Origin of the sequence: Bacillus cereus group sp. BceL291 (assembly GCF_051776705.1) — a bacterium.
Lineage (GTDB): Bacteria > Bacillota > Bacilli > Bacillales > Bacillaceae_G > Bacillus_A > Bacillus_A cereus.
Genome location: NZ_JBPWAP010000047.1, coordinates 1 through 43,525, shown reverse-complemented (window position 1 = coordinate 43,525; position 43,525 = coordinate 1). Strand labels below are relative to the sequence as shown.

Below are 43,525 nucleotides of genomic sequence, written 5' to 3'. Positions count from 1 at the left end.
GAATTGAAAGATTCATAAAAAATGTCATCCTTTCTAGCTAGCTTTTTAGAAAGAATAACGTTTTTTGACACTTGGGGGTAGTGCAAATTCTTAAGTTGATGGGCATGTGTATTCACCCTTTTCTGTAATTACTATGACTGTCATTCACTTAATTACATATTGTATGTACGTATATAATCAAAAATTAACAACTAGCTTTAATAGCGAAGCAAACAGGTGTAAACGTACTAAAAGCAATTATCGATCCGAATAATATCCCTTCTCGCAAAATTTTACTAAGTGTAGGTTTTACATCGGAGAAAGTTTGTGAGATTGATGGATTACCTGGGGAAATTTTGAGCACATACATATAATTCCAATAAAGAAAAAGGCAGCGCTACTTATGTAGCACTGCCTTTTTCTTTATTGGAATAATCCTTTTCCTTTATTCATTTACTTATAAAGTATTGTCAGTTCTTCTTTATGTTCTGTATTTCCACATTATAAATATTTCACGTCAAGGAGAGATGACTGAAATGAATAATCAAAAAATTGAACTTACTGGTCGTATCGTTACACCTAATGATCCTGATTATAATTCAGCGCGTGAAGAATTCAATACATTCTTCAACAAATTTCCGTTAATCATTGTTTTTGCTCAAAATACGCAGGATGTAGTAAACGCTGTTCGCTGGTCAAGGCTACATAACGTTCCTATACGCATGCGCTCTGGACGTCATAATTATGAGGCATTATCCGTCAGTAATGCTGGTCTTGTAATTGATGTAAGTGAAATGAAACAATTAGAAATAGATCACAATAATGGAACTGTAACTATCGGGACTGGATGGAGAAATATTTCTTTAATTGAAACACTTGCAGCTGAAGGGTTAGTTGTGCCGAGTGGTGTTTGTCCTACTCCCGGGATTGCAGGTGTTACTTTAGGTGGCGGACATAGTATTCTCTCTCGTCCGTTTGGATTAACTCTCGATCATTTACTTGAATTAGAAATGGTAGACGCGAATGGTTGTATAATACGCGCTAACGCCAAGTGTAACTACGATCTCTATTGGGCTTCGCGCGGTGCTGGTGGTGGTAACTTTGGAATATGTACTTCGTTTAAGTTTCGAACACATAAAATTAATACGGTAGGATTTGCAGAAATAAGCTGGGGGATATCAGATTTAAAACCTGTATTAACCTCTTGGCAAGAATATACGCTACCTTGCGCTAATAAACGATTTACAACTACTCTTTTTATGTCTGCAGAATTAGAACCATCATTATTAATGCAAGGTGTATTTCTCGGTTCTGTACAAGAATTGCAGTCGCTACTACAGCCATTACTAGAAGCTGGTTCACCAATGCAAGTAACTATCGAAGAAATACCATGGGCAGAAGCAGCAGCGAAAATAGCTGAAAAGCAACCTGCAACACCTTTACCATTTAAAAGTGTTGGTCCATATGTATATGAACTATTACCAGAAGAAGGATTATCCATTATCGATCACTTTATTAATAATGCACCTCCCTTTTCCACCACCTCCGTATTTTTCCACGGATTAGGCGGTGCTGTTGCTGAGGTGCCAAATGAGGCAACTGCTTACTTTTACCGAAAAGCGCTATCAAACATGTCAATATTCGCTACTTGGAAGCAACCAGAAGGTGCCGCTGGAAGTATTCGATGGGTTGAAGACTTCCGCTTAGCGATGCTTCCATTTACAAAAGGTGTCTACGTTAATACGCCTGACCTATCCATTAAAAATTGGCCAGATGCATACTTCAGTTGCAACTTTGACCGAGTAATGGAAGTAAAAGCGAAATATGATCCGAAAAATGTTTTTAACTTTCCGCAAAGTATTCCGCTTTTTTAAACTATATATTCCACCTAATATATTAAAATATAAAACATCCATTTTTTAAATGGGTGTTTTATAAATAAAGTTTACATAATATAATTATTGGTTAATTCTTTTACTAAATATCTATTCAACAATCCAAAGTAACACTTTCTCAAACTCTTTTTTGGACAACATACTTTCGTTTATATAGCCATTCTTTTAATTGTACTTCATCCAAAGCTCCGTTCTCCTCTCATGATCCTTCACACTATATTCGCTCGTTTTTCACAAAAGGTTCATTTTACATGAAAATTTATTTATTACAATAAAAATATAAGGTATATTTTTATGAAAAGGAGGAATTCAAGAATGAATACAGAGGATAAAATTTACGCTGAAAAAGTGTTAAAAAATCTCTTTATCGGATCACAAGTTGATGGATTACAATTTGGTATTTCTTCAGGCGCTATAAAGATTCAATTTACAAACTTTCACGACTCCGTTGATTATGACGAGCAATTATATATCAATATCGAATCAAAATGGTGTTTATTTAATAAACCTCAAAAAAGATACCCATTAAATGAAGATGAATTTGAAGTTTATTCTGAGGAAGAAGAATATGAAAGAATATTTAAGATAAGAAGACAAAAAGTTACCGATATACAACTTGGCTTAGAAAGCCCTCATTTAATTATTACATTAGATAGTGGACAAATTATTTTTTTAAATGGTTTTCATGATTATTATGAATGTTGGCAAGCTGGTGTCCTATGTGAGCAATGGCTTGTAGTCGCTGCACCTGGGAATGAAATCGCCACTTGGGCTCCTGATGCGTTTATCGATAAGTAAACTGTCTTCACGAAGAAGAAACGAAGATATTTTATGAAGTACTATACTAATGAACTACATAATCATTTCTATTACACGTAAACAAAATGACCATTTTGCTTTAATAGAACTCACTTTATTAAAGTTGAAAGGATGATAATGATGGCATGTGTCCATGATTTTGGAATAATTGACGAATTTAATTCTCAAAAAAGTTACAATGATTATACACCAGAGAAATATCATTGTATTTCTGTTAATGATGATATTATCAGTAGTTTAAATCAAAATTTATCAATTATGAAAACTTACTTTCATACAGTCAAAAATCAGGAATACGGTTTAGCTTATTGTGGTATTACAATTATCCCTCCTGAATCTTTAGCAATTCTCTATGAAACAGTTACATCTTCAAAGTTCTTCAGAAAATCTGATGAGCTGAATGAGTTAGCTTCAAAAATTGTACAAGCTACAGCAGAACAGAAGTACATGATCCATTATGGGGTTTAAATGTAATTCAAAAAATGCTTAGGATTTCTCCGAAGCATTTTTTGAATGTTACTAATACATTTATTCCTTAACCATTTAGTCAATGCTTGAGCCTATGGTCCCTTCTTTTACAAGTGAGGGCGCCCCTATTAATCTAAATAAGCGTCTCATTTCCAATCTTCCAGCTAAACCATCTCCCATGCCCTTCTGTTTCTCCAACCGTTTCACGATATTCGTTTCCGTTAATATAATAATCAATATGAAGGTCACGATCCCACATGTTGTTATACAGGTGGAATACATCACGTTTTGCGCCAATTTCTTGTATTTGTTTTTCTAACTTATGTTTTACTTGTTCTTGTATTTGATTTGCGACGTGTGTATGGAAAATACAAATAACAGCTTCTTCACTTATTTGTTCAATAATAGATGATAATAGCTCTACACCGTCTCCTTCTATTAATTGGACAGATTCATTTTTCACTAAAGATGCAGCTTGATCAAACATCTCAAACCTTTCTTTATGCTCTGGCCAAATTAAAGCACGTAACCATAAATAATCTTCCTCATTATGTAAATCATTCACATGTAAGTCCAGTCCGATTCTTTCTACGACAGATGGGCTTTCTTTTAGAAAATGCGGCACATTCTCCCCTCTTATTTCAGAAGTTACATGCACATTTGAATCTATATTTCCGTACATTTCATCCGTCCCGTACGAATAACGATATTGGTCCCAGAACAGTTGCAACCCAGAACTTGTCCCAATTTCAATTAACGCTAACGGCTTCTTCACTTTGTTAAATATGTAGCAGAAACTTGGGTATAAGTATGCGCACCGTCTTACTTCATTTGTTTGAACGAGTTTCGTTTGTAACAAAGTAATGATTTCTTCTCGGTACTCTTTACAGAAATCTTTAAAATGATTAAAAGCTTTATCTAAATTTGTATCAGCATTTTCAACTAAACTACTATAATACGTTTTTAAATGATGTTCTTTCCCTGCTAGCAATAAATAATGTACTGCACCTAATAGTAAGTTTGGGACTGGTTGACCTACCTGAGCATAGGACGATAGTGTAAGTACTTCCTCATCTTCAGCAATTTTCATTGATAAATATTCATATAAATCACTTGACCCTTTACATTCCTTTATTGAAAAGTTTCGAAATAAGTTTGAAATTTGTTCTTTTGTACACATTAGAGTCCCTCCTTTTTATTTTTCAGAATAATCTTACCATTACGGAAAGAATAATCCCATAAAAAGGTACTCGATTTAGTCACTTAAGGATACGTAAGCTTTTTCGAGATAATTTCAAACTGTAATTTTTTTCTATTTACCACCTTAAAAGAGCTTGTTAAATAAGATTTTTAGCGAATAAAACGTTAAATAGTTTAAAATTATCAGATAACACTAGATATTTTAGTCTATTAATTATTATAATAGAGTATGAGATGGTTATATAATTGAGACAAAAAAGGTATACACCTAGGTGGGGCCTAGGCGGTGTTTCTCTTTTACGGCTTAGACATAGAAAACACCTACACTTTTTTGCCAATATAGGGGATGGAGAGATTATCATGAGCAACATGCAGCAAAAAACAGACGTTATCTTAATTGGTGCAGGAATTATGAGTGCAACATTAGGCTCATTACTAAAAGAATTAGCACCAGAATGGGAAATTAAAGTTTTTGAAAAACTCGCAAGTGCCGGGGAAGAAAGCTCTAACGAATGGAATAATGCAGGTACAGGGCATTCTGCGCTATGCGAACTGAACTATACTTCCGAAAAAGCTGACGGATCTATAGATATTAGTAAGGCTGTAAAAGTGAATGAGCAATTCCAGCTTTCAAGACAATTTTGGGCATATCTTGTAAAGAGCAAATTAATTCGTAATCCACAAGATTTTATTATGCCACTACCTCATATGAGTTTAGTACAAGGGGAAAAAAATGTTGAGTTTCTAAAAAACCGTTTTGAAGCGCCTTCAAAAAATCCACTGTTTCAAGGAATGGAATTTTCTGATGCTCCTGAAACATTAAAAAAATGGCTTCCACTCATTATGGAAGGTCGCACATCTAATGAACCGATGGCGGCAACGAAGATTGACTCTGGAACAGATGTTAACTTCGGTGCATTAACACGTATGTTGTTTGATTACTTAAAAACAAAAAATGTCGAGCTAAACTACAAGCATAGTGTCGAAAATATTAAGCGCACGAAAAATGGTTTGTGGGAAGTAAAAGTACACGATATGAATAGTGGTAAAATTGAGCATCATACTGCTAAATTCGTCTTTATTGGCGGCGGTGGCGGTAGCCTACCTCTACTCCAAAAGACTGGTATCCCTGAATCAAAGCATATCGGTGGCTTCCCAGTAAGTGGACTATTTATGGTATGTAAAAACCAAAAAGTTGTAGAGCAGCATCATGCGAAAGTGTACGGTAAAGCTAAAGTTGGCGCTCCGCCAATGTCTGTACCTCATCTAGATACGAGATATATAGACAATAAAAAAGCTTTACTGTTTGGACCATTCGCAGGCTTCTCACCTAAATTCTTAAAAACTGGCTCAAATCTTGACTTAATCGGTTCTGTAAAACCGAATAACGTCTTAACGATGTTAGCCGCTGGTGTAAAAGAAATGGGACTTACAAAATACTTAATTCAGCAAGTTATGTTATCACATGAAAAACGTATGGAAGAATTACGCGAATTCATTCCGAACGCGAAAAGTGAAGATTGGGATATTGTAGTTGCTGGACAACGTGTACAAGTAATTAAAGATACTGATGCTGGCGGTAAAGGAACACTTCAATTTGGTACAGAAGTAGTAAGTGCAGCTGACGGCTCAATCGCCGCATTACTAGGCGCATCACCAGGTGCTTCTACTGCTGTTCACGTCATGCTTGAAGTATTAGAAAAATGTTTCCCAAGCCGCATGGTAGAATGGGAAGAAAAAATAAAAGAAATGATTCCTTCATATGGCATTTCACTAACTGAAAATCCAAGATTGTTCCAAGATCTTCACACTTCTACTGGTCGTACACTTGGATTAAACGAAAAAGAAACTGTTCATAATTAATGCAGAAATAAAAAAACGTCCGATATATTCGGACGTTTTTTTGTCTACTAAAAATTATACTTATCAATATTATCTTTCGTAAATACAACTCGTTCTGGTAATACGATAATTCCGTTCCCTTCTGCCTCATAATCATATCCTTGAATGGAGTTTGGCTCTACTTTCACTTTTCCAATTCCTTTTACTTCGAAGCTATCCCCTACTTTTAACTTCTTCCCTTTTACAACAATTTCATTTGCTACATAAGTTGCCAACGCACCTTGCTGTTTGACATCCCATAATCCGAATTGTTGTACTGTTCCTCGTTTTATATAATCACGCATAACGTTTGGTGTAGAGAAGCCAGTTACGACAACCTTTTTATCCATTTTTAAATTTTCAGCTGCTTGTGCCATTGCTGGGAGTGCTGTTGCATCTGGACAAATAACTGCGTTAATATCTGGATACGTTTTTAATATGTTCTCCCCTACGGTTAAAGATTTTTGTGCATTATTTTCACCGTACTGCGTCGTTACAATTTCCCAGTTCGGATATTTCTTTTTAATAATTTCTTTCGCTTTCGTTACCCATTGGTTTTGATCCGTTACTGTCGGGCTAGAATAAAAGAATGCTACTTTTCCTTTATCTCCAATTTGCTTAGAAGTCATTTCTATTAATAAGTTAGCAAGTTGGTCTGGTGTTCCTTGGCTTATATAAAAAGAACGATCTTTCGGATTCACATCAGAATCCCACGTTAAGACGGTCATTCCTTTTTTCTTAGCACGTTGTAGTGATTGCGATAAACCATCAACTGATGTAGAGGAAACCATAAGTGCATCATAGTTTTGGTTAATAAAATTATTTATATACTTTACTTGCCCTGATACACTCGCTTCAGACGGCCCATCATATTTCACTTGTACGCCTAGCTTCTCTCCCATCTCCTTTGCTCCTTCACCTCCCGATGTGAAGAAACCAACTCCTGTTAATTTCGGAATAAATGCAAATTTCACATCATCAGCCTTTTTCTTATCTGCCGTTTGGCTAGAACACGCAATTAAACCGATTAAACAAATACATACAATCAATACAATCCCTAGTTTTCTCTTCATGACATTTCCCCCTTATGCAAACTCTGTCTTTTCCCCGCTAAAAATTGATGTAATTTGAAATGTCTCATAATAACTGAAAGAATAAGGATAATACCTATTACTACATTGGATTGTTCATTTGTTAAACCCGCCATTTGCAAGCCATACTGCATGAGCCCAATGAAAATACTCGCCAGTACAGTACCGATAATGCTTCCTTTTCCGCCTGTAATAAGTGTACCGCCTAAGACGACTGCTGTAATGATTGGTAATATTGTTTCGCTTCCTATATCAGCACGTGCAGAACCGAAATATGCAGTTAAGAAAGCTCCTCCTAATCCACCTCCTAACCCAGAAAGTATGTAAGCAATGATTACTACTTTCTTCGTCTTAATCCCGGTGTATTTTGCTGCATTTTCATTCGCGCCTGTTAATTGTACGTGGCGCCCATATATCGTTCGGTGAAACAAAATCGTGCATACAATTGTTAATGAAATAAGTAGCCATAATAAATTGGGTATTCCTATAAAACTACCATTTGCTAGTTGTACATAAGTATCAGGTAAACCGCTTATCCCTTCATATCCAGAAGCACCCGCCCCTCCTGAAACGACAAGCGCAATTCCTCCGTATAAAAACATCGTTCCGAGTGTAACGACTAGTGGTTCTACATCTGTCATTTTTATAATGAGTCCATTTAAAGCTCCTGCTAAGCAACTGACTATAAGTGCCATTATTACTGCTAGTAAAATATGAATTCCATTCATCCAAAACACACCAATTAAAATCGAGGTTAGCCCCATAATTGATCCTACAGATACGTCAATTCCTCCTGTTACAATAACGAAAGTCATTGGAATTGCCGCGATTGCTATGAATAGAAAATCATTTGTACTAAAAAGGAGATTACTAATATTTAAGAAATCACTATTTATTAAACTAAAAAGGATGAATTCTACAAGAAGTAATACAATTAGAACCCCTTCCCATCTATATACATACTTCATAGATTCATCCTCCTTTCTGCTTTCCACCTCTTCATGACGCTATCTAATATGATAATAAGTAATAGTAAAAAACCTGAAATAGCATTATTCCAAAATGCTGGTATTTTTAAAAAGACGAGTGAGCTACTTATTGTTTCTAAAAATAACGCTCCTAATGCAGCTCCAAATAAAGATCCTGTTCCTCCTTTTAAATGAATTCCTCCTAGTACAGCGGCTGCGATTACTTGTAATTCTAATCCTGTACCTGTTTGATTTGGGACGAACCCGATATTCATAACAAATATGCAACCAGCGAGCGCAGCGCTTATGCCTGAAATCATAAACGCATATATCTTCACTTTATTAACAGGTATACCAATAAGCCTCGCGCCATCTTCATTATCACCTACCGCATAAAAGTATCTTCCCAATGGCACTTTTCTTAAAAAGAAGTATAGTAGTAGTAAAATAATAAGAACGAACCATACAGTTATAGGTAAACCAAGAATGACGATAGATGACAGCTGTTTAAAATGGCTTGGAATATCTTCAATCCACTTCCCGCCTGTGAAAATTAACATTGCACCTCTAATAATTCCTAACATGCCTAATGTCATAATAATGGCTGGTACCCGAAACTTCGCAACCCCAATACCATTTACGAAACCGATAATGGCCCCAAGTATAATAGCAGCAAATATCGACAAGAATGCACTATACCCATTCGTTAACATCATTCCGCAAACTGCTGCGCTTAACCCCATGCTTGAACCAACTGATACATCTATATTTTTCGTAAATAAGACGAACGATTGACCGATTGCTAGCACGACTAAAATAACGCTTGATTTTATCAGTAAAGATAACGAGTTAAATTGAATAAAAATAGGGTTTATCATTCCTACAATAGCTATATAAATTAGTAGTAACAGTATGATAGACGTTTCATGCATTTTTAACATACGTTTCATTCCGCTACACCTCCGTATGCAAGGCGTGTAACTTCATTCACAGTCAGTTGTTCTTTTTCCATATGAGAAACAAATCGCCCATTTCTCATTACATATACACGGTTTACTAATTGGACAATTTCTTCAACATCTGAAGAGATTAATAAAATTGCAAGTCCTTCCCTTTTCATTTTTTCTATTGTCTCATACACTTCAAGCCTTGCTTTCGCATCAATTCCGCGAGTCGGCTCATCAAGAATAATAATTTTAGGATTACATGCAAGATACTTCGCAAGCACGACCTTCTGCTGATTACCTCCTGATAAAGATGCCAGTTCTTTATTCATATTCTGTACAACAATTCGGAATTGTTCTATAAACGAATTAACTAAAGCGCTTTCTTTTTCTTGATTTATAAAAAAGCGATTATTTTGATATAAACTTGCCGCTGCAATATTTTCTTTAACAGAAGCAATTGAGAAAATTCCATTCCTCGCCCTATCCTCTGGCACATAAACTAGTCCTTCATCTAGCCTTTTATGCAAAGAACACGTATCAATTGATTTTCCACCCAATAAGATAGACCCTGATTTTATAGTTTTCAATCCAAATATCGCTTCTGCTAATTCCGTTCTGCCAGATCCTATAATGCCAGCAACACCTACAACCTCACCCGCATGTACAGTGAATGATATATTTTCGAATGCGTGACCATTTATATCAACCACTTCTAATATTTTTTTCGTCTTTGCTGTCTCTTGAACTACTTCTATTTTCTCTTTCTGTTTATATCCTTTTGGCAATAGTCCCTCCATCAGCATGTCATATGTATAGTCACATACATCACCTTGGCTTACAACCATTCCATCACGTAGTATTGCTACTTTGTTGGAAATTTCAAAGATTTCTGGAAAACGATGCGTAATATAAATCATCCCAATTCCTTTTTCTTGCAAGCTTTTCATCAGCACAAAAAGACTCTTAATTTCGTGTGTTGTTAATGTCGATGTTGGCTCATCTAGAATAAGAATCTCAGCTTCTCTTATTAATCCTCTAATGATTTCTACTAACTGTTGCTGCGCAATAGATAACGATTCTCCCTGTTCATTAAGATCAATATCCCAACTTAAACTGTCAATTAATTGCTGAACTTTTACTTTAAGCTTCTTTCTATTCCCCTTTAATCCAATACATATATTTTCTTCAATGGTCATATGCGGAAAAATGAGCGGTTCTTGTGGTATTAAATAAATCCCTTCTTGGTGTGCTTCTTTTGGATTTGCAAACTGCTGTCTCTTTCCTTTCACATACATTTCTCCACTATCATACGAATATAACCCCGTTAATATTTTCATTAATGTTGATTTCCCGGCGCCATTCCCCCCCACTAAAGCGTATATATCTCCGCGCTCTACTTGTAAGTTCACTTCTTTTAATACAAGTTGATTTAAAAACGCCTTACTCATTTTCTTTACTTGTAATAAAGGTACGTTCTCCACATGATGTCACCTGCCTTTATCCAGAACATTTTTTGAGAAAATGATTATTTGTTCTACTTGTTTTGTAGCATTGTATATTCCTTTTTTCATATCTAGAACACTTTTTTCAATGTACTATTAATCGTTTCAACTGGAATAAACAAAATATGTGACACATATGTTTAAGCATTGGTCAATTGTTGAAAGGGATGAAGAGTATGTCACAGCTGAACTTTGAAGAAAATTTATTAACTAAAGTAGCCTGGTACTATTATAAAGATCAATTAACACAACAAGAGATTGCTGCACTTCTTCATATTTCAAGAAATAAAGTCGTCCGGTTATTAGATAAGGCACGCAGTGAAGGCATCGTTACATTTCACGTAAAAGGAACCGGTTTGCATTGCTTGAGCATTGAACGTGACTTAATGAAAAAGTTCCACTTAAAAGATGCTTTCATTATCCCTACTCCAATAAACAATTATGCTACTTCTCTCGGAAAAGCCGCTGCACAATATTTAGAGACTCATCTCCAACAAGGTGATTTACTCGGCATCGGCTGGGGTGAAACGATAAGTAAAATGCTAGAAAACATTCATTTTGAAAGTTCTATTAATCTTTCATTCGTAACGCTAACAGGCGGAGTAAACCACTATCTCCCAAGAAAACAAAACTATTTACACTACATGCAAGGTGATCTTCATATTATTCCTACTCCTTTTCTAGCATCTTCTACTGAAATGGCACGAAGTATTTTATCAGAACCAAGTGTGAAAGATATGCTTCATGTCGCTTCACTTGCACATACAGCAGTTGTCGGTATTGGCGGGTTATCTCAAGACGCTACAATTGTAAAAGAAGAAAAATTAACACTACGTGAGATGACATATATTCGTAGTCAAAACGGTGCTGGCGATATTTTAGGACAGTTTTATAATACGAATGGTGAGTTATTAGAGCTCTCGCATCACAATCGTCTAATTGGCACGCCTCTCTCTATTTTACGCAATATGAATCATGTCGTCGGTGTTGCTGGAGGTATAGAAAAGATAGATGCAATTTATGGTGCCTTAAAAGGAAAGTTTATTCATACATTAATTACCGATGAGGAAACTGCCCTCTCCTTATTACGAAAGGATGGTGATTGTTAATGTCCCATTTATTAGCTTTCGATGCTGGTACAGGAAGCATTCGAGCAGTTCTTTTTGATTTACATGGGAATCAAACTGCAGTAAGTCAAAAAGAATGGATTCACAAATCTGACCTTCGTTATCCAGGATCTATGAACTTTGATGTAATAGAAAATTGGAAGCTAGTACAAGAATGCACGAAAGAGGTTCTTCAAAAAAGCAATACCCCTGCCTCTTCTATTCTTGCTATTAGCGCTACAAGTATGCGAGAAGGTTTTGTTTTATATGATAAACATGGGCAAGAAATATGGGCATGTGCAAATGTTGATGGCCGTGCATCCGCTGAAGTTAGTGAGCTAAAAGAAATCCGCTTACATCTTGAAGAAGATTTATACAGAAAATCTGGGCAAACTTTTTCATTGAGTGCTTTACCTCGCCTACTCTGGATAAAAAAACATGAACCCGACGTCTATAATAATATTCACTCTTTTACAATGTTAAACGATTGGATTTTATATAAACTAAGCGGCGTACTGCAAATTGATCCCTCAAACGGATGCACGTCAGGTATTTTTGACTTACAAAATAGAGTGTGGGATAACGATGTCGCTAAGGAGTGCGGTCTATCTTTGCCATTTTCACCAACAGTAAATGAAGCTGGTACAGTAATTGGCAACGTTACAAAAGAGTGTGCAGCATTAACTGGATTACGTGAAGGGATTCCTGTCGTCGCCGGGGGGGGAGATGCTCAAATGGCATCGCTCGGAACAGGAATCGTGAAACCGAATCAAACGTTAATATGCGGGGGTAGCTTTTGGCAACAAGAAGTGAATGTTACTGAGCCAATAACAGATCCACATGCTGCGATTCGAGTAAATTGTCACGTCGTTCCGAACCTATGGCAATATGAAACAATCGCCTTTTTCCCAGGTCTCGTTATGCGCTGGTTTCGAGACGCTTTTTGCCAAGAAGAAAAGAAACTTGCTGATAAACTCGGTGTAGATGCTTATGAATTACTAGAAGAACAAGCGAAAGACGTACCTGTCGGTTCACATGGCATTATCCCTACTTTTTCAAACGTTATGAACTACATTTCTTGGCGTCATGCCGCACCTTCTTTTTTAAATTTAAGTTTAGACGCTGACAAATGCGGAAAAAAAGAACTGTTTCGTGCTATTGAAGAAAATGCAGCCTTCATTACACTTGGAAACTTAAAATTAATAAAAAATCTAACTGGCACATTCCCTTCTGAAGTTATTTTTGCTGGCGGTGCCGCTAAAGGAAAACTATGGCCACAAATTCTATCAGACGTACTCGGTATTCCTGTAAAAGTACCTGTTGTGAAAGAAGCAGCTGCTTTAGGAACTGCGATTGCTGCTGGAGTTGGTGCTGGCATATATTCATCTATGGAAGAAACTGCCGAAGAGTTTGTACAGTGGGAGCAAACATTCGAACCAGTTACTGAAAATCACGAACTATATAAAGAGTTCTATGAAACATGGAAAACTGTATATGACAGTCAGCTCGCTTTAGCTGATAAAGGGCTCACCTCACATATGTGGATTGCGCCTGGTGCACTGTAACACATTACATAAAGGAGTGAACTGTATGTTAAAAGCGAATGAAAATGACTTCTCCTATCGCTTCGGTGATAACGGACCGAAATATTTAATACAAGGTCCAAATATTGATCTTGGCCTTGTTGTCATTCAACCGGGCCAGGAGTTTCAAAACCATTATCATACGACGTGCGAAGAGGTCTTTTATGCATTAGAAGGTGAAATAGACTTCTATGTAAATAACGAAAGAGTTCCAATTAAACAAGGTGATGTCCTGCAAGTTCGTCCTCATGAATCTCACTATCTTATTAACCATTCTGACAAACCTTTTAAAGCTGTTTTTATTAAGTCACCACATTTACCAAATAAAGATACGGTACAAACGGAAAATCCAACATTAACGAAGGAGTGATTTGGAATGACTTGGGGATTTAAAAATCGATTAAATACAATTTTACCTGATGGTAGAGCGGTAATGTTAGCGATAGATCACGGCTACTTTTTAGGACCAATTCACGGGCTTGAACAGCCACTTGAAACTGTTAAAAACTTACTTCCTTACACGGATTCTCTCTTTTTAACGCGTGGTGTACTTAGCTCCTGTATTCCTGAAAACTGCAGCACACCGATGGTTATGCGTGTATCTGGCGGCGCTACTGTCGTCGGTAAAGATTTAGCGAATGAAACAATTGTTACACCTGTAAAAGAAGCAGTGAAGCAAAACGCAATTGGCGTTGGCGTTTCTGTTTTTGTCGGATCAGACTATGAAACACAAACTGTTACAAATCTCGCAAATGTAGTCTCTGAAGCTCACGATTACGGCCTACCTGTACTCGGCATTACCGCAGTCGCAAAAGAATTACAAAAACGTGAAGCTCGCTTTCTAGCACTTGCTTCCCGCGTATGTGTTGAAATGGGTGCTGATATTATTAAAACGTATTACTGCGAAGGATTCGAAAAAATAACGAGCACATGCCCTGCCCCAGTCGTCATCGCGGGTGGCCCAAAACTAGATTCAATTGAAGACGCATTAAACATTACGTACAATGCGCTGCAAGAAGGCGCAATTGGAGTAGATATGGGCCGAAACATATGGCAATCCGAGCACCCAGCTGCGATGATTCAAGCGATACATGGCATTGTAAAAAATGGATTGAATGTGAAAGAGGCACTTGAACTTTATGATGATGTGAAGAATTAAAGTAAAAAAGACAGACTATTTATTAGTCTGTCTTTTTTACTTTACAGTGAAACTTTCTTAATCCGTCTTCTAATATGATACATATTTAAATTTATACACCTTCAAATGATTACTCTTGATGATTACTATTAAGCTTTGAAACTTTCTTATCTTCTCTATAATCAAGACAAGACACTTCAATTAATAAGCCATTAAATACTGTAAAATAAAAACCATAACTACAACCTCTCATCGAATAAGGTTCCTTGTCTATTTCAATGCCGCCGGCTACTAAACGATTATATGCTTGATCCACTTCACTTGATGTATCCACTAAAAAACCAATATGAAAAGCTTCCGGATACGTAACTTCCTTATTCCCTTTAAATGCTTTTGGATCACTTAGTACAAGTATAAAACCACTCTCATCACTCATGACTACAAGTGCTTTCCCTTTTTGCTCCAAAAATTGAAAATCAAAAAATGTTTCAAAGAAATGTCTCGCTTCCGATAAATCATCAACACATAAATTTAAATGATTCAGCTTCATGTACTCATCTCCTTTTAAACTGAGCGTATATGGATTCATTTTTTTCATAACACTTAAATATGTAAGGGAAAATATTCAAGCGTTCCGTCTAAGACTATGCTTTATAAGTCTAATATTTTTTTCTATAGCCTAGAACGTTTTTTAAATGAATGAAAGATTTCCTATCATTCCCATCCCCCCAGTAATAAAAAAGAGGATACATGTTTGCTTCTACAACATGTATCCTCTGCTTGTATATTACAACTGTTGATAAGCTGATTTCGATGATTTCACATAATAAACCGCATGATCCACATTAATAATATGATCTGGTTTTGGTTTACCACGGCCCGCTCTATGTCCAGCTAAGTGTTCTTCACTTGTTTCCCAGTTTTTCCATGCTTCTTCCGATTCCCAGCGAATCATTACGACAACTTCTTCGTCGCCGCGTCTTACTTTTTTCACGAGAACACTTAAATCGATGAAGCCTTCAAATTTTTCAATAATACCTTCTCCAGTGAAACGTTCTACAACTATATTTGATGTACCTTCTTTTACTGTAAATGTTTTCGTTTCGATAAACATATATCCCACTCCCTCTTTGTAATACGAATACTAGTATTCTTCTATTATAATTGATTATGATAATTATTTTCAATTGTAAAGTTTTAATTTTTTGAATTATGCTGATTTCTTTTCTATCGCCTCATCTAAAAATTTGAAATATGGAAGTAACATCCCTATTAAAGAGGTGACACATATAATTGCACCGATGATTACATATAGCGCTCTTACTCCCCACATTTCACTCAATATTCCCCCTACTAACACACCTAACGGCATAGCGGATCGTATGAAAAATAAACGCACTGAAAATACTTGTCCTATCATATTATTCGGGACGATTTGTTGACATATTGTTGTGTTATGAACATTGAAAAATGCAATACAAATCCCTGCTATTACTTCAATTAGTATTGCAATGATAATACTATGATTGAACCCTAGCGAAATGTATGTGAGTCCCCCTATAAACAATCCCCCAAGCATAAGTATACGCCGGCTTTTATATGTTACTTTTCCGACTACTACTGAGCCAATTACGTAGCCAAGTGGAAAACCTGCCATAAAATAGCCGTACTCTGCATATCCCGCTAACAGCTCGTCTTTTATATAAGGAAGATTTGTGACCATCGTTACCCCTACTCCAAACTGCACGAAAGTATGAAATATACCAAGCCAAACGATGATTGGTTTTGTAAAAAAATATGTAAAACCTTGAAGAAATTGTTCTAGCCACGTTTTTCGTATATCTGTTGTAATTCTCTTTTCTTTTATATAAAGTAAGAAAGCACCACTAACAAATAGACAAATACATACGAAAGATAATGTAAGTTCTGTTCCAATGAAATGAATGACTACTCCACCTAATACTGGCGCAAGAAACATCATGAGACGAGTCATTCCATCAATATACGCATTTGCGTCTTGAAGTTGTCCTTGACCTACAATGCTCGGTGTAATTGCTTGACTTGCAGGTGTATAAAGAGGTGTAATAAGTCCCACTACAATTTGAACAACATAAATGTGCCAAACTTCTATACTACCTGTAACTAGCATCACCAAAGGTAATAAGAATACGGACGCCCGTATCCATTGTGAAAAAATCATAATCCACTTCCGGCTCCATTTATCAATAAATGGGCCACTTATTAATTGCAGTATGAGTGATGGGATGAAATATAATAGCCACATACTACTTAAAGCCATTTCCGATCCTGTTAACTCATATACTAGAATTGAATTACATAACGTTCCGAAAGCCCCTCCTAATTCAGAGATTGCACTACCAATCCACATAAAAAAGAACGAACGATTTTTCAATATATTTTTCAATTTCACACACCAACTTTTCTTTTATATTCCTCCCTTTATGTACATTCTCGTTGTTAATTATCTATTCAAAAACATATCTAATTCTTTCGCTAAAGACTGTACTGCTTTCTTTCTTAATACATATTTTCCGTCATGTATATCAACTAACTTCGCTGCACGTAACAATTTCAAATGATGGTGTACAGTCGATTTACCAAGCTGTAATCTTTCCGTTATTTCCTGTAATGTACGTTCTTTTTCAAATAACATTTTTACAATTCGCAATCTCGCCTCATCCCCAAGAGCCTTATGTTTTTGAACTAAAAAATAATTCGGTCCATACGGATCTTCAGGATGAATGCTTTCATTCGCAACTGGATAATGAAATACTTTCGTATCATCAATATCCGCTTCAATATTCCACGGTCTGTACGTCATTTGCGGAATAAGAAGTACGTGATGAACACTTGGCTCTGGCATATAGTTCACTCCGCCAGTCGCCCACTCGACAAACTCTTCCGGCTTCATCTTTTTATTCATTTCATTTTTCGCTTCATAATCTCGTTTTAATATAGAAAGTATTTGTTCTTCCTCTCTTTTAATAACACTCTCATACCAACCTGTCATAACAGCGATTAAATGCGATTTCAGCACTTGTACATCTACATTACATATAAAGCTAATATAAGTAGAAAAAAACTGATGATTATCTGTTAGTTCCTTTAGTTCGTGTATTGCACATACAACTCCCGTTGCAGCTAAACGTCTTTTCTCTTCATACTTCTCTCCTAAAAACGGTAAACATATAAATTTCAAATCTTCTTCTGAAAATGAATCAATTTTAAAATTAAACTGCGATAAATCTTGAAAATCCTCTTCATACAATAACTGGAGTAATGCTTTCCACGTATTATGTTCTTCTACAAACTGTAAGTGTTCTCTCATTTCTTCTGTTAATGCTTCCTTAATTTCTTCCCATTCATTTTGACTCTTTTCAAGAGTATCAATTAACCTTTTATGAGTAATCGCAGCAATGCCAAGTGCACATTCGAAAAGTATCGAATATTTCACCTGAACGTTGTATGTTTCCCTTTTTCTGCTCGTTATGTGATAGACCTCCATTTTTATCCCCTCCTTGTTTGCTATATAATATATTCTATTTTTATCGAATTTTACCTTCTATATTTTTAGAACCGTTTTGCAACTTTAAAAAAACTTTAATCAATGAGCAAACAAAAAAAGGTTTATACTCTTTTCATTCTGACTCAATGAAAGCCTTGATTATTAAATATCATATTAAAAATGAGATTTTTTAATGGCTCAATTATACGTTGTATTTCACTCTCTTGTTCAACTATAGAGAAGGTTTATTAAAGAGAAGAGAGAAATTATTTCATTAAGAAAAATGAGCAGGAGGCTATAAGAATGAGAAGAAAAGAAATGTTGCAAAATGGAGTCCAACAAGTTTTTTACGAGGAAGAATGGTACCCACCGATATCTGAAGCGTTAAAAAATCTTACTGCTGAACAAGCATGTTGGAAACCAGAAGGTGCTGCCAGTAATACGATTTGGGAAAATGTGAACCATTTATTAATTTTTAAAGAGCGCTTACTTTCCCGCTTACATGAAGATAATACATTTGTTGCTCCACAAAATAATGATGAAACCTTTATCCAAGGTGAGCCTAATGATGATGACGCTTGGCAACAAACAGTAAAGCGAACGCTTCAAGTACATGATGCCTTACAATCTTCATTAACCGCCCTTCAAGAAGCAGAACTAGATCAACTAAGTCCTTCTCTACCAGTTTGGCAACAATATATGAATATCCTTTTGCATGATGCTTATCATACAGGACAAATTATACAGCTTCGGAAACTTCAAGGTTCATGGCCAACTCACCGTTCTTATTTATAAAGTGAAATTTTAATCAGCTCTTACCAATCGGGATTTTGCGGGCAGCCCATCCCCACTTCTTTGCTTTCCCTGAATTTTGAGGTAAAAGTCTTACTGCCCGTTAATCCGGGATAAACGATGTTTAAAATCGCATACGTTTAATATCCAACAAAACAATTGAAAACAACTAATTGTTCGATAATTACTGCGATTACTCAAAATAAAGCAAATTAAAATACATTGATTCCTAACATAACTTACATGCTTCATAACTTCTAATCATAATCCAAATTTGGAAGAATAGATGCTTTTTTATATACAAATAATAAGCCTCAAGGAGTTGTTGACATGCATTTCATATTGAATATGTTAGGGATTTTCGTTGTCATATTAATCGTTTTCTTATGTTCGCCTAATAAAAAACATATAAAATGGAGACCAATTGTAATTCTCATCCTATTGGAGCTTTTTATTACATGGTTTATGTTAGGCACAAAGCTCGGCAGTATTATCATTAATAAAATTGCGTCATTTTTCAGTTGGCTACTAGCATGTGCGAATGAAGGTATTCGATTTGCATTTCCTTCAGCTATGGAAAGTCAGCACATTGATTTCTTCTTTAGTGCGTTACTTCCTATCATTTTTGTTATTACTTTTTTCGATATTCTATCTTATTTCGGAATCTTAACTTGGATTATTGATAAAGTAGGTGCAGTTATTTCAAAGATTTCTCGTTTACCAAAGTTAGAAAGTTTCTTTTCGATTCAAATGATGTTTTTAGGAAACACCGAAGCACTTGCGGTTGTTCGTGATCAATTATCTGTGTTAAAAGAAAATCGATTATTAACTTTTGGAATTATGAGTATGAGTAGCGTTAGCGGATCCATTCTTGGCGCTTATTTATCAATGGTGCCAGCAACATATATTTTCAGTGCCATTCCATTAAATTGTATTAACGCATTAATTTTAGCCAATGTATTAAATCCTGTGGAAGTTTCGAAAGAAGAAGACGTTGTTTACACACCTTCAAAACATGAAAAAAAGGATTTCTTTTCTACTATTTCAAACAGTATGTTAGTTGGGATGAATATGGTTATCGTTATTTTAGCTATGGTAATTGGTTATGTAGCTTTAACAGCATGTTTAAATGGGATTTTAGGATTTTTTGTAACGGGGTTAACAATTCAAAAAATCTTCTCCATTATCTTTAGTCCTTTTGCATTTTTACTCGGTTTATCAGGCAGTGATGCTATGTATGTAGCTGAATTAATGGGGATCAAAATAACGACGAATGAATTTGTTGCAATGATGGATTTAAAATCAAACTTAAAGTCGTTACAACCGCATACGGTTGCGGTTGCAACGACATTTCTAGCTTCTTTTGCTAACTTTAGTACAGTAGGTATGATTTACGGAACTTACAATTCATTATTTGGCGGAGAAAAATCATCAGTCATCGGTAAAAATGTTTGGAAGCTTCTTGTTAGCGGGATGGCTGTTTCTTTATTAAGTGCTATGCTCGTTGGGCTATTTGTATGGTAAATAATTTTTATAAAAAAAGACACCCAAGCCAATTGAGTGTCTTTTATTATTATTTTCGAATTTGCCCATTTCCACGAATCACATATTTTGTAGAAGTTAATGCTGGAAGCCCCATTGGTCCTCTTACGTGTAACTTTTGTGTACTGATACCAATTTCCGCTCCGAATCCAAATTCGGATCCATCTGTAAAACGAGTCGATGCATTATGATAAAGTGCCGCGGCATCTACAGAAGTAAAAAACTTGCTGACGTTTTCCTCGTTTTCAGTAATAATCGCTTCAGAATGCATAGATCCATACGTATTTATATGATGAATCGCTTCTTCAACAGTGGAAACCACTTTCACTGCTAGTGTGAGAGATAAAAACTCAGTTTCCCAGTCTTCTTCTGTCGCAAGTAAGATAGAAGGATCAATCGCCACTGCTTTATTATCACCACGTAGCTCCACTCCTCTTTCCTTCAAGGAAGAAAACAACTCGCTACCATATTGCTCTGCCCAATTCTCATGAAGTACAATCGTCTCAATTGCATTACATACAGATGGACGCTGCGTTTTTGCGTTTATAATAATATTAAACGCCATTTGTTTATCTGCTGTTTCATCAATGAATATATGACAATTTCCCGCACCTGTTTCAAGTACTGGAACAGACGCTTCTCTCACTACTGTATCAATTAATTGTTTACCGCCTCTTGGTATAAGAACATCCAAGTACTCGTTCAATGTAAACAACTGTTTTGCACTATCTCTCGTTGTATCTTCTATGAGCTGTACACTTTCTGAAGGCAAGCTAGTTTGCTTAAGCGCCCGGTGAATAACGCTAACGATAGCTTTGTTAGAATGTATAGCAGAAGAACTACCACGTAGTATTACTGCGTTTCCTGTTTTTAAACAAATTGTAGCAGCATCAACAGTTACATTCGGTCTTGCCTCATAAATCATTCCGACAACACCAAGTGGTACGCGCATCTCCTGAATAGATAGTCCATTTGGTCGTTCCCATGCACTTACACATTCTCCAATAGGATCACGTAATTCAATTAACTGCTTAATACCCTCTGTCATATCAACAATTCGTTGTTCATTCAGCAAAAGGCGATCAAGGAGTGAATGAGAAAATCCTTTCTCCTTACCTTCTTCAATATCCCGTTTGTTTTCTTCTAAAATATAAGCTGTTTCTACTATCAGCTGATTAGCAATTGCAGCAAGTGCTTCATTTTTTTGATCTGTAGTTTTAAGCACAAGTTCTCTAGCAACCTCTTTTGCTTTTATCCCCTTTGCTAACACTTCATTCATTTTTATTTCCTCCTTTTTAAAGTGAAACCCAATGATCCCTATGGATGACTTCATAACTATGTCTCTCGCCTCTTACTTGAATATCTTGGCTTTGCATACCTTTTACATCTCTTAGTTCCTCTGCACTATATGTGCATTGTCCTTTTCCTATTACGCGCCCTTGTTGCGTTACAACCTCTACAACTTCACCCACTTGGAAAAATCCTGATACATTCGTAACACCAGCTGGAAGTAAACTCTTCCCATGCTGAATGATGGCAGTAGCTGCCCCAGCATCTACTTCAATTTGTCCGCTAACAAGCGAATGCAAGGCAATCCATTGCTTGTTCATCTTCATTTCTTTTTGAGGAGCATTACCAACATACGTTCCATCACCCTTACCCTTCAAAACATCTACAAACTTTTCCTGTCCACGTCCTGTTCCGATAAATACACTCACACCAAGAGAGAGTGCTGTCTTTGCAGCATCGATTTTTGATTTCATACCGCCAGTCCCAAGTTTTGAGCCTGCATCTCCTGCAAGAGAAGAAATTTCTTCCGTAACTTCAGGAAGAAAATAATATTTTTTTGCATCCGCATTTTTCTGAGGATTTTTGTCATATAACCCGTTCACATCCGTAAAGATCATAAGCATATCCGCCGAAACAAGCCCGCTTACTAAAGCTGACAGCATATCATTATCACCGAACGTTAGCTCCTCTAAAGAGATGGAATCATTTTCATTAATAATTGGAAGAGCGGAACGGTTTAATAATTCTCCTAACGTAGCGTAAGCATTACTATATTGTTCTTTTCTAGAAAAATCACTTCTCGTCAGCAAAAGTTGCGCAGTAACGATGCCATATTTACGGAACTCCTCCGTGTACGCCTGCATTAACAAACTTTGTCCGACAGCTGCTGCAGCCTGTTTCCCTTTAATCGTTACAGGTCTGCTAGGATATCCTAGCGCTGAAAAACCTGCAGCGACGGCTCCAGATGTAATTAACACAACCTCGTGCCCATCTTCTTTCAACCGAGCCAATGCGGCAACGTGATCTGAAAGCTGTTCTGTAGAGATGCCTCCATGACTATCTGCCAAGGAACTACTCCCAATCTTTACAACAATTCGTTGTTTTTTCACTTTTTTATCCCCCAAGTCTAAAATCAAAGTTTTTTTATAAATTACACTTCATTCACTTTGTAACTATATCTATTCTCATCAATGCTGCACTGAAGTATTTTAGAGCAAAATAAAAATGACCGCTTCGCCCTTAATAAAATAAAAAGGACGAAACGGTCATTGTTCCGCGGTACCACCTTAATTGATATACATAGATATCCACTTGGTGCCTATAACGCAGGCGAACGCCTAAACTTTCATTTAAGACTCAGGGATAGGTTCGATATATTCTATACGAGGAATCTTTCAGCCGGTGAATTCCACTCTCTTTCGCAAGAAGACATATGTACTAATTCCCTTCAACGATTTTCAATCTAATTTTTTTATATTATGCGATATAGTTCGATTCGGTGTCAAGAGGTATTTTTAAAAATAAATAGAGCCACAAGTTATTTGTATGAAATTATCGCCCTACTGAATGAAAATACAAAATGATATAAGTTTAACTCATATTCATAAACATAAAACCTTACATTATAGTGTATATATTTACATAATGTCGAATATAATTAATTTTTGTCTTTTAGTGTTGCAAAAAGGAATATATTCTCTTAGAATGTTTCTTTATATTGCACAGGGATGTTATTCTTATTCTAAGAAAATAATATCAAACCGATATAATTGATTATAAAAGGAGCAAGATTGAGTTATTATGGATAAACAAATTGGATTCATCGGTTGCGGAAATATGGGAATGGCTATGATTGGCGGAATGATAAACAAAAATATAGTATCTTCAAATCAAATTATTTGTTCAGATTTAAACACTGCTAATTTAAAAAATGCTAGTGAAAAATATGGGCTAACTACAACTACCGACAACAATAAAGTAGCTAAAAATGCTGATATTTTAATTTTATCAATCAAACCAGACCTATATTCATCAATAATTAATGAAATAAAAGAAGTAATCAAAAACGATGCTATCATCGTTACGATCGCTGCTGGAAAAAGTATTGAAAGTACTGAAAATGCCTTTAATAAAAAAGTAAAGGTTGTAAGAGTAATGCCTAATACTCCTGCTCTTGTTGGAGAAGGAATGTCTGCATTATGCCCTAATGAAATGGTGACAGAAAAAAATTTAGAAGATGTACTAAACATTTTCAATAGTTTTGGTCAAACAGAGATCGTAAGTGAAAAATTAATGGATGTTGTCACATCCGTAAGTGGTTCTTCACCAGCTTATGTATATATGATTATAGAAGCGATGGCAGATGCTGCTGTACTAGATGGTATGCCAAGAAATCAAGCATATAAATTCGCTGCTCAAGCTGTGTTAGGCTCTGCAAAAATGGTACTAGAAACAGGAATACATCCAGGTGAATTGAAAGATATGGTTTGTTCTCCTGGCGGAACGACAATAGAAGCTGTAGCAACATTAGAGGAAAAAGGATTACGAACAGCGATTATTTCAGCTATGCAGCGTTGTACGCAAAAGTCTGTTGAACTATCTGGTCAAACTAAAAAATAAAACTATAAAAGAGATTACGTTAGCTATGAATTCACATAATTTTAATTAAAAATTCACTACATGATAAACGGCCAAACTCATATAAAATTGAGCTTGGCCGTTCTACTTTTTAATTATATTAAAATAATTTGATTCGACTCTTCTTTAAAGGTTCTGTTTTATCCCTTACCTATTCCCTACTATGATTGTGTAATTTTATTAGAAACTAATAATTTTTCAATGCATTTCGGTAACATATCTAATAGTGTTTCAAATGCGTAGTTTACATCTAGACGTTCTGTCCATTGATGTGCATCTTTTCCTACCGGTCCCATATTTAATACTGGAACATCAAACTCTTCTAATTCCTGAAGCGGAATTGAATAGCCTTTATCCCATAATGGCATATTGTCTACAAGCGAACTCATTGAATCCAGTGGATACTGCAAGCCTACATAGCTTAAATCTGAAATCCCCCCAAAATAATTTTGGTTTTCAAATGTAATTTTATGATTGTAATGTGCATACTTTTCCATTTCTACAACTACCTCTTTTATTAAAGGATTGTTGCGTGAACTCACAGCTGGATAGTACGGCGGAGCGAAGAAAAGTACAATCATCGGTGCCTTTTCTTTACATAAAATCGCTAATTTATCTACTAAATCAATCGTTACCGCACGATCATCTTTATCTCCTCTATTTTTTATAATATTAGATTGAATATGATCTATTTTTTCTCGTCCATGTTGCTCAATTGCATATGTGATAAGCTCTTCATAAGTTAATACATTTACTTTGAGATTAGGTGGTATAAATGGATTATATTTAGAAAAACGATATGCATGTTTTTCATACGACTCTTCTATTTTCTCTGCTACTTTCGTTACTTTTTGACGTAACAATGAAACTACATCTGTCATTGATTTTTCTAATAAAAACAAATTAAATAATGTGACTGCACGATGCGGAATTTGTACAGAATAATCCTCTTTTAAGTCCCTTTGAAGTAAGTTAGTTGGTGGAGGACTCGCTTCCCCTTCTACAATATCACAAAGGTCTGTGTTTAACTCTAGTTCTGCTGTTATTAATGAAGCCATATAACTCCCATTTAACCCTGCAAAAGGTTCACCTACATGTGTCTCTTTTCCGTAGCAAAGAAAACCAGGTAACACTTTACCAATAGAGCCAGTGTAAATATACTTATTTTGGTCACCAGGATGTCTTGAAAACATAGGCTCTGAGTTTAAGACCGTTTTATAATCTAAATTATGCTCTCTTGCTAAATCTAATAGTCTCGGAACAGCGGCCCTCATCCCTACAGAATTCACTTCTTCATCTGGTACAGCCAATAAAAGAACATTCCCATCGAATCTTCCTTCACATGCTTGTTCAATCATTGCCATTTGTAATGCGAGGCCGCATTTCATGTCCATTGTTCCTCTACCAAACAGCCAATCTCCATGTTCTATATCTTCACGTACATGGTCTGGAAGTTCATCTTTATGAGAATAAAACATAGATGTTAACTTTTTAGGATTAAATGCATCTTCTTTCCACACTCCGTAATCTTGTACATCTACAACATCAAAGTGACTTACTAGAATTACAGTATTTTTTGTACTATCACTTTTCTTTACTAGTGCTGTAACAAAATATCGTCCGTCCCCCGTCGGATTTTTTTGCACATGGTGCGGGTTTTCTTTGAAGTACTGTAAATCAGATAATTGCTCCACAACAAAGTCTGGCAATATCACTTCAGCCTCTGTACCTGTAATACTAGGAATTTCAACAAGACTGCTTAATAATTGAATCAATTGTTCTTTTGATTGCCACCTTGACATATAAATCCCCCTATTTTTTCCGCATTATGAAAACGAATTCCAGTATATGAATAAAAAATGACGACAGCTATCAAAATTATAGTTCTGATGTACTGCCGATTTTTATTGATATTTCATGAGCTGCTTGTTTTACCTTGCTAATAAGAAAAGATAGTCGATCATCATTAATACGATGACTAATTAACCCAACACTTAATGCTCCTACTACTTTATGATTAAATCCGATAATAGGTGCAGCTACTGAAGCTGTCCCTTCTGTTTTTTCACCATAACTGACAGCATATCCTTCATTTTTTATTTGCTTTATTTGATTAAGAAGAATTTGCTTTTGTTCTGGTAATGAAGAAAGTAAATGTTCTACAATATGTTCCATTTCATTCGTTTTCATATTGGCAAGCATCGTTTTATTTGCGGCACCAATTGAAAGTGGAATTTGTTCCCCTAGATTATCGATAACTCGAATTTTTAAAGGACTATCAATTCTTTCAATGATAATAGAATGTGTTCCGTTTGGAATATTTAAATAGACACTTTCTTCGACTTCAAAGGCCAACCGCTTCATCACTTCTCTTGCAACTGATCTGTAGTCTACCTTCTCCAATTGACGTAACCCTATTTCCATCCACATTGGTCCAATTTTGTACTGTTTTGTCTCTGGTATTTGTGTAACTAACCCATGCTCCATTAGAGAGTTAAGTAATCTATGTACTGTACTAACTGGGAGATGTGTTCCATCAGCTATATCAGAAATAGCCCAATACTCTTTTTCATTTGTAGAATTCAATAATTTAATAATACTTATCGCTCGATCAATGGACTGTACCATAACTCGCCTCAACTTTACTCGTAGTATGTTAGTACGTTTAATTAACTATCAATTTAGCAAACATTCGAAATGAAATCAATATATTTATTCAATTTTCTAACAATAAAAATATATCACTAACAACGAATTGAAAACGCAAACAAAAAAATATTGACTTTTCTTTTTAATTATCTGAAAATTATAACAAGATTTCACATCACGGAATACATTCCATAATACGGAAAAACATCAAACTTTATTCTATCAACTACGAAAGTGAGGAAAACAATGGCGCAAGTAAACAATACAAACAATGAATTAAAACGTACGATGAAAAGTAGACACTTATTCATGATTGCACTCGGTGGTGTGATTGGAACGGGGTTATTTAACGGATCTGGCTTTATAATAAGTCAAGCTGGACCTGGTGGATCCGTACTTGCCTTTATGGCCGGTGGATTATTAATGTATTTCGTTATGCTATGTCTTGGTGAACTCGCTGTAGCCATGCCTGTTTCGGGTTCTTTCCAGGAATATGCCACTAAATTCATCAATCCTGCAACTGGCTTTACAATCGGATGGTTGTATTGGTTAAGCTGGGCGAATACGACCGGTCTTGAATTTACAACTGCCGGTATTACAATGCAGCGCTGGTTTCCTGATATTCCTGTTTGGGCTTGGTGTTTAATATTTGGCGTTACAATCTTTACTATTAACGCATTATCTGCTCGTAGTTATGCAGAAACAGAATTTTGGTTTTCAAGTATAAAAGTATCTGCCATTATAGCTTTTATAATTCTTGGTGGCGCCGCTATGTTCGGCTTTATTGATTTAAAAGGCGACGAACCAGCTCCACTCCTTTCAAATTTCGTAAATCATGGTGGTTTATTTCCGAATGGACTTGCAGCTATTCTATTAACAATGGTTACAGTCAATTATTCCTTCCAAGGTACAGAGCTTGTCGGAATCGCAGCAGGTGAAAGTGAAGATCCAGCAAAAACTTTACCTCGTTCTATTAGAAATATTATATGGCGCACAATGTTTTTCTTCGTCTTAGCAATCTTTGTTCTTGTTGCTTTAATTCCTTGGGAAGAAGCAGGACTCACAAAGAGCCCATTCGTTGCTGTTTTTGATAATATCGGTATTCCATATGCAGCTGATATTATGAACTTTGTTATTCTTACTGCTGTTCTTTCTGTTGCAAACTCAGGACTATACGCTGCTACTCGAATGCTTTGGTCTTTATCAAAAAACGAAATGGCTCCAGCATTTTTAAAGAAATTATCATCACGTGGGATTCCTCTCAACGCTTTAATCATGACAATAGCTATTTCTGCTTTTTCTCTTTTAACAAGCGTCGTAGCTGCTGAAACGGTTTACTTATGATTAATTTCCATTTCTGGAGTCATAACAATTATTGTTTGGATGTCAATTTGTGTTTCTCAATTCTTTTTCCGCAAACACTATTTAGCTGAAGGTGGAAAATTAGACGACTTGAAGTTCAGAACTCCACTCTATCCCCTTGTACCAATTCTTGGTTTTGGATTGTATGGCATTATATTAGTAAGTCTTATCTTTATCCCAGATCAAAGACTAGGCATTTATTGTACTGTACCATTTATCATCTTTTGCTATACCTACTATCACTTTAAAGTTAAGAAAAGAATTGCAACTAACACTCAAAGTGAAACTAAAATTAGCGAAACTTCGTAATATTGTACGATACAAAAAAGACAACACGTGGCGTTTCACTTCATGTGTTGTCTTTTTTTATTATTTAAATATGAGTTCACCTGAATTTAATGGATTTTTCTCTTCTCCTACAAAAGTAGTAAAATTTTCATTTGAACTTGCTACCTCAGTTGGATTTATCGTATTTCAATTTCGATATAATAATAAATAGGTATATCAGATATAGCTGTACATTATTAGAATTACATTCATTACTCAACTGGTAGTTACCAAGAAAGAAAGGAATGATCATAATGATACAGAACATATACGAGACTCATTTACATGTAAGAAATTTAGAAAAAGCGATAAATTTCTATCAAAACAAGCTAGGATTAACCTTAGCAAGAAAACTCTCCAAAAGAAGAGTGGCTTTCTTTTGGGTCGGAGAAAATAAAAAACAAATGCTTGGACTATGGGAAGTAAATAATATCGAAGACTTTGAGCTGAGACATTTTGCTTTTGGTGTAAATTTAGAGTTTTTAATGACTTCTAAAGCGTGGTTAGAGGAGCGTGGAATAGAAGTGATAGGAAGTCAAGGAAAAGGAAATCAAGAGCCAATTGTCCAAAGGTGGATGCCCGCTGCAAGTGTATACTTTCTAGATTGTGATAGAAATAAATTAGAATTCATTTCTATGTTACATGACAATCCAGATGAATTAGAATATGCATCCTATTTAAGTGTATGGAATGCGGAACACCAAGAAAAATGAATGAAATTTCCGTTCAAGTCTTTTCTAATTTTTTAGATATACTGTTGTACGATCCCCCTTTTGCTATTAATTTTCGTCGGATTTATGAACAGTTATCGTAATGGAACATTCATGATAACTCCACTTGTTAACATAATGCATTTATTGTCATCTTGTATTTGTACTTACGTACTAGCAATTCCTAATCTGCTTCCATTACAATTTGAAACATTTAATTTTTCTTCTTATCTGGCATCTAATCTTTAAACAAAAACTCCCCTTAAATCGAAAATGATTAAGGGGAATTTTATATACGATGCAATTATAGTTCAGATTTCACCCGAACAGAAACATTATTTTTAATTATATTTTTGACATCTTTAAAGCTAACAAAATTGTTACTTTTCTCATCCCAAAGACGGAAACGGAGTGAACGCAAGCTTGTAGCAAGCGTAATTGTTGGTACATTTTTTAAAGGAAGAGTATTGTTGTGTGCCTCTTCTAGTTTATAGTTAGGTACTCTTGGACTTAAATGGTGAACATGATGAAATCCAATATTACCCGTTAGAAATTGCAAAATTTTTGGAAGTTTATAAAAAGAACTTCCCTCCACTGCCGCTTTCACATATTCCCATTCTTTATCTTCTTCAAAATAAGAATCCTCGAATGTGTGCTGTACGTAAAACAGCCAAATCCCTATTGAACCTGCTATTAAAAATATAGAACCATGTACTAAAAGAAACGATTGCCATCCAATTGCCCAGCAAAGCATTCCTACAATAGCAACGATTAAAATATTCGTTAAATAAGTGTTCATACGTTCTTTTTTTCTAGCACCTTTTCGGTTAAATCTATTTTTAAGCAAGAAAACATAAATCGGGCCTAACCCAAACATAACGAATGGATTGCGATATAAACGATATGCTAAACGGAGTCTAAATGGTGCTGCTACATATTCATCTACTGTAAGCGTCCAAATATCCCCTGTACCCCTCTTATCCAAATTACCACTCGTAGCGTGGTGAATAGAATGCTCATGCCCCCACTGATCAAATGGGAATAATGTTAAAACACCCATACACGTTCCAACTATTCTATTTGCACGTCGACTTTTAAAGAATGAATAATGGGTACAATCATGAAAAATAATGAAAATCCTTGTCATAAATCCAGCGGCTAACAGTGCTGGAACTAATGTTAACCAATAAGAAACTGACAAACTTTTATAAGCAAGGTACCATAAAATAATAAATGGCACGATTGTGTTGATCAGTTGCCAAACACTTTTTTTAATCGTTGATTTTTCAAAAGGAGCAACTTGTTTTTTTAAATTTTTAGTATTTTCTAAGGTCATTGTTCTAATTCCTTTCCTTTTTGTTGCTAATTCATATTATAGCACACTATTAGTAGCAGGTGTTAAAAGTAGCTATAATAAATATTTTATACTATGAAAATCTCTTTTTTCTTACTCATTACTTACAAATTTCTTACGTCCAAAATAGCTTCTATAATTGGACAGACGGAGCATTTTATGTATCAAAGAAACTTCATATTTTTCCAATAAGTACATAAAAAACAGCGAGTTTTTTCACAAGAAGAAAAAAGCTGCAATCAGTCAGTTTCACCGACTTATCGCAGCTTCTCTTCTTTTTACCTTATTTTATCGATGAAGCCAAACTGCACCTGCAGACTTGTCTTCAGCTTGGCCTACCACTTCAAACTTCAGTCCTAGCTTCGGTAACTTACGTCCTGCATCAGGAATAACGCTGTTGATGTATTGCTTAGAATCATCAAATTTTGCCACTCCTGGTAATCCTTTATAATCAAAGATACCGCGTGTTGGTGAATTTACTTTCCATGCTGGTGTTTGATCAAATGAGAATGCCGCATCGGCAATTTGATAACGCGTACTGCTCTTCACAGTAGGTTGTCCGTTTAATGTCCCTACAATTGCCTCTGGATGAGAATCTACTACTCCTAAGAACCCTTCACCTGGATGAACGCCTACCCAGTTATCTGTAAAGCTTTGATCCGCATACCATACAACCATTCCTGTATTAAATACTGGGCCACGTGCATATTGTAACGCAGTGTCAGAACCAGCGTAATTTCTCCACTCTACATAGTAATTATGTTTTTTCTGTTCAAATCCGTTAGACACAGTAAAGCCTTTTAACGTCATTGCAGGCTGACCTTCTGCATCATCAGAGAAAACAACTTTTCCATCTACAGTTAAGGCTGCATTATCTAACGCAAATCCTTTATAAGCTACTGCAATATCTGTTAAGTACTCAAATTGCAGTTTTACTTTTTTTCCTTTGAATTGGCTTAAATCGTATGATTTATCAACCCACTTACCATCAGTTGTATCCGCGCCGCCTTTTATATCTTTTTCGCCCATTCTATCAATGCGTGTCTTCGTTCCATCTTCTGCAATCGCATATACGTCAAGGAAATCATACTTCGCTTCAAGTTCGTAAAATGCCTTATAATCGAACTTAGCATCCTTTGCATTTGTTAAGTCAAATACTGGTGTCTCAAGTGTTGTATGAATGTCATTTCCTTTTGTACTGTAATAGAACTTCTTACCAAACGCTGATTCGATATTTTTTATATCTTTGTCCGGCAAGTTAACACGAACAATTCCAGGTCGTTTAGATTTTGTAGTACTTTGATCTACATATGTTGCAACACCGATTCCTTTGCTAAGTTTGTCATAATCTACTTCAAGAATATTCGCCCAGTTCCCCTTCATATTCTTTTGGAAAAACTCTTTATTTTGTGGCGAGAAACTCGTTGGCTCTGTTCCTGCAATTTTTCCAGCCCAGCTACCACCACTCATAATAGACCATGACTCAACAGGTTCACCTTGTCCTGAGTACTTTGTATCATATTCATCTGGTAAGCCTAAATCATGGCCATACTCATGTGCAAACACACCAACTGCTCCGTCTTCAGGCTCGATTGTATAATCATATGCAGCCATCTTTCCGCCCCAGTTCGAAACAGAAGATTTCGTGCCATCAATTGCATATGGTTTTGAACCTAATTTTGAACGATGTGACCAAATCGCATCATCTTTCAATTTACCGCCGCCAGCTTCTTGACCAACACCAGCATGTACAACCATTAAATGATCAATAATGCCGTCTGGCTCGTTTTTATTTCCATTACCATTTTGATCGTACTGATCATATTGATCAAAGTCTGCTAAATTTATCCCTTTTGCTACCGCTGCTTTTAATGCTTCTTTCACAAGATCTTTTGGTCCTAAAGGTCCCTTGTTATCATGACCAGTACCCGCATCAGCACCATAATCTGATGCTTTTCCTGGAACAGTAAGCCATTCTGTTACAGTCCCATCAACTGTATAGCTACCACCAGATTGTTCTTCATAATATTGCTTAAATGTGTTAATCTTCGATCCATCAAATAAAGTAAATGGTTCATCACCAAATAACATTTTTTGATAATGTTCACGATTAAAGTCCTTAGAATACATGTATCCTGGCTCTTGATCAATATTGTTATGTTTAAAATCGCTAAATTCTACAAGTAAAACAAGTACTTTATCTTTTCGAACAGCTCCATTGTATTCTTCTTGCTTCGCTGATGTAGTAGGTACTTTTCCATTTAATTTCCCAGGGTTCAATGCTGCACCTTGTCCAGCTACTGGGCCTACTTCAGGCTGCTGCGCCTGTTCATTTTCCCTCATTTTTGCATCTTTTACTTTTTTCATAAAGTCAGAGGCTTCTTGCGTAAGACTATCTCCTGTTAAGATTTCTTTCTCAGGGTTTTCCCCTTTCTTTTTCTCAACATATTTTTCGACAGCCTTTGAAGTCTCAGCTTGTGATGCAGATTGATCAATTACCCCCCGTTGTTTTAGCGCTTCAGCCAAACGCTCCTCCGGTATTAAGTGCTCATCTATTGGTAGAGATGATGTTGGTGTCTCAGCATACGCTGCGTGACCTCCAAAAGCAAACGTACTACTTAGTACTGCTGCTGTTGTTAATACCGCTAATGGTTTTAATTTCTTTTTCTTTTTCAATGTATTTCCTCCCCAGTGTCTGCAAATTATCGTTTTTTGCCGATAACAACATAATATTCGTTATAATACGAATATTCAATCTTTTTCAACAAATAAAATGTTGAAAAATATTTTTTTATGCAGGGTGAAATACATAAGATATAAAAACAAACAGACTCTCCTATAAATAACAGTGAACTTTTATATGTTCTTAGTTACAATCAAAACCCAGTAAATCTGGGATTCATGCTTTTTTAATAAAAATAAGAATTAAATATTTTCTATACTATTTAATCTATGGATTACCATATTACTCACTATTCTCATTATTACAAGCTAATAGTGGTTCGTACATCATTATAGCGTGATTCTCTGTTACATATTGATCTTCTATTAACTGTTTCTGTTGATTATATACTTTACGTTGAATCACATTATGTCGTATATAACCGCCCCAGTATGCAGGTTGAATTGAGTGTTCTTTCTCATACACTTCATATTGATAAAGTTGCGGATAGACTGTTCTCCATTCACCAACTAAATGTTCATCTGTCATATAAAGGTGAAGTTGATACGGTTGGTCCGTTTCATTTTTAATTTGTAAATCCAAATAGTTATAGGAACAAGTCGCCCCACTCCCAAACGGTTGAGTGCGCCTAGAGTCAGGAAAGACATCAAAGCTATGACGATATCGTTCTGTTACTGTCAGTGGTGTATGTAAAGTCATCCAATATATTAAATTCGAAAGCTGACAAAGACCTCCTCCAATACCTGTTTGAAAAGATCCGTAATGTAATACCATACCTTCTACATACCCTTTTTTCCTCGTTGGCTTACCTATTAAACGCCAGTAAGAAAATGTTTCTCCCGGTCTAATGACGATACCATTTAGTTTTTTAACAGCAATTTTCAAATTAACAACCTTATTCTGTTGATACCACATATCTACATCTTTGAGCTTACGAAGTAATATCGTTCGGTGCTGAATTGCTGTACAAGGTAGCTTTTCTTGTTGAAACCTTTTTGCATATGTTTTTCCGTCTGCTAACCACTGAATGTACCTCTTTGTAGAGTAATACCACTTCCCTAGCATAATGCGATACTTAGACCGCTGTTTAGGACGTAAGTGCACTATATTCATTTTATTCCCTCTCTCTTTCTTCAACTAAATTCTAATATATTTCTAATTCAATAAATTACAGTTTTCTTAGCTGCATAATAATTTCCGCAAAAAAATAATAAATTTACTCTAGTGGAGATTTTATTTTGATGATTGCTTTATAATTATATAAAACTGAGCTTCAATACAATAAATTGAAATAAACATATTATAAATATAACGGATAACCTTAAATAAAAAATAATGAACATTAAAGAAATTCTAAATTATTAATATATTTTTCGTAAATATTAATTGATAACACATTAGACTTTACTATATGTATAACTTCTTATTCTACAAAACGAAATTTTTTAATGTAAGAAAAAAATATAATTTCCCTTTAACATTTATACAAGTCTCATATGGAAAACTTTACAAAACAATTCGAACACTTATATTTAGAATAAACACAAAAAATTGCCACCAGTTAGCTTAACTGGTTGGCAATTTTTTAACGAGAATGCTTTACAAATAGTTGAATTGCTTCTTCTGGTACATAGCACTTTCCATTACTCTCTACAATAATACTTCTTAATTCATACCCTTTACCATTGATACGAATTATATTTTTGTTACCAAATAATTGTGCTTCTACTTTATTATGTTTTACTACGAGTAACGGGTTTGCTCCTTCGGTTTTGTTGGCTGTTACAGTTGCACCGATTTTCTTAAAGGCTTGTTCACTCTCTAAAAATATTTTATTCGTTACTTCTTCTAAGTTAAAGCCCATCGCTTTCGCCATCGTCTTCGCAATGTCTGTATTTTGGATTAAGCCTTCTGGTTTTTGAGGTCCATAAGAATGTAAGAATACATCCTCACCTGTATGTCCTCCTGTCGTAAAGCCGATATTTGCACGATTAGCCAATAATGTAGTAAGAATTCGTCCTACATCCATTTTCTTTTTTGCCACTTTTAATTGTTCTTTTTCATCATGAGTTAGATTATCCAAACCGTATAGTTTAGCTACATCTTCTACATTTGATAAATCAGATTTCAGTTTATTTATAGTTCCTTCAAGTGTCATTTTCGCCTTTTTCAATGGATCAATGTATACAGAAACCGGTGTAGTATTGTATCCTTTTGTCGTATTCCTATTCCCTATAGAGATGCCGCTGTTACCATGATCAGTTAAAGCGATGAGCATCGTATCCCCATCTTTCTTCGCAAATTGTAACGCCTTTGCTACCGCTTCATCAAATGCCAATACATCACTAATCATCCCAATTGGATCATTAGCATGAGCTGCCCAATCAGGCTTACTACCTTCTACGAATAAAAAGAAGCCATCTTTATCTTTTGATAATGTTTGAATTGCTTTTTCTGTCATTTGAGAAAGTGTTGGTTGTTCTGGATTTGTTGCTATACGATCCATATCAAACGCAAGAGCATGATGTGAGAAAGAGCCCCAAATTTTATTAGATTTGGAGTTCAATAACGCATCTTTCGTTTCAACGAAATCGTATCCTTTGTCTTGAATCACCTTTACTAAATTTTCACCATCTTTTCGGATTCCATTACTTTTCATAGGTAACAGCGCCGCTTTTCCCCCGCCTAATACGACATCTATATTTTGATATACTTGCTGCTTCGCAATTACGTCAAAATGTTTGCGATTGACATGGTGAGCAGAGAATCCGGCCGGAGTAGCATGCTGAATTTCAGATGTAGCAACAATGCCAGTTGCACGACCAGTACATTTTGCGCCTTCTAATACGTTTGCGACCGGCCGTAACTTTTCTTCTTCTTTTATTGGCTGTAAGCTAGGCGAACTTACAATAGAAGGTAATATACCTACATATCCTGAATTCGATTTATTTCCAGTTGCTAAAGCTGTTGCTGCTGGCGCTGAGTCTGTAATAGCTGATTCCGCCGAAAACGTACGAACACCTCCTGTTACAATTTGATCTAACGTAAGCGGTGCCCCTTTATACCAGCGAGCCAATGTTGTCGCCGTTGAACTCGTTCCGTCCATAACCATCATAATTATATTTTTAGGCTGGTGTTCTACTTTTTTCACCTTAGCTTTGGCCGCATGATAATTCATCATACTTTCCGTACTTAATACGCTTACTATTATAGCTCCCACTAATAGTAACTTTTTCATCTTCACACCATAATTCAACATGATTGTTCCTCCATAAACTTTGCATTCATTTCAATACACCTTATTTCCTTTTCCATACCAAAACCTACATATGTTTTATTAGTTCCCAATTCTCATAAAGCTAACAATAGTTACTTTCTCTTTCTTTAATTAAATATCGATATGTATCATTTATCTTATAAAAAAGATTTAACATCCTTTTCATTAATTACTTGTTTAACAATAAATCCTCGATTAAAAGAAATAAAAATTTATTGTTAAACAATAAATTTCATGTTAAATTAATAAGATATTAAATAAATGAGGTGCTTTTTATGAAACAAGGATCCACACTCTTTTTAAAGACCGTTGTAATTCTAATCGGAATCCCCGTTCTTGCTATGTGCATTTTTTTAGTCCCTAAAATAGGAAATTTTGCCGCAGAATTATATCCGGATATTGCATATATTAAATATCTTGTATTTATCAATTTATACGCAACAGCAATACCTTATTACTTCGCACTGTACCAAACATTTAAGCTTTTAAACTATATTGATAAAAATAACGCATTCTCAGAGCTATCTGTTCAAGCTTTAAAAAATATTAAGTACAGCGCATTGGCAATTAGTGTATTATATGTATTAGGTATGCCACTTTTTTATCTCGTGGCAGAGAGAGATGATGCCCCTGGCATTATTATTATCGGAATGATTATGATTTTTTCTTCAATGGTAATCGCGGTCTTTGCTGCCGTTCTCCAAAGACTATTAAAAGATGCTATAGATATAAAATCAGAAAATGATTTAACGGTCTGAGGTGAATAATATGGCAATTATTATTAATATTGATGTAATGTTAGCAAAAAGAAAAATGAGTGTAACAGAACTTTCGGAGAAGGTTGGAATTACAATGGCTAACCTTTCTATCTTGAAAAATGGAAAAGCAAAAGCAGTCCGTTTTTCAACTTTAGAAGCAATATGTAAAGCATTAGAATGCCAACCGGGTGATATTTTAGAATATCAACCTGAAGATACCGAGTAAAAAGAGTCCTTCATATGAGTAATGGGTTCAGTGTAGGAAGAGAAAAATGCTAATAACCATTAGAAATAACAAACTAAAACGCTCAGAAGATATTCTGAGCGTTTTTATTTCCTTATTCAACTAAAGCACCAGTTAGTGTAAAAAGCTATTTCACCATTTGTATGGCTAACTTATCTTTTAACATTGACCTATATGAGTCAATTTCATATTTTGTATTATTGATTTTTTCTTTTTTCATTTTTAACATATCGAATATTTCTAATTCTAAATTCCTTCTAGCTTCAAGAACTTTTATCGCTCCTTCTATACCTGAATGGTTATGTTCTTTCCCATAGCCTTGGTTAGTGTAATAGTCAATAATTCCTGTGGACCATTCTGGAGTTCTTTCTTTTAACGCCTTCCTAAATGAAAATTCAAGATTATCTTGTTCTACATACAATAACATTGGATTTAAATTCTCTATGATTTTTGCAACTTTCATTACATAATTTATTATTTTTTCTTTTTGTTCACCATATTTAATCATCCCAATTGTTAATGGATTTTGTATGAAACAACATTCAAAGATATAAACCTTATTGTCTTCTAGAGCAGTTTCAGCAAAGTCATTCCATTTATCAGCAATTAATTCAACATTTTTATCGAATGGTAATTCGTATATATCATTTTTAGAAATAATGTTAAATAATTCGTCCGAAAACTGGTCACCAAACTCATTTTTTATCTTTCTGTATGGTAATAAATAATTGCTTCCTTTTTTTAGAACTTTCTTAAGGAGCACTTCTTTAAAATCCCCACTGTTAGATAATAATCTATCGAACTCAAATTTATTAAAACAAGATACACCATCATAGTCGGCTGGGTGGTTCAAATTTCCTTCTAAAAATAGTTCAACTTCAATTTTATTTTGGCTTAGAATTTCATTTATTAGCTTTGCAGTGGTTGATTTTCCAAATCCAGGTAACCCTTCTACTATTATTAGTTTTGTATTCATAGTTATAAATGCCTTCCTTCAAAGTATTTAACTAAGATTAAAAAAATCACTTACTCCACTGCAATCACCCCTTCAAAATATGATATTTACCATTTCCTTTGAAAAAACCTTCTTAAAGTAACCTGACTGTTAGTTTAAGAACATTTTTTCATAATCTCTACAACTATTTTAACATAAATTTTCCATTTATCTTTTTATTTAGAACACTATTTAACTATATAAAAGTGCTTAAACACTATAATAACAATAAAAAAAGGGTGCTAAATCATATGTGATTTACATCCCTAATTTGTGTGTTATTTTATATTTTCTCTCCCGTAACTGAACCCGATATCATACGAGAAGGACTCTTTTTATTACACATTACGGCGCAAAACTAATTTGACCAGTAAACAATAGGATAATTGCTATGATCCAAAATATAAAAAATGATGAGGACAGTATTAATGAAAGAATAGCAATTCCCTTCTTCTCTGTTCTTTTCGTCATTGTGATTATTGAAAGCATGATACCTACACCTGTCAGGGCAATTGTAATATAATCCCCAACTATATTACCTGCATTGGCTATCCTTGTTGGCGTTATAAAAACGAATAGAAAACACAAAATGCCGATGAGTAAAGATGCATAGCTTATTATACTGTACTTCTTTTTAGGAACTATTTCAGTTTTCATACTAACCCCACCCCTTCTATATAGCTATGAGTTCATATTAACATGAATAACCATAATTTAGTTAAAATAAACTGGCCACTTCCTTAATAAAGATGGACGATTATCCTTTAATCTCTAGTAATTATTATATACAGAAAATAAAGTGAAACTTTAATCAGTGGAGGTTTTGTTCACCCTCCACTGATTATTAATTGAAGCAATCAGGCTGCCCGTTAATGCGGAATAAAATGAAAGAATTATATAAAATAAAGACTGTACCTTTAAAATGAAAGATTCAGTCCTTATTAATAACTTTTTTTATAAAGAAAACTCTCTATCACTCACTACCTTAAAAAACTCCGAGTAATGTGATAAAGAATAATCCGCTACATCACAATTACCTTGAAACATACATGTTGAAATACCTAATTCTTTTGCAGGTAATAAATCTAATTCTCTATCTCCAATAGCTAAATCAATATTATGTTTTTTATGTAAATGATTATAAGCTAAAGAGTTGGGCTTTCGGGGAAAGCCATCGTCAATTGTAACCATATCTACAAAGTATTTTTCCCAGCCGTAATATTTTAAAATGTCCATAACCCCTGCCCTATGTTTATGGGTCATAATCACATTTTTATCTGCAAATTTCAAAACCTCTTCGACACCTGCAAAAGGTTTCATATCTTTTGGCGTGAATTTCCCCTTCAAAACTTTAATCTTTTCTTCCTGCTCGCATGAAATATTATAATACTGAATTGCATGAGAGTATGATATTTTTAAGTTTTTGTATATTTCTTGTTTTTCTACTGAGTCACCTAATATTTCAGAAAGCATTGTTGTATATGCAGGATACGTATCAAATAACGTCCCATCAAAATCCCATAAAATATTCATTCTATTCACCTTCTATTTTCAAATCATTGGATGACTAAATCCGCCCTATCCCTCGGCAATTCCGTTTCTAAGTAATAATCCTCTGCTTTCCAATACCTATTTTCAAACTTTGAAAGGTTCTTCTGTGTCTCCTCACTCTCACGTAGAAACCTTGTCTCTCTTGGACAGTCCAAATAGACCATATAATGAAAGAAATCTCTCCATTCTTTTCGCTGCAGAAAAACTCCTTCAATAACAATTACGCCTACAATAGGAATCTGTACTTTTTCCATTTCACATATATCTGTTTCTTCGTGAAAGAAAGGTAATTTCAATTTTGTTTCATGTTGTAGCTTTTGAAAAAATTTCTGCCTTAACCATTCAATGTCCCATTGTAAATAATAATACTCGTACCATTCTTCATATCCAGTATGATATCGTTTATTACGCTCCACTATATGATCATCAATATGGAAAATATGAAACGGAATGCCTTCTTGTTTCATATTTTCTTTTAAATTGGCTACGAATGTTGTTTTTCCAGATCGACTTAAACCATCTATACCTAAAATGAATCTATTTTCCCTATGCTTCTTCATAATCGTTATAAGTTCGTTTGTACTCATTACTTCTTCCACTCTTCTTTTAATAAAGAATATAAAATAGTATCATGAGCAACTCCATTTTGAATCATATGTTTTCGAAGTAATCCTTCTTCTTGAAATCCTGCTTTACTTAATAATTTTTGAGAAGCTTTATTTTCTACATATACAACATTGCAACTCTAATAAGTTGCAATGTTTCAAACCCGTAAGTTAAAATTGCCTGTAACGCTTCCGATGCATATCCTTGTCCCCAATATGTATCATCTAATTCATAACCAATTTCAGCTCGTTTATGATGATTATTAATTAAATGAAATCCGCACGTTCCGATTAATTGGCCCGTCCCTTTTTTCTCGATTCCCCAGCGAAATACACTGCCCTCTTCATAACGATTTTTAAACGTTTGAATCGTTGTTTTCGCTTGCTCGATATTTTCGAAAGAATCCATTCCGAAATAACGTATAACAGATTCTTTTGAAAAATAACGGAACATTGTTTCTGCATCTAACAGTGTTAGTTCTCTTAATTGTAAACGTTCTGTTTCTAGTCTCGGAAACCCCATCTCTTTTTCTCCTTTTATTCTAATGAACTGCAAATTTCAATATAATTCCCATCTGGATCGGCAATGTAGGCAATTGTTTGTCCCCACGGTTTCACAATTGGCTCCACTAAAATTTTAATACCTTGCTCTCTAAATTGCTCAATCGTTTCTTGTACATTCTCAACAACGAATCCTAATTCGAAATGAGAAGACTGTAATTCACCTTCTGTAAGCGGTAGTCCTGTTAATTCTTTCACATCTTGCCGCGTATTCATCGCTAAAATGGTAGTTCCAGTATTAAATTCAATATATGTTCCGTGCTCTGCTTTTATAGGTAACTGTAAAATATCTTTATAGAATTTTAAACATTCCTCAAAGTTTTCTACATATAAAATGATGTACTTCATTTTCAAATTCATTTTACATCCCCCTTTATATCTATCCCTAAAATTTCGACAAAAGTCTCATAAAAACCTTGTTCCTTGTAGTAATGAGCAAAAAAAATGAGGCCGATTTCTCGGCCCCCCAGCTTATTGGCATAAAACAGGAGATTTGGTTTGGACATAACCAGTTCGTACTTTTATTATATTTTATTTTTTCTGAATTTTAAATACATTAAACACCTATTTATATTGAGAAAGTTTTTTGCTTGCATAAAATTAAAGATTTTAAGAAATGATACAAATGGAGGTGTATACATATGGAACCAATGCTATGTCCAAGCTGTAAAACGAACCGTACTCGCTTTAATATTCTTGAGCAACAAGTAAAACCAGTCAAAATAAATCCACAAACTGGTCAAGTGGAAGAAGAATACACAAATGAAACGATGAATGCTTTTCATATGGCCTATCAAGGACCTACTTATCGCGTCCAATGCGCTGTATGTGGGCTTGTTGAAAACCCAGAACAATTTATTAAACCTGCTCAAAATCAGTCTTTCTAATAAAAACATGATTATCCCTTATAGAAATAGATTTTTCTATAAGGGATTTTTTCGTTTAATAAGTTAATTAAAAATGGATTTCTTCCTTATTATATGTTAAACTTCGCACTCTTTTGGGAATGTTTACATAAGCGAGGTAAAACAAATAATAAAAAAATAACGCTTCCATCAATATTTCTACTATTAACTTGTCATATAGTCATCTTTTACTTTTGGATCTTCGATTGGGAGAAAATAACGACTCCTTACGGTCTAACAATATGGTTTGTTTCTACTATTTATAGTCTTTTACTTTACTACCATTTTAAAAATTAAAAATCTATTAAATTAATATTAATTGCTAGTTCGTTATTATTGATTATTTCTTCTTCATTTATGATTTTTTTAGGTGTTGTTACTGGTATTATGGTATTATCTTTGTAACTGTTAGTTCTATGAATTAAAAAGTTGGTCTTTTATTATATAAAAAAGAATGAACAAAATAAATATATATAGAAATTAGAGAAGTTGATTCCCATCAATAATCTTCTCTAAGAATATCACTCTTTGTTAAAATATTTCCTTTTTCAACTTTTTAATCTTCCTAAATAAATTAATAAACGCATATAAATATATACAAACTAAAAACCCAACCATACCTTTATATAATCCTGATTCTGATACTCCAAGAAAACATAAGTAAAGCACTGGAATTAACATTACAAACATAATTGCAACGAACTGTATCAATTCAACAAATTTTTGTATCTTCGTTTCTTTGTCTGAATAAATATCAGGTAACTCATTTTCCACGTCTACTTCTTTACAAAAATAATTCCACTTCGCAAAACTCGTTACATGTTTCCATCCACACATTTCATATATTTCAATATATTCTTTTTGTTTTTCTTTTGAATCTTTATAATCCAGTCTAAAATCCGCTTTATATACTACATCTTTTGGTTCAGTTTTCTTAAACGTATACATTACATTATACTTTTGTAAAGCCCATCCTTTTTGATGCATTTTTCTTAAAAAAGCTTCTTCTTTTTCCAAACTCCATATCGCAAAAGGTTTGAATACCTTCTTTGTCTCCATTTCCCATTCACTCCCCATGCCTATCCACTTAAGAATGGAAACACAATGAACTTTCGTTCATATAACCAAAAAACTCTCGAAATATTTGGTATCTTTAAAAATGGGCATACCAAATAAACCTA

General features: G+C 34.8%; 38 protein-coding genes, 4 pseudogenes and 1 other annotated feature. Of the genes and pseudogenes, 18 read left to right on the top strand and 24 right to left on the bottom strand.

Annotated elements, in window-relative coordinates:
• Positions 1 to 188: 188 nt before the first annotated feature.
• The 4 genes and pseudogenes from ACS2CR_RS24105 to ACS2CR_RS24090 all read left to right on the top strand — a co-directional run.
• A pseudogene (locus ACS2CR_RS24105) lies at positions 189 to 353 on the top strand (GNAT family N-acetyltransferase); the annotation flags it as partial.
• Between the two features lie 162 nt (positions 354 to 515).
• Positions 516 to 1,853, top strand: a complete 1,338-nt coding sequence (locus ACS2CR_RS24100; protein WP_053514291.1) for an FAD-binding oxidoreductase — start codon at positions 516 to 518, stop codon at positions 1,851 to 1,853.
• A gap of 336 nt (positions 1,854 to 2,189) precedes the next feature.
• Positions 2,190 to 2,672 carry a hypothetical protein gene (locus tag ACS2CR_RS24095; protein ID WP_048567554.1) on the top strand — a complete coding sequence of 161 codons (483 nt, stop codon included), beginning with the start codon at positions 2,190 to 2,192 and terminating at the stop codon, positions 2,670 to 2,672.
• A gap of 138 nt (positions 2,673 to 2,810) precedes the next feature.
• Positions 2,811 to 3,161 carry a hypothetical protein gene (locus ACS2CR_RS24090; RefSeq protein WP_053514290.1) on the top strand — a complete coding sequence of 117 codons (351 nt, stop codon included), beginning with the start codon at positions 2,811 to 2,813 and terminating at the stop codon, positions 3,159 to 3,161.
• Between the two features lie 133 nt (positions 3,162 to 3,294).
• Here the strand turns inward: ACS2CR_RS24090 and ACS2CR_RS24085 are convergent, their stop codons facing one another.
• Positions 3,295 to 4,341: a DUF2332 domain-containing protein gene (locus ACS2CR_RS24085; RefSeq protein ID WP_000337436.1), complete on the bottom strand. Its 1,047-nt coding sequence runs from the start codon at positions 4,339 to 4,341 to the stop codon at positions 3,295 to 3,297.
• A gap of 380 nt (positions 4,342 to 4,721) precedes the next feature.
• Between ACS2CR_RS24085 and ACS2CR_RS24080 the strand changes: the two genes are divergently transcribed.
• Positions 4,722 to 6,224: a malate:quinone oxidoreductase gene (locus tag ACS2CR_RS24080; RefSeq protein ID WP_153602664.1), complete on the top strand. Its 1,503-nt coding sequence runs from the start codon at positions 4,722 to 4,724 to the stop codon at positions 6,222 to 6,224.
• A gap of 47 nt (positions 6,225 to 6,271) precedes the next feature.
• On the opposite strand, the gene lsrB is transcribed toward ACS2CR_RS24080, so the two are convergent.
• The 4 genes from lsrB to ACS2CR_RS24060 are packed head-to-tail and all read right to left on the bottom strand — an operon-like array spanning position 6,272 to position 10,729.
• A complete protein-coding gene (gene lsrB, locus ACS2CR_RS24075) occupies positions 6,272 to 7,315 on the bottom strand; it encodes an autoinducer 2 ABC transporter substrate-binding protein LsrB (protein ID WP_053514289.1) in 1,044 nt (347 codons plus the stop codon).
• Positions 7,312 to 8,301, bottom strand: a complete 990-nt coding sequence (locus ACS2CR_RS24070; protein WP_053514288.1) for an ABC transporter permease — start codon at positions 8,299 to 8,301, stop codon at positions 7,312 to 7,314. The genes lsrB and ACS2CR_RS24070 overlap by 4 nt, the downstream gene beginning before the upstream one ends.
• Positions 8,298 to 9,251 (bottom strand): ABC transporter permease subunit, encoded by a 954-nt coding sequence (locus ACS2CR_RS24065; RefSeq protein WP_016110196.1) that lies wholly within the window; start codon positions 9,249 to 9,251, stop codon positions 8,298 to 8,300. The genes ACS2CR_RS24070 and ACS2CR_RS24065 overlap by 4 nt, the downstream gene beginning before the upstream one ends.
• Positions 9,248 to 10,729 (bottom strand): sugar ABC transporter ATP-binding protein, encoded by a 1,482-nt coding sequence (locus ACS2CR_RS24060; RefSeq protein WP_053514287.1) that lies wholly within the window; start codon positions 10,727 to 10,729, stop codon positions 9,248 to 9,250. The genes ACS2CR_RS24065 and ACS2CR_RS24060 overlap by 4 nt, the downstream gene beginning before the upstream one ends.
• 197 nt (positions 10,730 to 10,926) lie before the next feature.
• On the opposite strand from ACS2CR_RS24060, the gene ACS2CR_RS24055 reads away from it, so the two are divergent.
• From ACS2CR_RS24055 to lsrF, 4 genes are read left to right on the top strand one after another with little or no spacing between them, the layout of a single operon-like run.
• Positions 10,927 to 11,859 (top strand): sugar-binding transcriptional regulator, encoded by a 933-nt coding sequence (locus tag ACS2CR_RS24055; RefSeq protein ID WP_053514286.1) that lies wholly within the window; start codon positions 10,927 to 10,929, stop codon positions 11,857 to 11,859.
• Positions 11,859 to 13,421 carry an autoinducer-2 kinase gene (lsrK, locus tag ACS2CR_RS24050; RefSeq protein ID WP_140164522.1) on the top strand — a complete coding sequence of 521 codons (1,563 nt, stop codon included), beginning with the start codon at positions 11,859 to 11,861 and terminating at the stop codon, positions 13,419 to 13,421. Before ACS2CR_RS24055 ends, lsrK begins: the two co-directional genes overlap by 1 nt.
• A 25-nt stretch (positions 13,422 to 13,446) precedes the next feature.
• The gene (locus ACS2CR_RS24045; protein ID WP_000909986.1) at positions 13,447 to 13,809 is read left to right on the top strand and encodes a cupin domain-containing protein; all 363 of its coding nucleotides are present in this window, start codon (positions 13,447 to 13,449) and stop codon (positions 13,807 to 13,809) included.
• Between the two features lie 6 nt (positions 13,810 to 13,815).
• Positions 13,816 to 14,598 carry a 3-hydroxy-5-phosphonooxypentane-2,4-dione thiolase gene (gene lsrF / locus ACS2CR_RS24040; RefSeq protein WP_000219782.1) on the top strand — a complete coding sequence of 261 codons (783 nt, stop codon included), beginning with the start codon at positions 13,816 to 13,818 and terminating at the stop codon, positions 14,596 to 14,598.
• A gap of 109 nt (positions 14,599 to 14,707) precedes the next feature.
• On the opposite strand, the gene ACS2CR_RS24035 is transcribed toward lsrF, so the two are convergent.
• The 4 genes from ACS2CR_RS24035 to ACS2CR_RS24020 form a co-directional block, all read right to left on the bottom strand.
• Positions 14,708 to 15,127 (bottom strand): VOC family protein, encoded by a 420-nt coding sequence (locus ACS2CR_RS24035; RefSeq protein ID WP_053514284.1) that lies wholly within the window; start codon positions 15,125 to 15,127, stop codon positions 14,708 to 14,710.
• Positions 15,128 to 15,364: 237 nt separating this feature from the next.
• Positions 15,365 to 15,691: a heme-degrading monooxygenase HmoA gene (hmoA, locus tag ACS2CR_RS24030; RefSeq protein ID WP_000469497.1), complete on the bottom strand. Its 327-nt coding sequence runs from the start codon at positions 15,689 to 15,691 to the stop codon at positions 15,365 to 15,367.
• Between the two features lie 96 nt (positions 15,692 to 15,787).
• Entirely contained in the window at positions 15,788 to 17,008 is a 1,221-nt protein-coding gene (locus ACS2CR_RS24025; RefSeq protein ID WP_074643725.1) for an MFS transporter, read from the bottom strand.
• Positions 17,009 to 17,059: 51 nt separating this feature from the next.
• Positions 17,060 to 18,103 carry an ArsR/SmtB family transcription factor gene (locus tag ACS2CR_RS24020; RefSeq protein ID WP_000454543.1) on the bottom strand — a complete coding sequence of 348 codons (1,044 nt, stop codon included), beginning with the start codon at positions 18,101 to 18,103 and terminating at the stop codon, positions 17,060 to 17,062.
• Between the two features lie 303 nt (positions 18,104 to 18,406).
• On the opposite strand from ACS2CR_RS24020, the gene ACS2CR_RS24015 reads away from it, so the two are divergent.
• Positions 18,407 to 18,898 carry a DinB family protein gene (locus ACS2CR_RS24015; protein WP_053514283.1) on the top strand — a complete coding sequence of 164 codons (492 nt, stop codon included), beginning with the start codon at positions 18,407 to 18,409 and terminating at the stop codon, positions 18,896 to 18,898.
• Between the two features lie 327 nt (positions 18,899 to 19,225).
• Positions 19,226 to 20,419: a NupC/NupG family nucleoside CNT transporter gene (locus ACS2CR_RS24010; RefSeq protein WP_000545484.1), complete on the top strand. Its 1,194-nt coding sequence runs from the start codon at positions 19,226 to 19,228 to the stop codon at positions 20,417 to 20,419.
• A 49-nt stretch (positions 20,420 to 20,468) separates the two neighbouring features.
• On the opposite strand, the gene ACS2CR_RS24005 is transcribed toward ACS2CR_RS24010, so the two are convergent.
• Both ACS2CR_RS24005 and proB read right to left on the bottom strand, forming a co-directional pair.
• Positions 20,469 to 21,716: a glutamate-5-semialdehyde dehydrogenase gene (locus ACS2CR_RS24005; RefSeq protein WP_001006620.1), complete on the bottom strand. Its 1,248-nt coding sequence runs from the start codon at positions 21,714 to 21,716 to the stop codon at positions 20,469 to 20,471.
• A gap of 16 nt (positions 21,717 to 21,732) precedes the next feature.
• Positions 21,733 to 22,836, bottom strand: coding sequence for a glutamate 5-kinase (proB, locus tag ACS2CR_RS24000; protein WP_000744736.1), 1,104 nt, complete (start codon positions 22,834 to 22,836; stop codon positions 21,733 to 21,735).
• Between the two features lie 140 nt (positions 22,837 to 22,976).
• Positions 22,977 to 23,187, bottom strand: a binding site (T-box leader).
• A 340-nt stretch (positions 23,188 to 23,527) separates the two neighbouring features.
• Here proB and proC point away from each other — a divergent pair.
• Positions 23,528 to 24,346, top strand: a complete 819-nt coding sequence (gene proC / locus ACS2CR_RS23995; RefSeq protein ID WP_053514282.1) for a pyrroline-5-carboxylate reductase — start codon at positions 23,528 to 23,530, stop codon at positions 24,344 to 24,346.
• A 179-nt stretch (positions 24,347 to 24,525) separates the two neighbouring features.
• Here proC and ACS2CR_RS23990 read toward each other — a convergent pair whose 3' ends face one another.
• Entirely contained in the window at positions 24,526 to 26,166 is a 1,641-nt protein-coding gene (locus tag ACS2CR_RS23990; RefSeq protein WP_000092404.1) for a M20/M25/M40 family metallo-hydrolase, read from the bottom strand.
• 76 nt (positions 26,167 to 26,242) lie between these two features.
• Complete coding sequence (locus ACS2CR_RS23985) at positions 26,243 to 26,992, bottom strand: IclR family transcriptional regulator (protein WP_000250746.1); 750 nt, start codon at positions 26,990 to 26,992, stop codon at positions 26,243 to 26,245.
• A 267-nt stretch (positions 26,993 to 27,259) separates the two neighbouring features.
• Between ACS2CR_RS23985 and ACS2CR_RS23980 the strand changes: the two are divergent.
• Both ACS2CR_RS23980 and ACS2CR_RS23975 read left to right on the top strand, forming a co-directional pair.
• Positions 27,260 to 28,684 (top strand): annotated as a pseudogene (locus ACS2CR_RS23980) (amino acid permease).
• Between the two features lie 272 nt (positions 28,685 to 28,956).
• Positions 28,957 to 29,415, top strand: a complete 459-nt coding sequence (locus ACS2CR_RS23975) for a VOC family protein (protein ID WP_000615639.1) — start codon at positions 28,957 to 28,959, stop codon at positions 29,413 to 29,415.
• A 301-nt stretch (positions 29,416 to 29,716) separates the two neighbouring features.
• Here ACS2CR_RS23975 and ACS2CR_RS23970 read toward each other — a convergent pair whose 3' ends face one another.
• The 4 genes from ACS2CR_RS23970 to ACS2CR_RS23955 all read right to left on the bottom strand — a co-directional run bounded on the left by ACS2CR_RS23970 (position 29,717) and on the right by ACS2CR_RS23955 (position 36,708).
• The gene (locus ACS2CR_RS23970) at positions 29,717 to 30,748 is read right to left on the bottom strand and encodes a fatty acid desaturase (RefSeq protein WP_000171499.1); all 1,032 of its coding nucleotides are present in this window, start codon (positions 30,746 to 30,748) and stop codon (positions 29,717 to 29,719) included.
• 306 nt (positions 30,749 to 31,054) lie between these two features.
• Complete coding sequence (locus ACS2CR_RS23965; RefSeq protein ID WP_053514281.1) at positions 31,055 to 33,442, bottom strand: immune inhibitor A domain-containing protein; 2,388 nt, start codon at positions 33,440 to 33,442, stop codon at positions 31,055 to 31,057.
• Positions 33,443 to 33,731: 289 nt separating this feature from the next.
• Positions 33,732 to 34,562 (bottom strand): VanW family protein, encoded by an 831-nt coding sequence (locus ACS2CR_RS23960; RefSeq protein ID WP_001028242.1) that lies wholly within the window; start codon positions 34,560 to 34,562, stop codon positions 33,732 to 33,734.
• Between the two features lie 472 nt (positions 34,563 to 35,034).
• On the bottom strand, positions 35,035 to 36,708 hold the full coding sequence (locus ACS2CR_RS23955; protein WP_053514103.1) for an alkaline phosphatase: 1,674 nt from the start codon (positions 36,706 to 36,708) through the stop codon (positions 35,035 to 35,037).
• 293 nt (positions 36,709 to 37,001) lie between these two features.
• Between ACS2CR_RS23955 and ACS2CR_RS23950 the strand changes: the two genes are divergently transcribed.
• Both ACS2CR_RS23950 and ACS2CR_RS23945 read left to right on the top strand, forming a co-directional pair.
• Positions 37,002 to 37,484 carry a DUF2975 domain-containing protein gene (locus ACS2CR_RS23950; protein ID WP_000809119.1) on the top strand — a complete coding sequence of 161 codons (483 nt, stop codon included), beginning with the start codon at positions 37,002 to 37,004 and terminating at the stop codon, positions 37,482 to 37,484.
• A gap of 10 nt (positions 37,485 to 37,494) precedes the next feature.
• Positions 37,495 to 37,710: a helix-turn-helix domain-containing protein gene (locus ACS2CR_RS23945; protein WP_000974619.1), complete on the top strand. Its 216-nt coding sequence runs from the start codon at positions 37,495 to 37,497 to the stop codon at positions 37,708 to 37,710.
• Positions 37,711 to 37,855: 145 nt separating this feature from the next.
• On the opposite strand, the gene ACS2CR_RS23940 is transcribed toward ACS2CR_RS23945, so the two are convergent.
• The 6 genes and pseudogenes from ACS2CR_RS23940 to ACS2CR_RS23915 all read right to left on the bottom strand — a co-directional run bounded on the left by ACS2CR_RS23940 (position 37,856) and on the right by ACS2CR_RS23915 (position 41,799).
• Complete coding sequence (locus ACS2CR_RS23940) at positions 37,856 to 38,704, bottom strand: hypothetical protein (RefSeq protein ID WP_053514099.1); 849 nt, start codon at positions 38,702 to 38,704, stop codon at positions 37,856 to 37,858.
• Positions 38,705 to 39,067: 363 nt separating this feature from the next.
• Positions 39,068 to 39,379: a hypothetical protein gene (locus tag ACS2CR_RS23935; protein ID WP_000845547.1), complete on the bottom strand. Its 312-nt coding sequence runs from the start codon at positions 39,377 to 39,379 to the stop codon at positions 39,068 to 39,070.
• Between the two features lie 297 nt (positions 39,380 to 39,676).
• Positions 39,677 to 40,255, bottom strand: coding sequence for an HAD-IA family hydrolase (locus ACS2CR_RS23930; RefSeq protein ID WP_053514097.1), 579 nt, complete (start codon positions 40,253 to 40,255; stop codon positions 39,677 to 39,679).
• Positions 40,256 to 40,278: 23 nt separating this feature from the next.
• Entirely contained in the window at positions 40,279 to 40,860 is a 582-nt protein-coding gene (locus ACS2CR_RS23925) for a kinase (protein WP_000106112.1), read from the bottom strand.
• Positions 40,860 to 41,401: pseudogene (locus tag ACS2CR_RS23920) on the bottom strand (GNAT family N-acetyltransferase). Before ACS2CR_RS23920 ends, ACS2CR_RS23925 begins: the two are co-directional and overlap by 1 nt.
• A gap of 14 nt (positions 41,402 to 41,415) precedes the next feature.
• Entirely contained in the window at positions 41,416 to 41,799 is a 384-nt protein-coding gene (locus ACS2CR_RS23915) for a glyoxalase/bleomycin resistance/dioxygenase family protein (protein ID WP_053514095.1), read from the bottom strand.
• A gap of 281 nt (positions 41,800 to 42,080) precedes the next feature.
• On the opposite strand from ACS2CR_RS23915, the gene ACS2CR_RS23910 reads away from it, so the two are divergent.
• Together ACS2CR_RS23910 and ACS2CR_RS23905 are read left to right on the top strand one after the other, a co-directional pair.
• Positions 42,081 to 42,326 (top strand): hypothetical protein, encoded by a 246-nt coding sequence (locus ACS2CR_RS23910; protein ID WP_000433602.1) that lies wholly within the window; start codon positions 42,081 to 42,083, stop codon positions 42,324 to 42,326.
• Positions 42,327 to 42,419: 93 nt separating this feature from the next.
• Positions 42,420 to 42,769, top strand: a pseudogene (locus ACS2CR_RS23905) (hypothetical protein).
• A 106-nt stretch (positions 42,770 to 42,875) separates the two neighbouring features.
• Here ACS2CR_RS23905 and ACS2CR_RS23900 read toward each other — a convergent pair.
• On the bottom strand, positions 42,876 to 43,403 hold the full coding sequence (locus ACS2CR_RS23900; protein WP_000448426.1) for a DUF2812 domain-containing protein: 528 nt from the start codon (positions 43,401 to 43,403) through the stop codon (positions 42,876 to 42,878).
• Positions 43,404 to 43,525 lie beyond the last annotated feature (122 nt).

Excerpts from the sequence above, each read along its gene's own strand:
- ACS2CR_RS24010 (WP_000545484.1), top strand. The coding sequence starts at position 19,226 with ATGCATTTCATATTGAATATGTTAGGGATTTTCGTTGTCATATTAATC.
- ACS2CR_RS23970 (WP_000171499.1), bottom strand. The coding sequence starts at position 30,748 with ATGACCTTAGAAAATACTAAAAATTTAAAAAAACAAGTTGCTCCTTTT.
- lsrF (WP_000219782.1), top strand. The coding sequence starts at position 13,816 with ATGACTTGGGGATTTAAAAATCGATTAAATACAATTTTACCTGATGGT.
- ACS2CR_RS23900 (WP_000448426.1), bottom strand. The coding sequence starts at position 43,403 with ATGGAGACAAAGAAGGTATTCAAACCTTTTGCGATATGGAGTTTGGAA.
- ACS2CR_RS24095 (WP_048567554.1), top strand. The coding sequence starts at position 2,190 with ATGAATACAGAGGATAAAATTTACGCTGAAAAAGTGTTAAAAAATCTC.
- ACS2CR_RS23915 (WP_053514095.1), bottom strand. The coding sequence starts at position 41,799 with ATGAATTTGAAAATGAAGTACATCATTTTATATGTAGAAAACTTTGAG.
- ACS2CR_RS24100 (WP_053514291.1), top strand. The coding sequence starts at position 516 with ATGAATAATCAAAAAATTGAACTTACTGGTCGTATCGTTACACCTAAT.
- ACS2CR_RS23960 (WP_001028242.1), bottom strand. The coding sequence starts at position 34,562 with ATGAATATAGTGCACTTACGTCCTAAACAGCGGTCTAAGTATCGCATT.
- ACS2CR_RS23955 (WP_053514103.1), bottom strand. The coding sequence starts at position 36,708 with ATGTTGAATTATGGTGTGAAGATGAAAAAGTTACTATTAGTGGGAGCT.
- ACS2CR_RS23985 (WP_000250746.1), bottom strand. The coding sequence starts at position 26,992 with ATGGTACAGTCCATTGATCGAGCGATAAGTATTATTAAATTATTGAAT.
- ACS2CR_RS23945 (WP_000974619.1), top strand. The coding sequence starts at position 37,495 with ATGGCAATTATTATTAATATTGATGTAATGTTAGCAAAAAGAAAAATG.
- ACS2CR_RS24085 (WP_000337436.1), bottom strand. The coding sequence starts at position 4,341 with ATGTGTACAAAAGAACAAATTTCAAACTTATTTCGAAACTTTTCAATA.
- ACS2CR_RS24090 (WP_053514290.1), top strand. The coding sequence starts at position 2,811 with ATGATGGCATGTGTCCATGATTTTGGAATAATTGACGAATTTAATTCT.
- ACS2CR_RS24070 (WP_053514288.1), bottom strand. The coding sequence starts at position 8,301 with ATGAAGTATGTATATAGATGGGAAGGGGTTCTAATTGTATTACTTCTT.
- ACS2CR_RS24020 (WP_000454543.1), bottom strand. The coding sequence starts at position 18,103 with ATGGAGGTCTATCACATAACGAGCAGAAAAAGGGAAACATACAACGTT.
- ACS2CR_RS24035 (WP_053514284.1), bottom strand. The coding sequence starts at position 15,127 with ATGAAGCTGAATCATTTAAATTTATGTGTTGATGATTTATCGGAAGCG.
- ACS2CR_RS24080 (WP_153602664.1), top strand. The coding sequence starts at position 4,722 with ATGAGCAACATGCAGCAAAAAACAGACGTTATCTTAATTGGTGCAGGA.
- ACS2CR_RS24005 (WP_001006620.1), bottom strand. The coding sequence starts at position 21,716 with ATGAATGAAGTGTTAGCAAAGGGGATAAAAGCAAAAGAGGTTGCTAGA.
- ACS2CR_RS24065 (WP_016110196.1), bottom strand. The coding sequence starts at position 9,251 with ATGAAACGTATGTTAAAAATGCATGAAACGTCTATCATACTGTTACTA.
- ACS2CR_RS23940 (WP_053514099.1), bottom strand. The coding sequence starts at position 38,704 with ATGAATACAAAACTAATAATAGTAGAAGGGTTACCTGGATTTGGAAAA.
- proC (WP_053514282.1), top strand. The coding sequence starts at position 23,528 with ATGGATAAACAAATTGGATTCATCGGTTGCGGAAATATGGGAATGGCT.
- ACS2CR_RS23930 (WP_053514097.1), bottom strand. The coding sequence starts at position 40,255 with ATGAATATTTTATGGGATTTTGATGGGACGTTATTTGATACGTATCCT.
- ACS2CR_RS23975 (WP_000615639.1), top strand. The coding sequence starts at position 28,957 with ATGATACAGAACATATACGAGACTCATTTACATGTAAGAAATTTAGAA.
- ACS2CR_RS24015 (WP_053514283.1), top strand. The coding sequence starts at position 18,407 with ATGAGAAGAAAAGAAATGTTGCAAAATGGAGTCCAACAAGTTTTTTAC.
- ACS2CR_RS23935 (WP_000845547.1), bottom strand. The coding sequence starts at position 39,379 with ATGAAAACTGAAATAGTTCCTAAAAAGAAGTACAGTATAATAAGCTAT.
- lsrB (WP_053514289.1), bottom strand. The coding sequence starts at position 7,315 with ATGAAGAGAAAACTAGGGATTGTATTGATTGTATGTATTTGTTTAATC.
- ACS2CR_RS24055 (WP_053514286.1), top strand. The coding sequence starts at position 10,927 with ATGTCACAGCTGAACTTTGAAGAAAATTTATTAACTAAAGTAGCCTGG.
- ACS2CR_RS23925 (WP_000106112.1), bottom strand. The coding sequence starts at position 40,860 with ATGAGTACAAACGAACTTATAACGATTATGAAGAAGCATAGGGAAAAT.
- lsrK (WP_140164522.1), top strand. The coding sequence starts at position 11,859 with ATGTCCCATTTATTAGCTTTCGATGCTGGTACAGGAAGCATTCGAGCA.
- ACS2CR_RS23950 (WP_000809119.1), top strand. The coding sequence starts at position 37,002 with ATGAAACAAGGATCCACACTCTTTTTAAAGACCGTTGTAATTCTAATC.
- hmoA (WP_000469497.1), bottom strand. The coding sequence starts at position 15,691 with ATGTTTATCGAAACGAAAACATTTACAGTAAAAGAAGGTACATCAAAT.
- ACS2CR_RS23990 (WP_000092404.1), bottom strand. The coding sequence starts at position 26,166 with ATGTCAAGGTGGCAATCAAAAGAACAATTGATTCAATTATTAAGCAGT.
- ACS2CR_RS24045 (WP_000909986.1), top strand. The coding sequence starts at position 13,447 with ATGTTAAAAGCGAATGAAAATGACTTCTCCTATCGCTTCGGTGATAAC.
- ACS2CR_RS23910 (WP_000433602.1), top strand. The coding sequence starts at position 42,081 with ATGGAACCAATGCTATGTCCAAGCTGTAAAACGAACCGTACTCGCTTT.